Here is a 44,299-nt window from a genome sequence, read left to right as displayed (position 1 = left end):
CACCCACCCACACCCCCCCCCCCCCCCCCCCCCCACCCCCGGCCCCCCCCACCCGCCAAGGCCCCCCCCCCCCCCCCCCCCCCCCCCCCCACGTCCAGGGCGGGCACCGGTGGGCGACCGTACAGTGGGGAGGGTCCTACCCACCGTCTCGCCGGAAGGACCACCGTGAACCGACGCATCAGGACCGCCCTCGGCGTCGCCCTGACCGCCACCCTCGTCACCACCGCCGCCCCGACCCCCGCAGCCGCCCACGGGCGCCCACCGGCCGTCATCGCCCTGCCGGACGGCTTCCAGCCGGAGGGCGTCGCCGCCGCCGGCCGGTACGCCTGGTTCGGCTCCCGGGCCACCGGCGAGATCTACCGCGCCGACCTGATCACCGGCGCCGGCACCCAGCTCAGCCCGCCCACCGGCACCCCCTCGCTCGGTCTGAAGGTGGACCCGCGAGGCCGGCTCTTCGTGGCCGGCGGCACCGCCGGGGACGCCCGGGTGATCGACACCCGCAGCGGCGCGGTGCTCGCCCGCTACCGGTTCGCCGAGGCACCGACCTTCGTCAACGACGTCACGCTCACCCGGGACGCCGCCTGGTTCACCGACTCGAACCGGCCGGTGCTCTACCGTCTCCCGCTGGGCCGCGGCGGCGCGCTGCCGCCCGCCGAGGGCTTCACCACGCTCACGCTCACCGGTGACTTCCAGCAGATCGGCACCGGCGTCAACCTCAACGGGATCGTCCCGACGCCGGACGGGCGTGGCCTGATCGTCGTGCAGTCGAACACCGGCACGTTGTTCCGGGTCGATCCAGCCACCGGCCGCACCACCGCCGTGAGCGTGCCGGGGCAGACCTTCACCAACGGTGACGGCCTGCTGCTGCTCGGCCGCACGCTCTACGTGGTGCAGAACCGGCTCAACCAGGTCGCCGTGGTCGAGCTGAACCGTGCCGGCACCACCGGTGTGTTGCGCCGGATCATCACCGACCCGGCCTTCGACGTGCCGACCACCGTGGCCACCGCCCTGGGCCGGCTCTACCTGCCCAACGGCCGCTTCAGCACGCCGCCGACCCCGACCACCCCGTACACCGTGGTCGCCGTCGACCGACGTTGAGCCGCCGCCCGGGCCGCCCCGCCAGGGACGGCCCGGGTCGCTCAGTCCTGCAACTCCGGCCCGAGCAGCCGGATCTCCTCGATGTCGATGGCCGCCTGAAGCTCCCGGAGCACCCCGTCGTCGATCTGGTTGGCGTTGCGCAGCCGGGTCACCTCCTGTCGCTTGTGGTCGAGCACCCGCAGGCGCAGCCGCCGGGCCAGTTCCCGCTCGTCCTCCGCCTCCGGACCGCGCGGGTCGCGGGCGTCGGCCAGGTGGTCATGGTAGTCGGCGCGGATCTGGTCCACCGTCTCCTGCGCCGCGCCCACCTCGGTGGCCACCCGGGGCAGCGCCTCCAGGGCCGCCTCGGTGGCCCGGATCCGGGCCCAGCGCACCTCGTCGTCCCGTTCCCGGTCGCCGGTCAGGCCGGCCCAGCCGACCACCGCGGGCAGGGTGGTGCCCTGCACCAGCATGATCAGCACGATCACCACCACGGTCACGAAGATGATCAGGTCCCGCTCGTAGACGGGTCCGCCGTCGTACATGGTGACCGGCACGGCCAACGCGGCGGCCAGCGACACGGCGCCGCGGAAGCCGGCCCACCCCGCGGCGGTGCGCATCCGGGCGTCGAAGTGACGCGGGCGTCGTGACCGGTGGTCCACCCGCTGCAGCAGCGCGACCGACAGGTGCACCCAGGCCAGCCGGGTGAGCACCACGACCAGGGCGACCAGGACCGCGATGCCCAGCGCCGCCATCGGCGAGTGGCTGGTGATGCCCCGCAGCGAACGGGGCACCTGCGTGCCGAGCAGCACGAACAACCCACCGTTGATCATGAAGGTGGACAGGTCCCAGAACGCGTACGCGGTGATCCGCGAGCGGGCCCGGATCACCCGGGGACCGGCGTAGGACAGCAGCAGCCCGGAGACCACGACCGCGAGCACACCGCTGGCGTGCGCCGCGTCGGCGAGCAGGAACGCCACGAACGGGGTGAGGATGCTCAGCCCGCCCTCCCGCATCGGGTCGTCGACGCGCTTGCGGATCAGCACCACGAGCCCGCCGACGAGCAGGCCCGCCGCCACGCCGCCGGCCGCCTTGCCGACGAACTCGCCGGTGAGCGTCCACGCCCCCGGCACCGTGCCGCCGGCGACCACACCGGCGGCCACCGCGAACAGGACAAGTGCCGTACCGTCGTTGATCAGGCTCTCCGCCCGCAACGTGGTGAGGATTCCGCGTGGCATCCGCTTGGCCAGCCCGGCCACCGCGGCGGCGTCGGTGGGCGCCAGGACCGCGCCGAGCACCCAGGCGGCGGCCGGCGCCATCCCCAGCGCCTGACCGGCGTACGCGACGGCGACCATGGTGATGACCACAAGCGCGACGGCCAGCCCGACGATCACCAGCAGGTTGGCCCGGATCTCCCGGAGGCTGGTCACCAGGCTCTCCCGGTAGAGGATCGCCGGGAGGAACAGCACCAGCACGACCTCGGGGTCGAGGAGCAGGTCGTCGAAGGGCGGCAGCAGGCCGATCAGCGCGCCCATGGCGATCAGCAGCACCGGCGGCGCGACACGGTAGCGGCCCCCGATGGTGGTGCCGACCAGCACGGTGGCCCCGAGCACCGTGATCAGCACGAGTGCTTCCACGCCGTACCCCCGTCGCAGTTCGCCCGATCCACCGTGCCGTGCCGTGGCGGGCCGGTGGGACGGAAGCGGTGGTCGCTACTCGAAGCGGGCGGTGTCCCCGGCGCCGCGGCGCAGGATCTCCGGCTCCGGGCCGGACAGGTCGACCACGGTGGTGGGTTCCAGCCCGCACTCCCCGGCGTCGACCACGGCGTCGATCAGGTGGTCGAGCCGTTCCTTGATCTCCCAGCCCTGGGTCATCGGCTCGTCCTCCCCCGGCAGCAGCAGCGTACTGGACAGCAGGGGTTCGCCGATCTCGGCGAGCAACGCCTGGGTCACGGTGTGTTTCGGCACCCGCGCCCCGACCACCCGCCGCCGCGGGTCCTGCAACCGGCGCGGGACCTCCGCGGTGGCCGGCAGCAGGAACGTGTAGCTGCCCGGGATCGCGGCCTTGACCTGGCGGAAGACCGCGTTGCTGAGTTTGACGAACTGGCCGAGCTGGGCGAAGTCGGCGCACACCAGCGTGAACGGGTGCCGGTCGTCGAGCCGCCGGATGTCCCGGATGCGCTCCACCCCGGCCCGGTTGCCGAGGCGGCAGCCGAGCGCGTAGCAGGAGTCGGTCGGGTACGCGATCACCCCGCCCTCGTCCAGCAGGTTCACCACCTGCCGGATCACCCGGGGTTGCGGATTGTCCGGATGCAGGTCGTAGTACCGCGCCACGCGGGTGAGCCTATGCCCACCCCCGGCCGGTCGCAGGTTTGCCCCGGCCGGATTCCGGAAACAGATGGAAGCCGTTTCACGACAGGGGGGACCAGAAGATGTCCGAAGCCAGCACAGACCGCGTCATCGACCGCCCCGCGGAGGTGACCGATCCGCTGCTGTGGGACCTGGCCGCCGCGGTGGCCGACGCGCACCAGCCGGACGCGGAGCGCGTCTGCGCCAGCCCCAGTTGTGTCGGCGCCGCGTGGCCGTGCGCCGCCTGGAACGCCGCCCAGGAAGGGCTGGGCGTCGCCCGCCGACCGCGCCCGGACGAATCGCCCGGCGCCGCTCGCCGCCCGCTCGTCGCCGCTCAGGCGACGGACGGACAGTCGGATGCCACGGCGGCGTCCCGACCCGGGTCGACCCGACTGGTCGCCGCCGCCTGACGGTCGCGTCGCGGCGGCACAGGCGCGTGCGCGGCGCGAACCGGTCGAGGCACGGAAGATCGACTCCGGCGCCTGCTCCCGTTCCAGGGGCAGGCGCCGGAGCCGTCTGGCGCCCGGCGCAGGTGCGCCGGGACCGGACAGCGGACAAGTCCTCGGATCCGGCCGGCGCGTCCCCCGGCCCACCCGGATACGAGGGATGACGTCGGCCCTGCTCAGCGGGCCGTCGAGAGATCACGGAGTCGATTTCGGCGAGCACGGAGAGCGCTCTCTTTTGCAACAAGACATTGACGGACAGGTAACCGGATCCTAATGTTCCACGTCAAGAGAGCGCTCTCACGAACTCGGATCTCCCACCGCAACCCCGCTTCTCCTCGTGAAGGGGACCTCCATGACCCTCTCCCCGCGGGACTTCTCCCCCGACCCGGCACCCCCGGCCGCCTCCGCCCCGTCCCGTCCCGGCCGACGGGTGCTCGCCCTGGCCGCCGCGTCCGCGCTCGCGGCCGGCCTGCTCGCCGTCGTGGTCGGCGGTGGCGGCGCGGCCACCGCCGGCACCGTCGGCGCCGGCAGCTACACCGAGACACTGCCGGCCGGTGCCGCGCTGCCCAAGGGCTGCGGCGCGATCAGCACCAACCCGAGGACCTTCGCCACCGCCGACGCGCCGGCCGGCGCGATCCCCACCAACGACTGGTGGTCGTCGCTGATCTGGAAGCGCAACAACTGCACCGGCAGCGAGAACCTCCAGGCCCACCCGCTGGCGTTCCGCGCCGAGAGCAACGGGCTCGGTCTGTCGTACACCACCACGCCGGCGATCAGCGGCACCGCGACCGGGGTCGGCGAATACCACTACCCCTACACCGAGGACGTCCGGGTCGGCATCGCCGGGTTGTCCGCGCCGGTGGTCAAGGCCGCCGACTGGACCGACTGGACGGTCACCGCCGACTTCAGCGACGGCAGCCGCACCCTGCGCGCCACCATCGGTCACGGCCTGCCGTTCAGCTACTACACGGTCCGCGGCGGCAACGCGCAGCTCACCACCGCGACGACGCCCACCGTCTGGCGCAACTCCGGGTCGACCCTCGGCTTCACGGTCAACGGCCACGACTACGTCGCGTACGCACCGACCGGCGCCACCTGGGCCGTCAACGGCACCGGCATCACCTCCACGCTGGCCGGCAAGGGCTACTTCTCGGTCGCGGTACTGCCCGGCGGCGGCGACCGGGCCGCCCTCGCCGACACCTACGGCAGGTACGCCCACGCACACGTCACAGGCACCCGGATGAGCTACGCCTACGACCAGTCGGCCGGCACGGTACGCACCACCTACGCGTTCACCACCACCGCGCGCGAGGGCAGCGAGACGAAGACCGTGGTCGCGCTCTACCCGCACCAGTGGCGCAGCCTCACCGGGGCCACCCCGATCACCCCGACCTACGTCTCGGCACGCGGCGCCATGCGGGTACTCACCGGCGTGCCGTCGTTCACCACCACCATGCGCTTCACCGGCGTCCTGCCCGAGGTGCCGGCGGTCGGCGACTCCAGCGGCGCGGACCTGTCCACCGTCACCGGCTACCTGAACGCCGAGCAGGGCAACCCGGAGGGCGTCAGCGGCCCGGACACGTACTGGGCCGGCAAGGGACTCGGCCGGGCCGCCCGGATCGCCGAGATCGCCGACCAGCTCGGGCAGACCTCGGTCCGCGACGCGGCGGTGACCGCCATGAAGAGCCGGCTGACCAACTGGCTCACCGCCGGATCCGGGGAGGCCGGCCAGCTGTTCTACTACGACCGCAACTGGGGCACGCTGATCGGCTACCCCGCCTCGTACGGCTCCGACGAGGACCTCAACGACCATCACTTCCACTACGGCTACTTCATCGCCGCCGCCGCCACGGTCGCCAAGTTCGACCCCGGGTGGGCCGACGACACCCGCTACGGCGGCATGGTCGACCTGCTCATCCGCGACGCCAACAACTACGACCGGGCCGACCGCCGCTTCCCCTACCTGCGCGACTTCGACATCTACGCCGGCCACGACTGGGCCTCCGGCCTCGCGCCGTTCTTCGCCGGCAACAACCAGGAGTCCTCCTCGGAGGGGATGAACTTCGCCAACGCCCTGATCCAGTGGGGACAGGCCACCGGTGACACCGCCGTACGCGACGCCGGCGTCTACCTGTGGACCACCCAGTCCGCGGCCATCTCCGAGTACTGGTTCGACGTGTACGACCAGAACTTCCCGGCCGCCTTCGGGCACAAGACGATGGGCATGGTGTGGGGTGACGGCGGGTCGTACTCCACCTGGTTCTCCGCCGCCCCGGAGATGATCCAGGGCATCAACATGCTGCCGATCACCGGCGGTCACCTCTACCTCGGCGACTACCCGGAGTACGTCAAGGCCAACTACGCCGAACTGGTCACCAACAAGGGTGGCCCGCCATCGGTGTGGCAGGACATCATCTGGGAGTTCCTCGCGCTCGGCGACGGCGAACAGGCGTTGCGCAACTTCCGCGCCAACAGTGGCTTCACCAGCGAGGAGGGCGAGAGCAAGGCGCACACGTTCCACTGGATCCGCAACCTCGCCGCACTCGGCACGGTGGACACCACGGTCACCGCGAACCATCCGTTGGCGAAGGTGTTCCGCAAGAACGGGGTACGCACCTACGTGGCCTCGAACATCACCGCACAGTCGCTCACCGTCACCTTCTCCGACGGCACCCGGCTCACCGTGCCGGCCGGCCGGACCGCCACCTCCGGGGCGTACACGTGGAGTGGCGGCAGCGCCACCGGCGGCGTGGCCGTGCCGACCGGTCCCCCGCCGACCACGACTCCCCCGCCGACCACGACGCCCAGCCCGACGCCGAGCGCTACGCCCAGCCCGACCGCCACCCCGAGCCCGACGCCGACCGGCACCCCCGTGACTCCGGTCCGCTACCTGCGCTCCGGCGGCGGGCTCAGCGCGGCGGCCGGTACGAGCGGCACGGTCGGCGTGGTCGCCGCCAACGGCAACCACGACGGCACGCCGACCAACCCGCAGGTCTTCACCGCCACCGGGTTGACCGGCCGGTACACCGGCGGGGCCACCGCCTTCGACCTGGCCGTCGACGCGGGCACCGCGGTCGGCAACGGCGTCCAGATCCGCGTCTCGTACGACCTGACCGGCGACGGCCGCGTCGACCGGGCGGAGACCTACAGGTACTTCGCCACCGACCCGGTTCCCGGCGCGGAACGCTACCGGCAGACAGAGGGTCTGCTCTCGGCCACCGGCACGCCGGGCAACCTGTCCGGCGGGACGGTACGGGTCGAGGTGTGGAACGCCATCGGCAACTTCCCCACCAGCCTCGGCGTCGGCAACAGCTCGACGGTCACCCTGCCCTACAGTTCCTGACCCGGTTCCGGCGCCCCGACCCGACGGTCGGGGCGCCGGTTCACGGCCAGCGGGTGGCGGTCGCCTCGAACAGTTCGCGGTCGCTGGCCACCGGGATGACGCAGAGCAGGTGCCCGCCCGGCGCGCGCAGCACGTGACAGTCGAGCCAGCGGGAGACCGGCGTGGCGCCCAGCCCGCGCAGTCGCTGCACCTCGGCCGCCACGTCGTCGGTCTCGATGTCGAGGTGGTGCCGGGGCGTGTCGTCGACCGACTGCACGGCGGTGACCAGTCCGGGCACCACGTCCACCAGGTCGGTGAACTCCGGTTCGTCCGGGCTGGTGCGCACGTCCGCGCCGAGCGCGGCGGACCAGAACGCGGTGGCCGCGCCCGCCGTCTCCTGTGGCGCGTCGATGATCAGGGCGTACAACCGGGAACGATGCATCGCCCGAGCCTAACCACCGCCCCCGTCGCGGGCTGCCGAGCTGTCAGGCGGTCGCCTCGGCGAGCAGCTCCAGCAGGTGCCGGTACGGCCGGCCGGTGGCCCGGGCCAGACCGATCTCGCAGGTGCGGTTCACCGAGGCGTACCCGTCGAACGGCCGCGCGGTGACCGCGGCGGCCTCGGCGCGGGTGGCCGAGGCGGTCAGCTCCGGGTGCAGCAGCCCCCGGTCACCGGCGAAGCCGCAGCACTGCCAGCCGTCCGGGACCACCACCTCCTCGGCGAGGGCCCGGGCGACCGTGAGCAGCGCGTCGTCCAGCCCGAGGCGGGCCGACGAGCAGGTCGGATGCAGGGCGAGGGAACCGAGCCGGCGGCGGACGGTCAGCCGGGGCAGCAGCGTGGCGGCGGTGAAGGCGACGGCGTCGACCACCGCCAGGTCACCGGCGTCGGCGAGCAGCCGCGCGAAGCCCTCGGTGCAGGACGCGGCATCGCTGACCACCGGCAACGCACCGTCGCGGCTGGCCGCCCGCAGCACTGGCGGGACCCGGTCGCGCACCGCCCGGTAGCCGTCGGTGAGCCCCTTGGACGACCAGGGCGTGCCGCAGCACAGGTCGCCGATCCCGTCCGGCACGAGCAGGCGGACGCCGGCCCGGTCGGCGAGGGTGAGCAGCGCGGCGGCCACCCCGGTGCCGCCCTGCTCCGGGGCGAACAGGGTGCCGAGGCAGGACGGCACGAACACCGCGTCCGGTTCGGGTTCGGCACGGGGCCGGCGGGGCGTGCCGCCGCGGGGCAGGTCCCGCTGCCACCGTGGCACCCGGTCCGCGCCGAGGACCGCGCGGGCGGCCCGGGTGGCCGCCTCGGGCAGCGCGGGGGGCAGCGCCCCGGCCAGGTCGAGGCCCCGGGCCATGCCGCGGGTGGTGGCGTCCCACCGCCGGGCCGCGCCGCGCCAACCGGTCCGGGCGGCCCGGCCGTGCTCCTCGGCACGCAGCCGCCTGACCAGGTCACCGGTGTTGATCAGCACCGGGCAGGCGGTGGCGCACATGCCGTCGACGGCGCAGGTCTGCACCGCGTCGTAGTCGTACGCCTCCTCCAGTTCCCGGGCCAGCGCCGGGTCGCCGGCGGCGCGGGCGGCGACGATCTCCCGGCGCAGCACGATGCGCTGCCGGGGTGTGGTGGTCAGGTCGCGGCTGGGGCAGACCGGCTCGCAGTAGCCGCACTCGACGCACCGGTCCACCTCCTCCTCCACGGTCGGCACGGTCTTGAGGTGCCGCAGGTGGATCTCCGGGTCGTCGCTGAGCAGCACACCGGGGTTGAGTACGCCGTCCGGGTCGCAGAGCGTCTTCAGCTCGCGCATCACCGCGTACAGCTCGTCGCCGAACTGGCGGCGCACGTACGGGGCCATCACCCGCCCGGTGCCGTGCTCGGCCTTGAGCGTGCCACCGTGGCCGAGCACCAGGTCGACCATCTCCTCGGTGAAGTCGGCGTAGCGGGCGGGGGCCTCGCCCCCGTCGAACCGCTCGTTGAGCATGAAGTGCAGGTTGCCGTCCTTGGCGTGGCCGAAGATCACGCTGTCGGCGTACCGGTGCCGCTCGAACAGGTCGGCCAGCGCGGCGCAGGTGCCGGCCAGCGCCTCGACCGGCACGGCGATGTCCTCCAGCAGCGCGGTGGTGCCGGACGGGCGGGCGCCGGCGACCGCCGCGTACAGGCCCTTGCGGATGTGCCACAACGCGGCGCGGCCGGCGGGTTCGCCGCTGAGCCGGGCCGGCGCGCTCAGCGGCAGGTCAGCCAGCACCGGCTCGGCGGCGGCGACCCGCTCCGCGAGCGCCTGCGGGTCCGACTCCTGCCATTCGACGAGCAGCGCGGCGTGCCCGCGCACGGCCAGCCCGCGCAGCGCGGCGTCCGCCTTCGGGTCGCGCTGGGCGACCCGCAGGGCGGCGGCGTCGAGCAGTTCGACCGCCGCCGGCCCGGCGGCCACCAGCGCCGGCATCGCGGCCATCGCCGCGCCGAGGGTCTCGAAGACCAGCAGGCCGGTCGCGGCGTGCCGGTGCACGGGTACGGTGCGCAACGTCGCCGAGGCGACGAACGCCAGCGTGCCCTCGCTGCCCACCACGAGCCGGGTGAGCAGGTCGGCCGGGTCGTCGTGGTCGAGGAACGCGTTCACCCCGTACCCCATGGTGTTCTTCATGGCGTACTGGACGCGGATCCGGCGCACCGAGTCGGGGTTGTCGCGTACCCGCTCGCGCAGGGCCGCCAGCCCGGCGTGCAGCGCCGGCTCGGCCGCGCGCAGGCGGGCGTCGGCGTCCGGTGCGCCGGTGTCCAGCGCGGTGCCGCTGGGCAGCACCAGCACCAGCGACTCCAGCGTCCGGTAGGTGTTGAACTCGGTGCCGCAGGTCATGCCGCTGGAGTTGTTGGCGACCACGCCGCCGACGGTGCACGCGGACTCGCTGGCCGGGTCCGGGCCGAGTTTGCGGCCGTGCGGGGCGAGCCGCGCGTTGACCTGCCGCAGCACCACACCCGGTTGTACGCGCACCCGCCGGCCGTCGTCGAGGACGGTGACATCGCGGAAGTGCCGCCGCACGTCGACGAGCACCCGGTCGGTGACGGCCTGGCCGCTGAGGCTGGTGCCGCCCGAGCGGAACGTCAGCGGGGTGCCGGTGCGCCGGCTGTGCGCCAGCAGCGCGCCCACCTGACCGGCGTCGGCCGGGGTGACCACCGCACCGGGGTGCAGCAGGTAGTGCGACGCGTCGTGGGCCATCCGTAGCCGGTCCGCGGCCCGGGTGGCCACACCGCCGGGCACCGCCGACTCCAGTCCGGCCCGCGCCGCCGCGCTCAACTCCGTCATGATCGCCGCACCTCCCCGGCCCACCCTAGTCACGCGCCGGCCGGCTCATCGGCGGTGAGCCGCGTCAGCACCCGTTGCTGGAACGCGCGGGCCGCCGGCCCGGACGGTGGCGGGCCGCCCCGGCGGGCGGCGATCGAGGCGTGGATCAGCGACGCGTCCGGGTCGTCGGCGGCGACCCGCAGCCCGGCGTCGATCTTGCCCAGCCAGACGCCGTCGCGGCAGCGCACCAGCGCGCGGCAGGCGCCGAGCACCGCGTCCTCGGCGCCGGGCGCCGGTTCGTCACCGGGCGGCGTGGGCCGCGCCAGCCACCACCGCGTCGCTTCGGCGAGCAGCGCCCGCAGCGCCTCCGGCGGCGGCTCGGCGAACGCGTCGGCGGCCGGCGGGCCGAGCAGGGCCAGGCCGCACCGGCGCAGGATCGCGCGGTCCAGCGCGTACCAGAACCGCCCGTCGGCGGCGGGCCGGTCGGCCGGGTCGTAGGTGGCCCGGAACGGCATGGCGGCGCCGGTGTTCAGCTCCACCTCGAAGCCGGGCTCGGCGGTGCCGGAGGCGGCCACGTCCCGGCGGTAGGCGACAAGTTCCAGGCCGCGTGCCGGGCAGGGCAGCGCCTCGTGCCGCAACCGGTGCACCAGCGCCCGCTTGGCGGTCGCCGGCAGCGGCCCGGCGACCAGCAGCGCCACGTCCACGTCGCTGCGCCCCGGCTGGTACGCGCCGAGCCCGATCGAACCGGCCGCGTACGCGCCGACCAGTTCGTCGCGGAGCACCTCGCGGGCACGGCGGACCAGCTCGGCGAGGTAGTCGCGGATGTCGTCGCGCATCCCGGCATCCTGCCCGGGCGCGGTCCCGGTCAGTCCGCCGGGTCGGGGCAGCAGACCGTCAGCGCGCCGGGCACCACCTTGACCTTGAGCCGCTTGGCCTTGCCCCGCGCGCCGCCGTCCAGCTCGTACGTCTTGGGCGCGTCGAACCGCACCCGGATGCGGCGGCCCCGGGTGATCCGTACGAACGGCGACTCCTCGGAGCGCCCGGCGGCCATCCGGCCCAGCGTGCGTGCCCAGTCCACGGCGCCGCTGGCGGTGGAGACGCCGACCTCCAGCGCCCCGTCGTCGGGGCGGGCGTCGTCGAAGGCCGGGATGCCACCGGTGATGGTGCCGACGTTGCCGAACAGCACACAGCTCGCCTCGCCGTCGAACCAGTCCGCGCCGTCGATCCGGATCCGGGTGCGCACGCACTCGCCGCGCACGTGCCGCAGGCCGGTCCAGACGTACGCGATCCGGCCGAACCGGCCCTTGAGCTGGCGGTCGGCATCGCGGATCAGGTCGCCGTCGAACCCGGCGCCCGCCATCACGGCGAAGTGCTCTCCGTTGATCCGGCCGAGGTCCAGCCGCCGGCGCGGCCCGTGCAGCGCGATGCGCACCGCCTCGGGCAGGTCGACCGGGATGCCGAGGTTGACGGCGAACAGGTTGGCGGTGCCGGCGGGCAGGATGCCCATCGGCACGTCGGTGCCGGCGAGCGCGTCGGCGCACCGCTGCACCATGCCGTCGCCGCCCCACACCAGCACCAGTTCGGCGCCCTCGTCGAGCGCGGCCCGCACCTGTTTCGGCGCCTTGCGGCTCTTCGGCACCTCGTACCAGAGCAGCCGTCCGACGCCCGCGCCGACCAGCCGGGACCGCAGCTCGTCGAGTCCGCCCCCGAACGTCTTCCTCCGGTGGGCGACGACAGCGACCACACCGGCGGAGGACGCGGCGGGGGCGGAGGCGGTGTCCGGGCGTTCGGCCGTGCTCGTGTCCATGGCCGCGCTGTACCCCGGCGCCGCGCGTCCCACTCCTGCGTGTGGGCCGGTCGGCGGTGACGCCGGGCAGGCCGCGCCGCACGTTCGGGGTCGTCGGGCCGGTGCCACCGCCGCGCCTCGGTTAGCCTGCGAGCCGGGCACGACTTTCGCCGAGCAGCCGGAGGCACCGCGTGCGAGGAACGGGAGAGACCCGGGGGCCGGCCGGGGCCGCCGCCGCGAGCCCGCGGCGCAGGCGGCGGCGCCTGCCGGTCATCCTCGCGGTCTGCCTGCTGCTGACCGGCTGCGGGCTGGTCGTGGGTGGCTACTACTTCGACAGCGTGCCCACGCCCAGCGACCTGAAGCTGCCCGAGTCGACGACCGTCTACTACGCCGACGGACGCACGCCGCTGGCGAAACTGGGCGCGCAGAACCGCACCATCGTGCCGTACGACCAGATGAACGACTCGGCCAAGCAGGCGATAGTGGCGACCGAGGACCGCACATTCTGGACGAACCGCGGCATCGACTTCAAGGGTGTGCTGCGGGCGGCCTGGGCCAACGTGAGCGGCGGGCAGCGGCAGGGCGCGTCCACCCTCACCCAGCAGTACGCCCGGATCGCCGCCGACCTGCGCGGCGTCACGTACTCCCGGAAACTGCGCGAGGCGGTGATCGCCTGGAAGCTCGACGACACGTACTCCAAGGAGGAGATCCTCGGCTTCTACCTGAACACGGTGCCGTTCGGCCGGGGCGCCTACGGCATCGAGGCGGCCGCGCAGACGTACTTCGGCAAGACGGTACGCCGGGACGCGCCGGCCGAACGGCAGCTCACCCAGGCCGAGGCGATGGTGCTCTGCGCGATGGTGAAGCAGCCGGAGGCGGACCCGGCCGACCCGGAGGGCGCGCCCGGCTACGACCCGCGCCGCAACGCGCTGGCCCGGCAGAACTCGATCGACCGCTGGAACTACATCCGCGACGGCATGGTCAAGCTCGACTACCTGACGCCGCAGCAGGCCGCGAACCTCGCGTATCCGGACACGGTTCGGCCGATCGAGAAGGACGCGGGCGGGTCCGACCTGGACCGGCCGACAGGCCTGGTGGTCAACCACGTGCTGGCCGAGCTGCGCCGGACCGAGCCGTTCCGGGGCAAGCCGGACGAGGTGATCCGCGACGGCGGCTACCGCATCGTCACCACCATCGACAAGCGCGTGCAGGACGCGGCCGAGGCGGCGGCGGACATCCGCCGCGACACCGCGCCCCGGGCGGTGCGCGGGCAGCCGCGCAACTGGCAGGCGGCGCTGGTTGCGGTGGAGCCGGGCACCGGCCGGGTGCTCGGCTACTACGGCGGCGGCAAGGCCTCCGGCGCCGACTACGCGGGCTGGTACGCCGACGAGAGCGGCGAGGCCCGCGGGTTCGGCCAGCATCCGCCGGGGTCGTCGTTCAAGGTGTACGACCTGGCCGCCGCCGCGCGCGAGGGAATCTCGGTCAAGCAGCGGTTCGACTCGCCGGACACCAAGGAGTTCCCCGCCTCGGGGCGCACGAAGGGCAGCGCGGCGGGGCCGATCCGCAACGCCGAACACGCGCCCTGCCAGCCGGACTGCGCGCTCTGGGAGGCCACCGTCGCCTCGCTCAACGTCACCTACTTCGAGCTGACCGAGAAGCTGGGCACCGCCAAGGTGATCGAGACGGCGCGGCAGGCCGGCGTGGAGTCGATGTGGGAGACGGTTCGCGGCAACCCCCGGCCGCAGCGCGTGGACCTGCGCAGTGACCCCGCCGACGAGGTGGCGAAGCGGTTCTCCACCGAGGTTGGCATCGGCCAGTACGGCATCACCGTGCAGGACCACGCGAACGGGATGGCCACGTTCGCGGCCGGCGGCAAGCGCGCCGACGCGCACTTCGTCCGGTCGGTCACCAAGGAGGACGAGGAGGTGTGGACCGAACAACTGCGCACCACCGACGTTGGCCTGGACCGGGAGGCGATCGACCAGCTGGGCTGGACGCTGCGCCGGGTCCGGGCGGCCAAGCTGGACAACGGCTGGGACTCCGCCGGCAAGACCGGCACCTGGCAGGCCGGGCAGAGCACCACCCAGAACGTGCACACCTGGATGGTGGGCTGGACCGGCGCGCTGGCCTCGGCGGTGTGGCTGGGCACCACCGACGGCAAACCGCTGCGCACCAGCGGCGGCAGCTACGACGTGTATGGCTCGACCGGCGCCGCGCCGATCTGGCGGCAGTTCATGACCCGGGCCACCGAGGCGCTGAAGCTCGACCCGGACAAGTACCGCTTCGGTGAGCCGAAGTTCCCCGGCGACACCCCGGAGCCGACCGGTTCGGTTGCACCCCCGGCCACTGCCACGCCCACGCCCACGCCGTCCGGCTCCCCCAGCCCGAGCCCGACCCGGTCGAGCCCGAGCCCGGACCCGACCGGGAGGCCGACGTCGCGCCCGACGCTGACGCCGTCGCTGCCGGCGCCACCCACGGCGTCACCGACGCGGACACGCGGCCCACGCTGACCCGCGGCCCACGCTTACCCGGCGCGGGCGGTCGCCCGCTCGCGCGGCGCCTCGCACCTATGTGCGCCATCCGCGCACAGCGGCAACCCCCGCAATTTGCACCGGGCGTCAGGGGCCATCGGCAATGTTCGCCCTGATCAGGGACTATTGAAGATCATGGTTTCCTGATTCGTGCCCGTGGCGATGCGCCCGGCGAAAGATCGTTGCCCAGGTCACCCATTGCTCCCGGCTCGGGCGGCGTGTGATTGTCACCAGCGAGCCGCCGCCCCCCGGCGACTCGGACGGTCGATCTGTCGACCCGGAGCCACGCCGGCAGCTCCGGTGACCGGCCGTCACCCGCCTCGCACCACCGCGCCGCCCGACCCCACCCGGGCTCCGTGCGGCGCGCCTGTAGAACAGGAGCACACCCCCTTGAAGCTCTCACCTCGCCTCGCCGCGCTCATCGGCGCGGCCGCGGCCGGCGTCCTCGCCGCCGGCACCGCCGCGGCGGTCCAGGCCGCACCACCCGCACCCGCCGCCCCCAACCCGGCCCAGGCCCGCGTGACCGCCGCCGACTCCGCCCGCGCGCTTGTCGCGGACCGCCCCGCCTACCTGCAGGCCGGCTCCGACGACGCGTTCGTGCAGAAGCCGGTCATCTCCTCCGAGGGCACCCAGTACGTGCCCTACGAGCGCACCTACAAGGGCCTGCCGGTCGTCGGCGGCGACTTCGTGCTCGCCACCGACTCCGCCGGCAACCTGAAGTACGCCTCGGTCGCCCAGCAGCGGCCCATCGGTGACCTCACCACCACCCCGAAGCTGACCTCGGCCGCCGCCGTGAAGACCGCACGCGCCCGACTGCGGACGGTCAGCGCGGTCGAGGGCACCACGCTCGTGGTCTACACCCTGGACGCCGCACCGGCACTGGCCTGGGAGACCACCGTCCGCGGCACCTCCGCCGACGGCCCCAGCCGGCTCACCGTCGACGTCGACGCGCGTACCGGCGCGGTGCTGCGCACACAGGAACACGTGGTCACCGGCACCGGCACCGGCGCCTGGAACGGGCCGAGCCCACTCGCCCTGAACACCACCCAGTCGGGCAGCACCTACACCATGAAGGACCCCACCGTCACGAACCTGAGCTGCCAGGACGCGGCCAACAACACCACGTTCAGCGGCACCGACGACGTGTGGGGCAACGGCACCGCCACCAACAAGGAGACCGGCTGCGTCGACGCGTTGTTCTCGGCCCAGACCGAGCACAAGATGCTGTCCCAGTGGCTGGGCCGCAACGGCGCCGACGGCAGCGGCGGCTACTGGCCGATCCGGGTCGGCCTGAACGACCAGAACGCCTACTACGACGGCAGCCAGGTGCAGATCGGCAAGAACACGGCCGGCCAGTGGATCGGCTCAATGGACGTGGTGGCGCACGAGATCGGCCACGGGATCGACGACCACACCCCCGGCGGCATCTCCCGCGGCGGCACCCAGGAGTTCGTGGCGGACACGTTCGGCGCGGCCACCGAGTGGTTCGCCAACGAGCCGTCCAGCTACGACGCGCCCGACTTCCTGGTCGGTGAGAAGATCAACCTGGTCGGCTCCGGCCCGATCCGCAACATGTACAACCCGTCGGCGCTCGGCGACCCGAACTGCTACTCCAGCAGCGTCCCGTCGACCGAGGTGCACGCCGCGGCCGGGCCCGGCAACCACTGGTTCTACCTGCTGGCCAACGGCAGCAGCCCGACCAACGGTCAGCCGTCCAGCTCGACCTGCAACGGCAGCAGCGTCACCGGCCTGGGCATCCAGAAGGCCATCAAGATCATGTACAACGGGATGCTGCTGAAGACCTCGTCCTCGTCGTACCTGAAGTACCGCACCTGGACGTTGCAGGCGGCGAAGAACCTCTACCCGAGCAGCTGCACCGAGTTCAACACGGTCAAGGCCGCGTGGGACGCGATCAGCGTACCGGCCCAGTCGACCGACCCGACCTGCGCCGGCGGGACCCCGACGCCCACGCCGACCGCCACGACCACGCCTCCCTCGGGCGGCTGCTCCGGCAACAAGCTGGCCAACCCCGGCTTCGAGTCGGGCAACGTGAACTGGACCGCCTCGTCCGGCGTCATCACCACCGCCAGCGGCCAGGCCGCGCACGGCGGCTCGTACAAGGCCTGGCTCAACGGCTACGGCTCGGCACACACGGACACGCTCAGCCAGTCGGTGACCGTCCCGGCCGGCTGCCGGGCAACGTTGACCTTCTGGCTGCACGTCGACAGCGCCGAGACGACCACCACCACCGCGTACGACAAGCTCACCGTCAAGGCCGGCGGCACCACGCTGGCCACCTACTCCAACCTGAACAAGGCCACCGGTTACGTGCAGCGGTCCTTCGACGTCTCGTCGCTGGCCGGCACCACGGCGACCATCTCGTTCAGCGGCGTGGAGGACAGCTCGCTGCAGACGTCTTTCGTCGTCGACGACACCGCGCTCGCCCTGGGCTGATCGCGGCGTGAGCGGCCGGCCGTCGTCCTCCCGACGGCCGGCCGCTTCGTCGTGCCGGGCCGGGCGTCGCCGGTCAGGCCGGACGCGCGGTCCGCGACGCGTTGCCGCGATCGCGGTGGATCCGCGCGGCCGCCTCGTGCATCGCGCGGCCGAACAGCTCGGCCTGGTCGCCCATGCTGCCGAGCCGGACGGCGAGCGCGTCGGCGTCGGCCCGCGCCGACGCGCTGACCTGGGCGTCCAGCTCGGACAGCGCGGCGTTGGCGGCGGTGACGAGGTGTTCGCAGAGGACCTCCAGCGGCTCGCCGGCCAGCTCCGGGGCGATCGTCACGGAGCCAAGCCGGCCACCCTGGACGGCGACCGCGCGGACCCGCCCGCCAGCGGCAGTGCCCTCGGCGCGCAGCAGGTCGCCCGGCTCGCCGTCGGCGTGCGCCGAGGCCCGGGAGCGCATCGCGGTGAGCGCCTGCTGCGTGCGGGTCAGCAGCTCGTCGAGGCTCGCGGCGGCCGAGAACGGGTCGTTGGTCATTTCCGCGCTTTCTTCACGTCTTGACTGAGCACTGTGACCCTAGCAATCGGTTGCGGCCACACGCATGCACCGGCCGGTCCCGGCCGCGTCCCGGTGCCGGGAGCAGGCCCGGTGTCGGCGACGCGGCGTGTCGCGGACGGACGAGCGCCCGGCCGGGCGAACCGGCCGGACGCTCGTGACCGCTCAGCTCAGGCGCAGCCGCTGACCCGGGAAGATCAGGCCGGGGTCGTCGCCGACCACGGCCCGGTTGCGCTCGTGCAGGGCATGCCATCCGCCGTCGACGCGCTGCGCCACGGCGATCTCCGACAGCGTGTCACCGGAGCGGACCACGTACGTCCCGGCACCGGGCGACCGCTGCGGCGCGACCTTGGTCATGGCGCGCTCCGGGGCGGTCCTGCGGGTGGCGGACCGCACCGAGATGGCATTCTTCGTGGTGGCGGCCCGGTCGGACCGGGTCGCCGAGGTGCTCTTCTTCGCCGAGCCGCCCTTCTTGCCGCAGACGGGCCAGGCGCCGATGCCCTGCCCCCGCAGCACCTTCTCGGCCACGGCGATCTGCTCGGACCGGCTGGCCAGGTCCGCCCGGGCGGCGTACTTCTGGCCGCCGTAGCCGTTCCAGGTGGCGCGGGAGAACTGGAGCCCGCCGTAGTAGCCGTTGCCAGTGTTGATCTTCCAGTTGCCGCCGGACTCGCAGCGTGCGACGGCGTCCCAGTTGACGGCGGCGCTGGCCGGCACGGCCGGGCCGAGCAGAGCCGCGGCGCCGACGGCGGCGCTGGTCAGAACCGCTCCGAGAGCGCTACGGCGACCGCGGGCTGAGTATTCAGTTGCCATGTGGATTCCTCCACGCCGACGAGGTGAGCTGTCGGGTTCGGGCCGAGGAGCCCGGCCGCCGGTGGCGGCTTCACCCCGAGGTGACGATGCACCGTGGAACGTGTGGTTCCCCCGCTCCCGCACGAGGTTCGGTTACGCGGCCGGCGGCGGGATTGGGCGTTACCGGACCGTGGTGCCCGCGAGCGCGGACGGAGCAGACGCTAGGCACCATTCGGGACGAATGCCCTCTTATCATGCCAGCGGTCACCCGAGTGGGCGACGTACCGTGCTTGCGGTGACGGAACCGTCGGGCGAATGACCGGCACGTCCGCCGGGGGCGGCAGCCGGGGGTGCCGCTACCGTGGGCAGGTCGGGCAAGATCACGCGAGGGGCGGACGGATGACCGAGCACGCACACGAGCTGGCCTTCGGCGGCTTCCTCACCCCCACCGCCGCGCAGCCCGAGCAGGTGGTGGCCCTGGCCGCGCTCTGCGAGCAGGCCGGCCTCGACCTGGTCACCTTCCAGGACCACCCCTACCAGCCCGGCTTCCTGGACACCTGGACGCTGATGGCCTACGTGGCCGCCGCCACCGAACGGATCGGTCTGGCCGGCAACGTACTCAACCTGCCGCTGCGCCAGCCGGTGGTGCTGGCCCGCAGCATCGCCAGCCTCGACCTGCTCACCGGCGGCCGGGTCGAGCTGGGGCTGGGCGCGGGCGCGTTCTGGGACGCGATCGAGGCGGTCGGCGGTCGACGCCTGTCCCCCGGCGCCGCCGTCACGGCGCTCGACGAGGCCATCGGAATCATCCGCGAGATCTGGGACACAGACCGCCGGGGCATGGTCCGCGTCGAGGGCGAGCACTACCGGGTCGTCGGCGCCAAACGCGGGCCGGCGCCGGCACACCCGGTGGGCATCTGGGTCGGCGCGTACAAGCCGCGCATGCTGCGCCTGGTCGGCCGCGCCGCGGACGGCTGGCTGCCCTCGCTGTCGTACCTTCCCAAGGGCCCCGACGAACTGCCGGCCATGAACGCGCTCGTCGACGAGGGCGCGCGGGCCGCCGGGCGGGACCCGGACGCGATCCGCCGCATGCTCAACGTCACCGGCGCCTTCACCCGCTCCTCCACCGGCTTCCTCGCCGGGCCGCCGCAGCAGTGGGTGGAGGAACTCGCCGGGCTCACTCTGGAGCACCGCATCACCACGTTCATCCTCGGCAGCGACGAGCCGCGCGCGATCCAGATCTTCGCCCAGGAGGTCGCCCCGGCGGTCCGGGAACTCGTCGCCGCCGAACGCACCACGCCGGGCAGCGGGGCCCGCGCCGTCGCCGAGGAACAGGCCACCACCGGCGGCCCGGCCACCCTCGCGGTCACCCCCACCCCCGACCCGGGGGTACGGCTGAGCACGCGCTCCCCCTGGGACGAGTCGACCCGCCCGACCGCCCCGCCGCCCCCGGCCGATCAGGTCTACCCGGCCCGGGGACAGGCCGTCGGGCAGCACCTGGTGGACGTCCACGACCACCTGCGCCAGGAGTTGGCCCAGGTGCGCGACCTGTTGGCACAGGTCACCCGCGGCGCGGTCACGCCGGAGGGCGCGCGGGCCGCGCTGAACCAGATGACCATGCGGCAGAACAACTGGACGCTCGGCGCGTACTGCGCGGCGTACTGCACGATGGTCACCCAGCACCACGGCCTGGAGGACGCCTCGATCTTCCCGCACCTGCGCCGCTCCGACGCCGGGCTGGCGGCGGTGCTGGACCGCCTCGAAGAGGAACACGTGGTGATCCACGGCGTGGTGGAGGACGTGGACCGCGCCCTGGTGGAGCTGATCCGCCAACCGGGTGACTTCACCGCCCTCCAGGAGGCGGTGGACCTGCTCACCGACACGCTGCTGTCGCACCTGTCCTACGAGGAGCGCCAGATCGTCGAGCCGCTGGCCCGCCACGGCTTCTACCCGGGCCAGCTGTGAAAGGAAGGGCCCCTTGTCAACGCCTGGGCGTCAACAAGGGGCCCTTCCTTTCCTTACACCTACAGGCCGCGGGCGAGACGGTCGGCGAGGATGCGGGTGAAGCGGGCCGGGTCGGTCAACTCGCCGCCCTCGGCCAGCAGCGCCATCCCGTACAGCAGTTCGGCGGTCTCGGTCAGCGCGGCCGGGTCGCCGCCCTCCCCGTGCGCCTTGCGCAGCCCGGTGACCAGCGGGTGGGTCGGGTTCAGCTCCAGGATCCGCTTGACCCGGGGCACCTCTTGGCCCATCGCCCGGTACATCTTCTCCAGCGTGGGCGTCATGTCGTGCGAGTCGCCGACCACACAGGCCGGTGAGGTGGTCAGTCGGGTGGACAGGCGCACCTCCTTGACGCTGTCGGTGAGCGCCCCGCCGAGGAAGGCGAGCAGGTCGGCGTACTCCTGCCGTTCGGCCTCGGCCTTCTCCTTCTCCTCCGCGGTCTCCAGGTCGACCTGGCCCTTGGCCACCGAGCGCAGCGTCCTGCCGTCGTACGCGCCGACGCGCTCGACCCACACCTCGTCCACCGGGTCGGTGAGGATGAGCACCTCGTAACCCTTGGCGCGGAACGCCTCCAGGTGCGGGGAGTTCTCGATGGTGGCCCGGTTCTCGCCGGTGGCGTAGTAGATCTCGGTCTGCCCGTCCTTCATCCGCTCCACGTAGTCGCGCAGCGTGGTCGGCTCGGCCGGGTCGTGGGTGCTGGCCGCGCGGACCAGTTCCAGCAGCGCCTCGGTGTTGTCCGGGTCCTCCAGCAGGCCCTCCTTGACGGCGGGCCCGAACTCGGTCCAGAACGTGCGGTACGACTCGGCGGACATCTCCTTGAGCGTGGCGAGCACCTTCTTGACCAACCGGCGGCGCACCGCGCGGATCTGCCGGTCCTGCTGGAGGATCTCCCGGGAGATGTTCAGCGACAGGTCGTGCGCGTCCACCACGCCCTTGACGAAGCGCAGGTAGTTGGGCATCAGCGCATCGCAGTCCTCCATGATGAAGACGCGCTTGACGTAGAGCTGCACGCCGCCGCGGCCCTGCGGGGAGAACAGGTCCAGCGGGGCGTGCGAGGGCACGAACAGCAACGCCTCGTACTCGAAGGTGCCCTCGCCGCGCATGTGGATGGTCTCCAGCGGGTCGGCCCAGTCGCGGGCGACGTGCCGGTAGAACTCCTTGTACTCCGCCTCGTCGACCTCGTCGCGCGAACGCGCCCAGAGCGCCTTCATCGAGTTGAGCGTCTGCTCCTCGCGGGTGGTGGCGCCGTCCTCGCCGGGCTTGTCCACGGTCATCCGGATGGGCCACGAGATGAAGTCGGAGTAGCGCTTGACGATCTCCCGGATGGTCCACTCGGCGGTGTAGTCGTGCAGGTTGTCCTCGGTGTCGACCGGCTTGAGGTGCAGCGTGACCGAGGTGCCCTGGGGCGCGTCGTCGACCGCCTCCACCGAGTAGGTGCCCTCGCCGGTGGACTCCCAGCGGGTGCCGCCGCTCTGGCCGGCCCGGCGGGTCACAAGCGTCACCCGGTCGGCGACCATGAAGGTGGCGTAGAAGCCGACGCCGAACTGGCCGATCAGCTCCTGCGAGGCGGCGGCGTCGGCGGACTCGCGCAGCTTGCGCAGCAGTTCGGCGGTGCCGGACTTGGCGATGGTGCCGATCAGCGCGACCACCTCGTCGCGGGTCATACCGATGCCGTTGTCCCGCACGGTGAGCGTACGGGCGTCCTTGTCGACCCCGAGTTCGATGTGCAGATCGGAGGTGTCGACCGACAACTCCTTGTCGACGAGCGACTCCAGCCGGAGCTTGTCCAGCGCGTCGGAGGCGTTCGAGATCAGTTCGCGCAGGAAGACGTCCTTGTTCGAGTAGATCGAGTGCACCATCAGCTGCAACAGCTGACGGGCCTCGGCCTGGAACTCCAACGTCTCGACCCGGTCGCTCACACCGACTCCCTTCCCTGTGGCGGGCTCACGGCGGAAAGGATACGAGGGGTGACGGCGACGGCACACACCGGCCGCCCGCCTTCGCGGGCCTGCTGGTCCAACCAGTTGACGGGTTGACGTGCCCGGGCCACACTGCTGCCCATGCCCTTCGACCCCGCACCCCGGGTGTCCGTCTCCGACCACGTCTTCGGCCGGCTCCGCGACGCGATCGTGTCCGGTCGCTACCGCCCGGACGACACCCTGCCCGGCGAGCGGGAGCTGGCCGGCGCGTTCGAGGTCAACCGGCACGCGGTCCGGGAGGCGCTGCGCCGCCTGCAACAACTCGGGCTGGTCCGGGTCAGCCAGGGCGGGGCGACCCGGGTGCTGGACTGGCGGCTGCACGCCGGGCTGGACCTGGCGCTGTCCCTGGCCCGCTCCGGCGACGTACTGCCGGTGGAGACGCTCGTGCGCGACATGCTGGAGATGCGCGCCTGCGTCGGGACCGACGCGGCCCGGCTCTGCGCCGAGCGCGCCGACCCGGCGGTCGTCGCCGCGCTGGTCCGGGCCGCCGAGGGCTACGGCGTGCTCGCCCCCGACCTGGACCGGATGCACGAGGCGAACATCGCCATCTGGCGGCTGGTCGTGCGCGGCAGCGGCAACACCGCCTACCAACTGGCCTTCAACAGCCTGGTGGCCGGCACGTTCGCCGTCGGCGACGTCCCCCCGGACGCCCGCGCGGGCGAACTGCTCGACGTCGCGGGACACCGCCGCCTCGCCGCGTCCATCGCCGCCGGTCAGGGCGCGGCGGCCGCCCGGCACGCCCGGGCGCTGCTGACCGCCCCGCTCACCACCCCCACCACCGGAAGGGAAGCGCGCGCATGATCCCGGCCGTGCTGTACGCCGTCCCGGCGTTCCTGCTCCTGATCGTCGTCGAGGCGGTCTCCTACCGCTTCCTGCCTGACGACGACGAACGCGGCTACGAGCTGCGGGACACCACCACCAGCCTGTCGATGGGGTTGGGCAGCCAGCTCATCGGCGTGCCGTGGAAGCTGCTCACGGTCGGGCTGTTCGCGGCGCTGTGGACCGTCGCGCCGGTGCACCTCTCCCCCGGCGACTGGTGGACCTGGGTGATCCTCTTCTTCGCCGACGACCTGGCGTACTACTGGTTCCACCGCTCGCACCACGAGGTGCGGGTGCTGTGGGCGAGCCACGTGGTGCACCACTCCAGCGTCCACTACAACCTGTCCACCGCGCTGCGGCAGAGCTGGACGCCGATGACCGCGCTGCCGTTCTGGCTGGCGCTGGCCCTGCTCGGCATCCCCCCATGGATGATCTTCCTCCAGCAGTCGGTCAGCCTGCTCTACCAGTTCTTCCTGCACACCGAAAGGGTCAACGTGCTGCCCCGGGCGATCGAATGGGTCTTCAACACGCCGTCGCACCACCGGGTGCACCACGGCTCGAACACCGAGTACCTGGACCGCAACTACGGCGGCATCCTCATCGTCTGGGACCGGTTGTTCGGCACCTTCACCCCGGAGCGGGCCCCGGCGCGCTACGGGCTGACCAGGAACATCGACACGTACAACCCGTTGCGGGTGGCGACCCACGAGTTCGCCGCGATCTGGTCGGACGTACGCCGGGCCAGCGGCTGGCGGGATCGGCTGGGCCACCTGTTCGGCCGCCCGGGCTGGCAGCCGGCCCGATGAGGCGCTCCTGGCTGGTCCTGTTCGGGTTCGTCGCCGCCGTCGAGCTGGTCGGGGTGGCCCTCGACTCGACGGTGCTCCAGTGGTTGGCCAAGCCGCTGCTGGCGCCGGTGCTGCTGGCGTACCTGTGGCAGCGGCGGCGCCGCTTCGACGGGGTGGCCGTGGGTCTGGTCGCGGCGACCGCCGGGGACGTGGCCCTGCTGCTGTCGGGCGACGCCGCGTTCCTGGCCGGCATGGGGTTCTTCCTGGTCACGCAGGTCGCGTTCAGCACCGGCTTCCTGCGGCACGGGCGACCGTCGGCCATGGCGTGGGCCGGCTACCTGCTCGCCTGGGCGGCGGCGAACGCGCTGCTCTGGGGCATGTTGGGGCCGCTGCGACTGCCGGTGCTCGGCTACAGCCTGGCGTTGTGCCTGATGGCCGCCGCCGCGAGCGGCGTGTCGGCGCGGGTGGGTGCTGGCGGCGCGCTCTTCCTCGTCTCCGACCTGCTCATCGGGGTGGGTGCGGCCGGCGTGGAGCTGCCCGGCCGGGGCCTGCTGGTGATGATCACCTACTGCGCCGCGTTGCTGCTGATCACCACCGGCTGGGTGGCCGCGTCGCGCCCGGGGACCGAACCCGGCCCGCCGCCGGCCGGTATCCTGCGGGCGTGGCCAGGGAGAGCGGGCGCAAGCTGATCGCCTCGAACAAGAAGGCACGGCACGACTACGACATTCTCAAGACGTACGAGGCGGGCATCGTGCTGGCCGGCACCGAGGTGAAGTCGCTGCGTGCGGGGCGGGTGTCGCTCGTCGACGCGTTCGCCCAGGAGCGCGACGGCGAGATCATGCTGTACGGCCTGCACATCGCCGAGTACGGCTTCGGCACGTGGACCAACCACGCGCCCCGGCGCACCCGCAAGCTGCTGCTGCACCGGGTGGAGATCGCCCGGATCCTGGAGAAGCTGCGCGACGGCGGCACCACGCTGGTGCCGCTGTCGATGTACTTCGCCGACGGCTGGGCCAAGGTGGAGTTGGGGCTGGCCCGGGGCCGCCGGTCGTACGACAAGCGCCAGGCGCTCGCCGAGCGGGACGCCAAGCGGGAGATCGCCCGGGAGATGGGCCGCCGGCTCAAGGGCCGCACGTCGGCGACACGGGGCTGACCAGCCGAATTCTGTCCCAGGCCGGTGGCACGCTGAGCGCATGACCGACCTCACCTGGAATCCGCTGCTGCACGAGCAGCTCACCTGGCACTGGACCTACCAGTTGCGCGACCGCCTGGACGGCCTCACCGACGCGGAATACCTGTGGGAGCCGGTTCCCGACTGCTGGAGCCTTCGCCCGCGCGCCGATGGCGGCACGCTGACGATCGACTTGGCGTTCCCGCACCCGGACCCGCCGCCGTTCACCACCGTCGCCTGGCGGCTCGCCCACGTCATAGTCGGCGTGCTGGCCATGCGCAACGCGTCGCACTTCGGCCGCGCACCCACCGACTACGACTCGTTTCCCTACTCCTCCACCGCAGCCGGCGCGCTGACCCAACTCGACGAGGAGTACGCCACCTGGACGGCCGGGGTCGAGGCGCTCGGCGAGGACGGCCTTGCGCGGGCCTGCGGTCCGGCCGAGGGGGCGTTCGCCGACGTCCCGATGGCGACGCTGGTGCTGCACATCAACCGGGAGGTGATCCACCACCTGGCCGAGGTGTGCCTGCTGCGCGACCTGTACCGGCACACGCCGCGGACGGATTAATACAAGACTTCTTGTACTTCACTCCTTGTCCACCTATGCTGTCGGCATGACGGACGGAAGCGGCAACCGCCGCGTGAGCGACCCGCGGGCCATGCGGGCGCTCGCCCACCCCACCCGGCTGCGGCTGCTCGGCGAGCTGCGCCTGCGCGGCCCGCAGACGGTCGGCATGCTGAGCGAACGGACCGGCGAGGCGGTCGGCGCGGTCAGCTACCACGTCGGCAAGCTGGCCGAACACGGCTTCGTGACCGCGGCCCCCGAGCTGGCCCGGGACCGGCGCGAGCGGTGGTGGCGGGCCGCGCACGCGACCACCGACTGGGATCCGTTCGAACTGCTCGACGACCCGGAGCGCCGGCTCGCCGGCAACCTGCTGCGCCGGGCCGCCATGCAGCGCTACGTGGACCGCTACCAGGCCTACCTGGAGTCCGAGGCCGACCTCGACCCGGCCTGGGTCCGCGGCACCACGAGCAGCGACATGGTGCTGCGCCTGACCCCCGAGGAACTGGTGGAGCTACGCGACGAACTGTCCGCGCTCGGCCGGCGGTGGCAGGCCCGCTCCGCGCCCGAGCGGCCCGACGCCGAGATGGTCACACTGATCTGGCAGGCGTACCGGGGGCCGCGGTGACCCGCGACCGCCGGCCGCTGGCCGGGCTGCTGATCGGGCACGCCGTCTCGCTGACCGGCAACGTGCTGACGCTCATCGCGCTGCCCCTCTACGTGCTGGCCGAGACCGGCTCACCGGCCGCGACCGGACTGGCCGGCGCGTTCGCCACCGCGCCCGTGGTGCTCGGCGGCGCGTTCGGCGGCGTGCTCGTCGACCGGATCGGCTACCGGCGCTCCAGCGTCCTCGCCGACGTGGTCTCCGGCCTGACGATCGCCGCCGTACCCCTGTTGCACGCCACCGTCGGCCTGCCGTTCCCCGCGCTGCTGGCCCTGGTGTTCGTCAGCGGGCTGCTGGACACCCCCGGGCAGACCGCCCGCACCGCGCTGCTGCCGGAGGCCGCCACCGCCGCCGGGGTGCCGATCGAGCGGGCGGTCGGTTGGCTGGAGGCGACCTCCCGCGGCGCCCGCATGATCGGCGCGCCGGTGGCCGGCCTGCTGGTCGGGCTGCTGGGCGCGCTGTCCGTGCTGGTCCTGGACGCGGTGACATTCGCCGTCTCGGCGCTGGTGGTGGGGCTGCTGGTGCCGCGCGGCCTGAGCCCGTCCGGCGACGAGGCCGAGGCCGAGACCGGGGGCTATTGGCGACAGTTCGCCGCCGGGCTGCGGTTCCTGGTCCGCGAACCGCTGCTGCGCGCCATGGTCCTGCTGGTGCTGGTGACCAACCTGTTCGACGCGGCCAAGAGCCAGGTGCTGCTGCCGGTGGTCGCCGACCGCGAACTCGGCGGCCCCGCCGCGTTCGGCCTGCTGGTGGGCGTCATGGGCGGTGGTGCGCTGGTCGGCTCGCTGGTGTTCAGCGCGATCGGCCACCGCCTGCCGCGCCGGGCCACGTTCGTCACCGCGTTCGCGGTGTGCGGCGCCCCGCCACTGTGGGCGCTGGCCGCCGCGCCGCCGCTGCCCGTGGTGGTCGCCGTGGTGGCGGTGGCCGGGCTGGCCGCCGGTGCACTCAACCCGCTGATGGGCGCGGTGGAACTGGAGCGGGTGCCGCCGGCCATGCGGGCCCGGGTGTACGGCGTGATCGGCGCCGGGGCGTGGGCAGCCATGCCGGTCGGCGCGCTCGGCGCCGGGCTGGCCGCGGACCGGTTCGGTCCCACGCCCACGCTCGTCGCCATGGGCGCCTGCTACCTGCTGGTGGTGCTGACGCCGCTGCTCGGCGGGCCGTGGCGGGACATGCGCCGGCCCCCGGTGGTACGCCGACGCGAGCCCGACCCCGAGCCGCGGGAGGCGGTGTCCTGACATCGACCGCGGCCGGCCGGGTCAGAACGGGGCGTCCACCGCCAGGCGGCGGACCTGGGTCAGGTAGGGATCCAGCTCACCCACCTCGAACCGGCAGGTCCCGATGACGTGCCAGAACTGGCCACCCGGGTCACCGTCCAGCTTGTACCGGCCGTCCGGACTGACCGCCGCCCACCCGTCCGGCAGGCCGATGAGCGTGGTGCGCAGCTGGGCGTGCTCCGGATCGGCCACGTCCCACAGCCGCACCGTGCCGTCGTCACCGGCGCTGGCCAGCAGGTTGCCCTCCGGGCTGAACTGCACCGACCAGACCCGCCTGGTGTGCGCGGCGAGCGTGCCGTGCAACCGGCCGGTCAGCGGGTCCCAGAGCCGGATCACCAGGTCGTCCCCGGCGGTGGCGAGCAGCGTGTCGTCCGGACTGAACGCGCAGGACCAGAGCCGCCCGTCGTGTTCGTCGAGCACGATCCGCCGCCGGCCGGTCCGCACGTCCCAGACGACTGCCGTGCCGTCGTTGCCGGCGCTGGCCAGCAGCGTGCCCTCGCTGTTGAAACCCACCGAGTAGACCCGGTCGGTGTGGTGCTCCAGGGTCAGCCGGCAGGTGGCGGTGGCCGCGTCCCAGAGGCGCACCATCTGGTCGTCGCAGCCGGTGGCGATGGTCTCCCCGTCCGGGCTGAACGCGACCGTGCGCACCCGGCCGCGGTGCGGGGTGAGCGTGGCGAAGTGCCGGCCGGTCCGGCGGTACCACAGGCGTACCGTGTCGTCGTCGTTCGCGGTCGCCAGGGCGTCGCCGTCGGGGCTGAACGCGACCGCCCAGACGTGCTCGGTCTCCACGTTGAGTTCCCGCTCGTCGGCCCCGGTGTCGGTGTTCCACAGGTGCACGCCGCCGTCGCCGCTGGGCGAGGCGACAAGCGGCTCCTCGGGGCAGAAGACCGCCGAGAGCAGCCGGTCGGCGGGGCTGGCGAGCTGCCGCAGCAGCCGCCCGGTCCGCGGCTCCCAAAGCCGGATCACGCCGTCGTTGCCGCAGGCGGCGAGCACCTCCCCGTCGTCGCGGAAGGACAGCGCGGTGACCCGCCGGCCGTGCCCGCGCAGCGTGTGCTGGAGCTGCCCGGAACGCACGTCCCACAGCCGGGTGGTGCCGTCGTTGCTGCTGGTCGCCACCTGTGCCTGGTCCGGCCGCCACACCACCGGCCAGACCGAGCCGCGATGCCGGGTCAGCTCGTGCCGCACCTGGCCGTCGTCGGTGTCCCAGAGCTGGATCGCGCCGTCGCTGGCCGCGGTGGCGAGCAGGCTGCCGTCGCCGTTGAACCGGACGCTGTAGATCGCACCCCGCTGCCGGCCGAGCACCCGCACCGGCCGCCCGGTCTCGGTCTCCCACAGCCGCACCGCGCCGTGGGTGTCGCCGGTGGCCATCAGCGTGCCGTCGGGGTGGATGTCGAGGGCGTACACGTCGGCCTCGTGGCCGCGCGGCTGGCGCAGCGGCTCCCCGTCGGCGGCCCGGCGGATCCACACCCGGCCGTGCTGCCCGACGGCGACCAGCAGCCGGCCGTCCGGGGAGTGCACGACCCGGTAGACCACCTCCGGCTCACGCACCTCGAAGGCCAACTGCCCGGTGGGGATGTCCCAGCCGCGCACCGTGCCGGCGCTGTCCGCCACCACGACCCGCCGCCCGTCCGGACTGAACGAGGTGCCCCAGATCGGCGCGGCGTGGCCGGGCCACTCGTGGCGCAGCCGGGCGGTGCGGGTGTCGTACAGCCGGACCACACCGGCCGCGTCGCCGACCACCAGCCGGCCCCGGCGGCCGTCGGTGAGCAGCGGCCACACCCAGCCGGCGAAGACGTCCTCGATGACGTGCCGCACGTCACCGTGGTCGGCATCCCACAGTCGCACCGTCAGGTCGGCCGCGCCGGTGACGAGGCGGTGCGACGCGGCGTCGTAGCGGACCGCGTACACCCGGGACCGGTGCCCCTGCAACGTACGCACCGGCAGCCCGGTGGCGGTGTCGCAGAGCAGCACGCCACCGTCGTCGCTGCCCACCGCCAGCACCGCCCCGTCCGGGCTGTACGCCACCGGCACCGGCAGCCGGCCCACCTCGAAGCCGTACCCCACGCCCACGGCCGGCGGCGCCAGCCCGGGCGTCACCGGGCGGCCCGGCGCGACCACGGCGCCGCGCAGTTCCGGCGCGCGCAGCATCGCGGCGTCGGCGCTGACGTCGATCAACGCGGCCCGGTGCCAACTGCTGCCGGCGATCCGCGCCCCGCGCAGGTCGGTACGGAACAGGCGCGCACCGGCCAGCTCCGCGTCGCGCAGGTCCGCCCCGGCGAGGCGGGCATGGTCGAGGCGGGCACCGCGCAGCCGGGCGTGCTCCAGCCGCGCCTCGGTCAGGTTGGTGGCGACCAGCCGGGTGTCGGTGAGGTCCGCCCCGGTCAGGTCCGCCCCGGCGAGTTCCCGGTGGGACAGGTCCTCCCCGCGCAGCACCGCGCCACGCAGGTCGGCGCGGTCGGGCAGCCGCAGCCGGGCGGACAGCCGCAACGCGTTCGCGCGCACCGTCTCACCGGCCGACTCGTCGGCGAGCACCCGGGCGGTCCACGAGGTGCAGCGGGCCGGGTCGGCGAGGTCGCCGAGGAACTCCACGGCCAGCGCGGACAGCGAGCGAACCGCCAGCGCGCCCGGCTCCTCGCCCCGGTTGAGCTGCTCGGCCACCCCGTCGGCGACCAGCCACTCCATCACCGAGGTGTGGATGAACCCGAACAGTCCGTCGTCGGTGCGCACCAGCAGGCTGCCCGCGCCGACGGCGTGCGCGGCCTGCGGCCCAGACAGCCGCGAGTCGGCCCGCCCGGCGAGCTGCCCGGTGGACTCGGCCAGCTCGGCCAGCCGCAGGTACGCCTCGCCGCTCTCCCACAGCTGGAACGCCAACCGGCTCACCGCCTGCCACAGCTCGGGGCGGCGCAGGCTGACCGGTGCGCCCGGGATGCCCTGGGTGCGGCGTTCCTCGAAGTCCAGCCAGGACTCCAGGATCTCCCGGTAGAGCGCGGCGGCGCTGAACGTGCCGCCCGCCCCGGCCACGGCGGCCAGCCGGCCCTCGTCGAGGTTGGCGATGAAGCCGAGCATGCGCGGGTTGCGGGAGAGCCCGAGCAGGTCCTTCACCCCGGCCAGCAGGTCCATCCGCTCACGCGCGGCCCGCTCGTCACCGCCGTAGCGGTTACGCAGGAAGTCCTGGATCTGGCCGGGGGTGAAGTCCTCCACGGCCAGCACCCGGCGGTGCGGCAGCAGGCCGACCCGCTCGCCCAACGCGGTCAGCACCTGCGAGTTGGTCTTGAAGTGCTGGGTACGGCTGCTCACCACGATCTTCGCGTTGCCCTCGGCCGCCTGCAACAGCGTCTCCAGGTGGTCGGCGGCCCGGTCGTAGGTCACCCGGGCCACCAGCTCGTCGAACCCGTCGAAGAGCAGCACGATGCGGCCCTGGCGCAGCATGTACCGGAACGCCTTGAGGTCGATCACCTGCTCGCCGTGGTTGGCCAGGTGCGCGGCGACCAGGCCGTCGACGGAGTGCGCCTTGTCCAGCGCGCGCAGCTCCACCAGGATCGGGATCAGGTCGGGTGCGGCGGTGGGCAGCCGGCGTGCCACCTCCCGCAGCGCGAACGTCTTGCCCCGCCCGAAGTCGCCCAACACCAGCACGAACCGGCCGTCCGGGGCGGAGACGGTCTCCAGCAGCTCGTCCACCACGTCCTCGCGGACCCGCTGGTCGGCACCGACCAGGTGCCGGTAGCGCTGCGGCACGTACTGCCCGGGCGGGTAGAGCCGGTCGGCCTGTAGGCGGGCGGTCTGCGCGGCGACGTAGTCGCGCAGGTCGAGCAGGCCCTGGAACTCGGTCAGGTGCAGCACCCGCACGCCGCGCCGCTGCGCGTCCTCGGCCAGGCCGCGCGGCACCCGGTCGCCGTCGTAGACCAGTTCGGAGGCGATGTCCGGGTCGGTGGCGTGCACCCGCCGGGCGAAGACGTCCACGTCGGCGTCGGTGGGCGTGCCGACGTACGCGCCGACGCGCTGCTGCCGGACCACCCCGTCGGAGCGGTAACTGAGGTAGAGGTGCGGCGGCTCGGTGTCGACGCGACGCACCACCACCCGGTCGTAGCGGGCCTCGCAGACCTCGGCGAGCCGGTCCAGCAGCCGCCACACCGGGGCGGCGGGTACGGCGGCCGGCTCGCCCTGGATCGGCCCCTCCGCCGCGACCGGGCGCCGCGGGTCGGGCACCTGGGCCGGCCCGGCCGCGCCGAAGGTGGCCTCGGCGTGCGGCCAGGCCAGCACCGTCGACGCGCCGCCGTCGAGGCGGTCGTCGCGGCCCAGCACCCACCGGGTCATCCCGTCCGGGCCGAGCCGCAGCACCTGCGCCCGGCCGTCGTGCGGTGCGGCGGCCAGCGGCACCACCGGGTCGATGCGGGCCGACGGCGCCGCGTCGCACAGCAGCAGGTTGAGCATCGGGCCGACCAGCCGGTTGACCGAACCCCGGTCGCGCAGCGACATCCGGTCCGGCGGCACCTCGTCGGCGTACGGGCTGCGCGGCCCGGGGGCGTGCGCCATCGCGCCCAGCCGCAGCCACCCGGACTGCTGGTAGTGGCGCAGCCGCTGGGCGAACCAGCTGGACTGCGCCTCGCCGAGGAAGCCGTAGCGGTCCTCCTCGCGGTGGGTGATCGCGATCGTCGAGTTCAGGCCGGCCACCACCACCCGCAGGTCGGGCACGCCGAACAGCGTCCAGGGCTGCTCGCTGTCGAAGATCCGGTCGTCGAGGCCCTGGTAGAGGTCGTCGAACAGTCGGGCGTAGTGCCGCCACTTCGGCCAGTACGGCGGCTGCGGGTCGACGTCGTCGGCCTCGCAGGTGGCGAAGTAGGCCCGGCTGGCGGCCATGGTCACGTCGCGCGGGCCGGGCACCACCGCCAGCCGGTGCGGCTCCAGGCCGAGCAGCACCCGCAGGCCGGTGAGGAAGCTCAGCGCGTCGGAGAACTCCCGCGGGCTTCCCGACTCGGTCAGGTTGCCGGCGACCACCAGCAGGTCAGGCCGGGGCACCCCGTCGTTCATCAGCAGCGTGAGGTCCCCCATCAGGTGTTCCTGCACCTCGCCGGGGGTGACCGGGGCACCGGGAGTGATCACCCCACGGCCGAAGCGGGGCCCGGCCACCTGGAGCACGGTGACGGTGTCCCGGGCGGTCGGTGGCGCCACCGCGGCCGGCGGGAACGGCGGCGGGTTGATCGGGGCGCGCCGGACGTGGCGCGGCGCGGGCACGGTGGCGGTCGCGGCGAGCACCCCGCGCGGGTCGGCCGGGTGGTGCGGGAACGCCGGCTGCCGCATCGGCTTGGCCCGGCCGTCGAGCGCCTCGCGGATGCGGTCCAGCACCCGGTTGCGGGCCTGCACGGGATCGTCCACACCGACCAGGTCGACGTAGGTGATGGTGGCGAGCAGGCCGTCGATCGGGCAGTCCTCGACGCGTACGGTGACCAGCTTGTTGCCGGTCCCGTCGGGGTCGGCGCGCAGGGCGGCCTGCCACTCCAGCTTGCCGTAGGTGGAGTGCAGGTAGCGTTCGGACAGCACCGCCACCACCACCTCGGCCTCGCGGACGCCACGGTCCATGAAGTCGATGAAGTTGGTGCCGGCCACGAAGTCCCACGCCTGCAGCAGCGTGCGGTAGCCGGCGGACTCGAACTCCCACGCCAGCCACGTCGCCCAGCGTTCGTCGGCAGGTGAGTAGCTGATGAAGAAGTCGATGGGACGGTCGGACCGGGTGGGGCGCGCACCTGTGACCACATGGTCATTATGGACACCGACGGTCAACAGATCGACACCCTCGGCAGCCCGGATCGCTCCGCGTCGGGCCGGAGCGCGGCCCCCGGCGTGTGCGAGGATGATCCCTCGTGGAGACCCCCGGCGATCCGCCGAACGCCGTGCCCGACCGTTCCCGCTGGGGCCGACTGCACGTGCTGGACTGGATCGCGGCCGGGCTGGCCGTGGCCGGGGTGGTGTGCGTGCTCACCGGGCTGCTCCCCCGCGCCGACGCGGAGGACACGATACACCGGATCGTACCCATCCTGATCTTCCTCGGAACGGTGGTGGTGCTCGCCGAGCTGACCGCGGTGGCCGGGGTGTTCGACGCCCTCGCCGTGCGGGTGGCGACGACCGCCCGGGGCAGTTTCCCGGCCCTGTTCTGGCTCTGCGTGGGTTTCGCCTCGCTGACCACCATCGCGCTCAACCTGGACACCACGGCGGTGCTGCTCACGCCGGTGATGATCGCGTTGGCCCGGACGCTGAACGTGCCGGCCACGCCGCTGGCGATGACCACGGTCTGGCTGGCGAACACCGCGAGCCTGCTGCTGCCGGTGTCCAACCTGACCAACATCCTGGCCAGCAACCGGATCGACCTGGAACCGGTGCCCTGGGCGGCGCGGATGTGGTGGCCGCAGCTCGTCGCCGTCGCGGTGACCGCGCTGCTGCTGTGGTGGTGGTACTGGCGGCCGGCCCGCGCCGGGGCGGATCCGTTCGACCCGCCGCCGCCGTACGTGCCGCCGGACCGGGTGCTCTACCGCACCGCGGTGCTGGCCTGCCTGCTCTTCGTCGTCGGCGTGCTGGCCGAGGTCGAGATCGGCGTCGCCTCCGGGGTGGCCGCCGCGATCCTGGTCGGCGGGTTCGTGGTGCGGGACCGGCGCCGGCTGCGGGCCGCGCTCGTGCCGTGGCGGCTGCTGGTGTTCGTGACCGGCCTGTTCCTGGTGGTGCAGACCCTCGGCCGGTTCGGCCTGGACACGGTGATGGGCACGCTCATCGGCACCGACCCGGGCGCGGAGGGGGCGCTGCGCGCGGGCGCCGTCGGCGCGCTGTTCAGCAACGCGGTCAACAACCTGCCCGCGTACGTGGCGGGTGAGGCGGTCATCGCCGCCGACCGGCACACCCAGTTGCTGGCGCTGCTGATCGGCACGAACGTCGGTCCGCTGGCCACGCCGTGGGCGTCGCTGGCGACGCTGATCTGGTACGAGCGGTGCCGCGCGGCCGGGCTGACGGTGCCACTGGGCCGGTTCGTGGCCACCAGCGCCGCACTGGCCACGCTCGCGACCACGGCGACGGTGGCGGCGCTGCTTGTCGGTCCCGGCGCCTAGCATCGCCGCCATGAGCGACGCACCCGAGATCGTCCGCCGCTACGTCGCACTCGCCGGTCGGGCCGACGAGGAGCCCCACCTCGCCCTGGTCGCCGACGACGCGGTGGTCGAGGACGAGGGGCGGACCCACCGCGGCGTCGAGGAGATCCGCGCCTGGCGGCGCGACACGCCGCTGGTGGCATACGAGATCACCGACGTCGAGCGGACGCCGGCCGGCACCGTGGCGACCGCGACCATCAGCGGTGACTTCCCCGGCGGCCCGTTCGCCGGGCTGCGGTTCCGGTTCGACGAGTACGACGACACCCACATCCGCCAGCTGCGCATCGCCCCCCGAGCGGGCAGCGGAGAAATCGCTACGGCCCGGTGCCGGCCGGTGGCTACCGTGCCGGCATGACCGCCGCACCCACCCTGAGCTTCTACTCCGACCCGACGGAGTTCCTCGCCGCCGCCGAGCCCTACCTGGCCGCCGACCCGGTGCGCGGCACCGTGGTCGCAAGCGTCGCCCACCGGATGGCCGCCCGCCGCGCCGAGGGGGTCGCACTGCCCGAGAACGACTGGTGGCTGGTGGTGCGGGACGCCTCCGGCGCGGTGGTCGGCGCCGGGATGCGGTGCGCGCCGTTCCCGCCGCGGCCGCCGTTCCTGCTGTCGATGCCCGACCAGGCCGCGGTGGCGCTGGCCCACACCTTGCACCGGCGCGGCGAGCGGGTCCGGGCGGTCAACGGCGCACTGCCCGCCGTCCGGGTCTGCGCCGAGGAGGTCGCCCGCCTCGACGGCGGCCGGGTCGAGGTCGCCCAGCACACCCGGGTGCACGTGCTCGACGCGCTGGCGCCACCCGCCCCGGTGCCCGGCGCGCTGCGGGTGGCGTCCGCGGCCGACATCGACCTGGTCGTCGCGTGGTTCGGCGCGTTCATGGCCGACGCGGACGAGCAGGCGGGCCGCCCACGCGGGACGAGTGCCCACGAGGCGCCCGACCGCGCCGAGCTGCTGCGCCGGATCCGGGACGGCCGGGTCTGGTTCTGGACCGACGGATCGGGCCGGCCGGTGCACCTGACCGCCGCCAACCCGCCGTCGTTCGGCGTGGCCCGCGTCGGCCCGGTCTACACCCCACCCGAGCAGCGCGGGCGCGGCTGGGCCGGCAACGCCGTCGCCGAGGTCAGCCGGCTGCTCACCGCCGAGGGCGCGCGGGTGTGCCTGTTCACCGACCAGGCCAACCCGGTCTCGAACGGGCTGTACGCCCGGATCGGGTTCCGGCCGTTGGTCGACATGGCCAACCTGGTCCTCGTCGACTGAGACGGCCGCGCGCCCGCGGGTCAGCCGGCGAGACCGAGCGCGGCCAGCCGGTACGGGTCGGCGATCACGTCCACGGCGGCGACCCGTCCGCCGGTGACGGTGAACGCCATCACCGACAGCGGGCGACCGGCGGCGGTCACCAGCACCCCGGCCGCCCCGTTGACGAGCACCGGCCGGGCGTACGGGAACAGCCGGCCGAACGTGGTGGCCTGCGCCGCGACCACTGCCGCGCCGGTGAGCACGACCGTGTGCCGGGCGCGGGCGTTCCCGGCGTCGGAGCGCAGCACCACGTCCGGGTGCAGCACCGCGACCAGCGCGTCGAGGTCGCCGTCGCGTGCGGCGGCCAGGAAGGCGTCCACCACCGCCCGCTGACGGGCCAGGTCCGGATCCGGCGTGGGCGCCTGTCCGCGTACCCGGCGGCGGGCCCGGCTGGCGAGCTGCCGGGCCGCCGCCGGTGAGCGGTCGACGAGCGGGCCGATCTCGTCGAACGGCACCCCGAACATGTCGTGCAGCACGAACGCGAGCCGCTCGGCCGGGGTGAGCGTGTCCAGCACCACCAGCAGCGCCAGGCCCACCGAGTCGGCGAGCACCGCGGCGTGCGCCGGGTCGTCGGCGTCCGTGTCCACCACCGGGTCGGGCAGGCGTACGTCAAGGGGGTCCTCCCGGCGGGCGGCGCGGGACCGCAACGTGTTGAGGCTGACCCGGGCGACCACTGTGGTCAGCCAGGCGTCCAGGTTGTCCAGGGTGGCCGAATCGGTGCGGGCCAGCCGCAGCCAGGTTTCCTGCACGGCGTCCTCGGCGTCGGTGAGCGAGCCGAGCAGCCGGTAGGCGACCGCGCGCAGCCGTGGCCGCTCCCGCTCGAACCGGTCCGCCAGCCGGGTGTCCACCACCTGAGCCTCCCCTCCCGCACACCGTCCCGACCCGGCGTGGGCGACCAACGTGACCAGACGTGACCACTGTCACACGCGTCACATCGGCGGGCCGCCGAGGGTCGACATGACAGCACCGACAACGGGAGGACGACGATGAACGCACCCATCCTGGTCACCGGCGGCACCGGCACGATCGGCCGGCATGTCGTACCGCTGCTGCGCGCCGCCGGGCACCCGGTGCGGGTGCTCAGCCGGCGCGGCGGGGGGCCCGGCGACGACATCACCCACGTGACCGCCGATCTGCTCACCGGCGCCGACCTCGAACCCGCCGTACGCGGTGTGTCCACTGTGCTGCACCTGGCCGGCGGCGCGAAGGGCGACGACCGCGCCACCGCCAACCTGGTCGGGGCCGCGCGCCGGGCCGGGGTGACGCACCTGACGCACATCTCCGTGACCGGCGCCGATCGGGTGCCGCTGGCCTGGACGCGGTCCAAGCTCGACGCCGAGCGCGCGGTGGTGGACTCCGGCATCCCGTGGACGGTGCTGCGCGCCACCCAGGTGCACGACCTGGTGCTGTCCATGCTGGCGGCGATGACCCGGCTGCCCGTGGTGCCGGTGCCGGGCGGGCTGCGGTTGCAGCCGGTCGACGCGGCCGAGGTGGCGGCGCGGCTGGCCGAGCTGACGCTGGGCGAGCCCGCCGGGCTGGTGCCGGATCTTGCCGGGCCGGAGACGTACGGCATCGGCGAGTTGCTGACCGGCTACCTGGCGGCCAGCGGGAAGCGCCGGGCGCGGCTGCCGGTGCGGATCCCCGGGCGGGCCGGCCGGGCGTACCGGGAGGGCGCGAACCTGGCCCGGCCGGGCGCCGCGACGGGCGTGCGGACCTGGGCCGCCTTCCTGGCCGAACGGGCGCCGTCGCGGCCGGTCGCCTGAATCGCCGGGGCGGAACTCGTCGTCAGGCGCCCGTGCCGGGGTGGAACTGCTCGAACATGACCTCGTAGCCGTCCGGGTCGAGGCCGTAGAAGATCCGCGCCCACCCCACGTCCTCCGGTTCCAGCGTCACCGGCAGCCCTTCGTCGCGCCACAGCGCGTACGTGGCGTCCAGGTCCGCAGTGGGCACGGTGAGCACCACACCGAGCCCTGGCGGCCCGGTCTTGACCTCGCGTTCGCGCTCGGTGTTGTGGTGCCCGTGGTGGTGCAGGTCGGACAGGATCAGCCAGGTGTGGCCGAACGTCAGGTAGCGCAGGTGCCGCTGGTCGGGCTGTGGGATCTGCTTGAAGCCGAGTTGGAGGTAGAGCCGGTGGGAGCGGTCCAGGTCGCGGACCCGGAGCCCGAGCTTCAACTGTCTGGCGGCCATCGGCCCGAGGCTAGCGGATCCCGACTCACCACCCGACCGTGCCGAGGCCGACCGGGGTGATGCGGCGCACCTGCGGTTCGATCCACTGGGCCGCGGTCACCAGCTTGACCAGCCGGTCGATGGTCTCCGGGGGACCTGCCACGAAGCTGCGCCGGTCCGCCGGGCAGCCGTACCTGTCGTCGAACGTGCCGCCGTCCATCGCGCGCACCACCATGCCGGCCTCGACTGCGAGCAGCAGCCCGGCGGGCAGGTCGACCGCCTCGGGGCGGTAGCCGACGATGCCGTCGATGTCGCCGCGCGCCAGCATCACCCAGGACAGCAGCGGCGCCCACAGTTGCAGCACCCGGCGGGCGGTGGTGTCGAGGACCACCTTCAACGCCCGGGCGGTGCTGTCGTCCCGGCGTACCTCGTGACCCTGGGTCCAGGCCAGCACCGGCGCGGTCGGCACCGGCCGGTGCGCGGCCCGCAGCGGGCGCCCGGCCGGGCCTGCGGCGTGCACGAACGCGCCCCGGCCGCGCACCGCCGACCAGGTCCGCCCGGCGACCGGGTCGTGCACCACGCCGAGCACCGGCGAGCCGCGGTCGCACAGGGCGATGCCGACCACGTACGCGGGCAGCCCGATCGCCACGTTGTTGGTGCCGTCGAGCGGGTCGACAAGCCAGGCGAAGGCGGTGTCCGGGGCGTACTCGCCGCCCTCCTCGGCGATCACCCCGTGCCCCGGCCAGCGGGCCCGGATCCGGTCGACGATGAGCCGCTCGGCGGCCAGGTCGAGGTCGGTGACCAGGTCACCGGTGTCGTTCTTCGCCCGGGCGCGCACCTGTCCCCGGGTGCCCCGGCGCAGCAAGCGGCCCGCCGCCCGGGCCGCGTCCACCGCGAACCGGTGCGCCTCGCGCAGGTCGGGCCCGCCTCTGTCCGGTTCCACGTCCATGGTTCCTCCCGCCAGTCAGCCCCGTGCCACCAGTCGCGCGATGTCCCGCGCCATCCGCGCGGTCTCCGCCGGGTCACAGCGGTCGCGGCGCACCCGGTGGCTGCGCCCGTCCACCGCGCCGAGGCTCAGGTCGCAGGCGCCGGGGGTGGTCCGGCCGAGCGCCACGGTCACCGCCGGTGTGCCGGCGTCGACCTCCGTGGTGTGGAAGCCGCCGGCCCGCAGCGCGTACGAGTCGCCGGCCGTGTGCGTCTCCACCGCGGCGGTGGTCGCGGTGACCAGCCGGTCGGTGGCCGCCACCTCGTCCACCTCGCCGAGACTGTGCACGTGGTAGACGCGCCAGGCCGGCGCGGTCGGGGCGTCGTCGACCTCGATCAGTTCGTTGCGGACCGTGCCGTGCAGCACGTGACTGAGCAGGTCCCAACTGTGCGAGTGCATGGGCGAGGTGGTCGGGCGCACCGGCGGCGGCTCGGCCGGCCAGGCGTGCACGCAGATGCCGGCCGGGCCGTCGCGTTGCACCGGCAGGCAGGTGAAACCGAGCGGGTGCCGCACGGCCCGCAACGGTCGCCGTCCCTCGACGACGTCGCCGAGCACGTCGAGCGCCCAGTCGCGGAGCACCTCCGGCCGGGCGCCCCGGTCGATCTCCCGTTCGAGGTCGGCGTAACTGGTCATGCGTACGGGTTCCTCGCCTGGACGGCCTTGCCGACGATGTCGGCCACCTCGCGGTCACCGTAGGAGCGCGGCAGGGTCAGCCCCAGCGCGGCGAACAGTCGCCGCACCTGCTCGACCGACGGCTCGTCGTCGAGCTTGACCTGGCCGGCGGACTCGATCGGCACCCGCCGACTCTGCCGGCGGCTGTAGTCCAACTCGATGTTGAAGCGGTTGTAGTAGACCTCGCCACGGTCGATGCGCAGCGCCGGCGTCTGCGGGTTCTCCTGGGTGATGACCACGCAGGAGGAGGAGAGGTCGTAGCGGAACGTGGTCATCTGCGCGGACAACCGCACGTCCACGGTGAGCAGGCCGGAGCGTTGCAGGTGCCAGCACGCGGCCAGCACCGTCGCGTACGACTCCTTGCGGGTGCGGTCGACCGTCCACGGCTCACCCGGCGCGTCCGGGTCGAGGCTGCGCCGGAAGCGCGCGTACCGCTCGCAGACCTCCTCGTCGGTCGGGTCGATGATCTCGACGGCGAGGGTGAGCGTGGCGTTGCGGCGGCGGGCGTGTTCCAGGCACTCGGGCAGCGTGACCGCCCGCAGGTAGGTGCCGGTGCCACCCTTGAAGCTCCACTGGTCGGTGTGCCGGCGGGCTTCGGCGAGCGCCTCGCCGACCTCGCTGCCGTGCAGCACCCGCACCATCGACACACTGTCGATGGCCTCCCGGGCCCGGTTCAGCGCGCCCTCCGGGCCGGTGATCTCCTGCATCTGCGGGACCAGGTCGGTGAGCCGGGCGCGGGTGTCCACGATGACCTGGCGGACCTCCCGCTCGGTGGTGCGCCGACGCAGCCGGTCCCGCAGCATCGCCTGCGCGAGCAGGCCGAGGACCAGCAGGATGGCGCTGTTGACCACGTCCTGGCTGACCGCGTTGGTCAGGCCGAGGACGGAGACCGTGAGGGCCAGCACCAGACCGATGAACGCGTCGAGATTGGTCACGACCCAGGCGAGCATGCGCGTCATGACATCCCCCGGTCGACGACGGAACCTCCATGATAGCCCGCTGTCAATGTCGCAATCACGCCCTGTTCCGGGGCGGTGGCGGCGTCCCCTGCCGGCGGGCGGCGCAGATCAGCGAGCCGCCGAGCCCCGGCGCGGCGCGGGCCAGCCGGCGCGAGGCCACCCACCGGCCGCCCGGCAGCCGCCAGCCGACCTCGTTGGAGCGCAGCGCCACCGGCGTGAACCCGGCCCGGCGCAGCGTCCGGCGCAGCAGCGAGGCGGTGAACGGGCGGATGTGCAGCCACAGGTACGGGTGCAGCGGGTCCACCTGGCGCGGGGCCCGGCCGGTGAGGAACGCGAGCCGGTCCTGCACCGGCGCGAGGTTGGGGGTGGTGAGCACCAGCAGGCCCTCCGGGGCGAGGACGCGGTGACACTCCCGCAGCAGCGCCAGCGGGTCGTAGACGTGCTCGATGAGTTCCCCGGCGAGCAGCCCGACGAAGCTGCCCGCGCGGAACGGCAGCTCGCGGGTGGCGTCCAGGCGGACCGCGGGGGCCTGCCCGCCGGCCGCCCGGCGGGCCGCGCCGAGCGCGGTCCCGGCCACGTCGGCGAGCACCAGCGGGCCGGGCAGGGTCGCCGGGTCGAGGATGCCGCGCGGCCCGCAGCCCAGTTCCAGCACCGGCCCGCCGCCGGTCACCCCGTCGACCACCAGCCGGGCCGCGACCGCCCGGCGCACCCGGTGGTACGGGGTGTCGACGTACCCGTCGACCTCGGCGCCGTCGTGGTAGCGGCGGTGGTTGGCGTGCCGGCCGTGCGCCTGCGCGCGGTGCGACGACGTTCCGGTCGGCGGCTCGGCCATCACCCCTCCACAGCGGACCCCGGCCCGCGTCGGCGGCGTCCGCCGCCAAGCCTCGCACCGGTCGCCCGGTACGGCGTGGATCCCGCCCCGGATACGCCCGACGCGGCGGTCGGGGTGCCGGCCGCCGCGTCGGTGGACCGGGTCAGATCGCGTGGGCCCAGTCCAGCCGGGTGCTGTCGTCGTACTCGTCGCCGGGAATCCACCACTGCTCGCCGAAGCCGCGTGTGGACACGATGATGTTGCCACCATCGGGGTACTCGTTGGCCGGCGGGACGGACAGCGCGGCGCAGTAGCGGCCGTCCGGGGAGAACACCGGCGACAGGTAGAACCGAGGTTCGTCGGTGAGCTTCTTCAGGCCGGTGCCGCCGATCCGCACCGACGCCAGCGAGTGGTTGCCGGACCCCAGGTCGGGATACCAGCGGTCGGTGCGGAACACCACGCGCCCGGAGTCGGGCACGAAGACCGGCGAGCCGAACAGCTCACCCGGCGCCGCGGGCGTGTAGAGCGGCCGCGCCGTGCCGGTCGCCAGTTCGAGCACGCGCAGTTGCCAACCCTCCGAGCGGCTGCGCCAGCGCAGGACGATCATGGAGCCGTCCCGCGACCAGTCCGGTTCGGCCATGGCGTGCCCCTGCACCAGCACCCGGGTGTCGCCGGTCGCCACGTCGACCGCGATCAGCCGGTCGTTGTTCTCGCCGGTGACCAGGGCGATCTCCGTGCCGTCCGGCGACCAGGTCGGCGCGCCGTAGCGGACGCCGAACGGCTCGGCCAGCAGCGTGCGCCGCCCGCCGGTGATCCGGTCGAGGCGGGCGCGACGGCCAGCCCGGTGGCGGCGGCCACGCCGGTCAGCGCGGCGGCGCGCAGCAGAGCCCGACGATTCATTGCAGTCATTGCCAACCCCCGTGATAGGTGTCGACCCGCCCTCCCAGGTGGACCGTCGGCCGGCCATCGGGGGAGCGGTCGCTTGACGGTCAGCTACTCGGCCATGACCACAGGTGAACCGGGACCGACCCGGTACGCTCGCCCCGGTGACCTCCGACGCGCTGCGCCACGCCCTGACCGATCCCGGCGACCCGCCGCTGCTCCCACTGCCCGGGGTGGCCGTCGAACTGCTGGACGCCGTGGCCGCCCCGCCCCGCCTCGGCGCGCACCTGCGGCTGGTGCACGACGTCGCCTGGCACCTCACCGCCGCGTTCGCCGAGCGGTTTCGCGCGGTGCCGTTCGACCGGCAGGCGGTGCTGTTCGGCGCGGCCGTGCACGACCTCGGCAAGGTCGAGCACCCGGCCGAGCTGACCGGGCCGGGTTCGGCGCACGAGGAGGCCGGCTACCGACTGCTGCTGCGTTTCGGCGTGCCCGAGGAGCGGGCCCGTTTCGCGGTCACCCATGCCGCCTGGCACTCCCCCGGCGTGCAGTTGGAGGACCTGCTGGTCAGCCTCGCCGACCAGGTGTGGAAGGGGCACCGGGTCACCGACCTGGAACAACTCGTGGTGGATCGGCTCGCCGCCATCACCGGCCAGGAACGCTGGCACACGTTCCTGGATCTCGACGACGTGCTCGCCGAGCTGGCCGCCGGCGCGGACCGGCGGCTGGCGTTCCAGGCCGAGCATCCGGTGTACGGCTGACGCACCCTCCTCCCCGCACCGGCACCGGCGATGAGTCCGGCGTGCAGCGGCGGTCTACCCCGCGTCAGTGTTCTCCGATCTGCGGGAGGAAGCATGAGCACCACCGAAGCGCGCGGCCCGGTCAAGGCCAACATCACCGTCTCCGTGGACGGCTACGTCGCCGGCCCGGACGACCACGGCGGCCGAGGGCTGGGCGTCGGCGGCGAGCGGCTGCACTACTGGGTGATGGGCGGGCCGTGGACCTACGACAACCAACCTGAGCCCGGCGCCGGCATGGCCGACGAGGACCGCGCGTACTTCGACGAGCTGCTGGCGGGCACGGGCGCGTGTCTGTGCGGCCGGGGCATGTACGACAGCGCCGGGGCGTGGGGCGGCCGGAACCCGTTCAACGCCCCTCTGGTCGTGCTCACCCACCGCACCGGCGACCAGCCCGATCCGAGCACCGGTTTCCTCATGGTCGACGGGTTCGACGAGGCGCTGGCGGCGGCCCGGCGGGCGGCCGGTGGCGGTGGGGTGGCCATCGCCGGGGGCGCCGACATCATCCGGCAGGCGCTCAGGGCGGGGGTGGTCGACGAACTCGCCATCACCACCGCTCCGGTCGCCCTGGGGCACGGCAAGCGCCTCTTCGAGGGCTTCGACCGGGACCTCGACCTGGAGATCCGCGCGGTGCACCGCTCGCGGTACGCCGTGCACGTCCGGTACGGCGTCGGTCGCCGGGCACGTAGTATCGATTGACTTTCGATCGGTTCCGCGCGATAGTCGATGCATGGTTACTGCTCAGCGCGCGGTCAACCCACTCCGCGCCTTCCTCGCACTGCTGTTCGCGATCCTCGTGCTGTTCCAGACCATGTC

General features: G+C 73.7%; 37 protein-coding genes and 1 riboswitch (1 of these 38 only partly in view). Of the genes, 20 read left to right on the top strand and 17 right to left on the bottom strand.

The genetic code is table 11. From position 1 onward, the window contains the following. Nucleotides 1-165: 165 nt before the first annotated feature. Nucleotides 166-1,098 (top strand): superoxide dismutase, encoded by a 933-nt coding sequence (locus ACLQ2X_RS02460; protein ID WP_425679253.1) that lies wholly within the window; start codon nt 166-168, stop codon nt 1,096-1,098. A gap of 41 nt (nt 1,099-1,139) precedes the next feature. Here ACLQ2X_RS02460 and ACLQ2X_RS02455 read toward each other — a convergent pair whose 3' ends face one another. Both ACLQ2X_RS02455 and ACLQ2X_RS02450 read right to left on the bottom strand, forming a co-directional pair. Continuing rightward, nucleotides 1,140-2,711 carry a Na+/H+ antiporter gene (locus ACLQ2X_RS02455; RefSeq protein WP_425679252.1) on the bottom strand — a complete coding sequence of 524 codons (1,572 nt, stop codon included), beginning with the start codon at nt 2,709-2,711 and terminating at the stop codon, nt 1,140-1,142. A 75-nt stretch (nt 2,712-2,786) separates the two neighbouring features. Next, nucleotides 2,787-3,407, bottom strand: a complete 621-nt coding sequence (locus ACLQ2X_RS02450) for an L-threonylcarbamoyladenylate synthase (RefSeq protein ID WP_425679251.1) — start codon at nt 3,405-3,407, stop codon at nt 2,787-2,789. A 98-nt stretch (nt 3,408-3,505) separates the two neighbouring features. On the opposite strand from ACLQ2X_RS02450, the gene ACLQ2X_RS02445 reads away from it, so the two are divergent. Both ACLQ2X_RS02445 and ACLQ2X_RS02440 read left to right on the top strand, forming a co-directional pair. Further along, nucleotides 3,506-3,832, top strand: coding sequence for a hypothetical protein (locus tag ACLQ2X_RS02445; RefSeq protein ID WP_425679250.1), 327 nt, complete (start codon nt 3,506-3,508; stop codon nt 3,830-3,832). Between the two features lie 388 nt (nt 3,833-4,220). After that, nucleotides 4,221-7,211 carry a glycosyl hydrolase gene (locus ACLQ2X_RS02440; RefSeq protein WP_425679249.1) on the top strand — a complete coding sequence of 997 codons (2,991 nt, stop codon included), beginning with the start codon at nt 4,221-4,223 and terminating at the stop codon, nt 7,209-7,211. A gap of 40 nt (nt 7,212-7,251) precedes the next feature. Here ACLQ2X_RS02440 and ACLQ2X_RS02435 read toward each other — a convergent pair whose 3' ends face one another. Genes ACLQ2X_RS02435 through ACLQ2X_RS02420 form a run of 4 tightly spaced genes read right to left on the bottom strand, consistent with a single transcriptional unit; the run spans nt 7,252 to nt 12,254 of the window. Beyond that, nucleotides 7,252-7,632: a VOC family protein gene (locus ACLQ2X_RS02435; RefSeq protein ID WP_425679248.1), complete on the bottom strand. Its 381-nt coding sequence runs from the start codon at nt 7,630-7,632 to the stop codon at nt 7,252-7,254. A 43-nt stretch (nt 7,633-7,675) separates the two neighbouring features. Then, complete coding sequence (locus tag ACLQ2X_RS02430) at nt 7,676-10,468, bottom strand: FAD-binding and (Fe-S)-binding domain-containing protein (protein WP_425679247.1); 2,793 nt, start codon at nt 10,466-10,468, stop codon at nt 7,676-7,678. A gap of 29 nt (nt 10,469-10,497) precedes the next feature. After that, nucleotides 10,498-11,283 (bottom strand): nucleotidyltransferase domain-containing protein, encoded by a 786-nt coding sequence (locus ACLQ2X_RS02425; RefSeq protein ID WP_425679246.1) that lies wholly within the window; start codon nt 11,281-11,283, stop codon nt 10,498-10,500. A 29-nt stretch (nt 11,284-11,312) separates the two neighbouring features. After that, nucleotides 11,313-12,254: a diacylglycerol/lipid kinase family protein gene (locus ACLQ2X_RS02420; protein WP_425679245.1), complete on the bottom strand. Its 942-nt coding sequence runs from the start codon at nt 12,252-12,254 to the stop codon at nt 11,313-11,315. Nucleotides 12,255-12,424: 170 nt separating this feature from the next. Between ACLQ2X_RS02420 and ACLQ2X_RS02415 the strand changes: the two genes are divergently transcribed. Beyond that, nucleotides 12,425-14,743, top strand: coding sequence for a transglycosylase domain-containing protein (locus ACLQ2X_RS02415; protein WP_425679244.1), 2,319 nt, complete (start codon nt 12,425-12,427; stop codon nt 14,741-14,743). A 411-nt stretch (nt 14,744-15,154) separates the two neighbouring features. Next, nucleotides 15,155-17,218 (top strand): M4 family metallopeptidase, encoded by a 2,064-nt coding sequence (locus ACLQ2X_RS02410; protein WP_425679243.1) that lies wholly within the window; start codon nt 15,155-15,157, stop codon nt 17,216-17,218. 73 nt (nt 17,219-17,291) lie between these two features. On the opposite strand, the gene ACLQ2X_RS02405 is transcribed toward ACLQ2X_RS02410, so the two are convergent. Both ACLQ2X_RS02405 and ACLQ2X_RS02400 read right to left on the bottom strand, forming a co-directional pair. Then, the gene (locus ACLQ2X_RS02405) at nt 17,292-17,741 is read right to left on the bottom strand and encodes a YbaB/EbfC family nucleoid-associated protein (protein ID WP_425679242.1); all 450 of its coding nucleotides are present in this window, start codon (nt 17,739-17,741) and stop codon (nt 17,292-17,294) included. 183 nt (nt 17,742-17,924) lie between these two features. After that, nucleotides 17,925-18,569: a transglycosylase family protein gene (locus ACLQ2X_RS02400; protein WP_425679241.1), complete on the bottom strand. Its 645-nt coding sequence runs from the start codon at nt 18,567-18,569 to the stop codon at nt 17,925-17,927. Next, nucleotides 18,568-18,713, bottom strand: a riboswitch (cyclic di-AMP (ydaO/yuaA leader). It overlaps the preceding gene by 2 nt. Before the next feature lie 234 nt (nt 18,714-18,947). On the opposite strand from ACLQ2X_RS02400, the gene ACLQ2X_RS02395 reads away from it, so the two are divergent. Next, nucleotides 18,948-20,510, top strand: a complete 1,563-nt coding sequence (locus ACLQ2X_RS02395) for an LLM class flavin-dependent oxidoreductase (protein ID WP_425679240.1) — start codon at nt 18,948-18,950, stop codon at nt 20,508-20,510. A 59-nt stretch (nt 20,511-20,569) separates the two neighbouring features. Here ACLQ2X_RS02395 and htpG read toward each other — a convergent pair whose 3' ends face one another. After that, complete coding sequence (gene htpG / locus ACLQ2X_RS02390) at nt 20,570-22,462, bottom strand: molecular chaperone HtpG (protein WP_425679239.1); 1,893 nt, start codon at nt 22,460-22,462, stop codon at nt 20,570-20,572. 141 nt (nt 22,463-22,603) lie between these two features. Here htpG and ACLQ2X_RS02385 point away from each other — a divergent pair, with 141 nt between their 5' ends. From ACLQ2X_RS02385 to ACLQ2X_RS02355, 7 genes are read left to right on the top strand one after another with little or no spacing between them, the layout of a single operon-like run. After that, entirely contained in the window at nt 22,604-23,323 is a 720-nt protein-coding gene (locus ACLQ2X_RS02385; protein WP_425679238.1) for a FadR/GntR family transcriptional regulator, read from the top strand. Then, on the top strand, nt 23,320-24,147 hold the full coding sequence (locus tag ACLQ2X_RS02380; RefSeq protein WP_425679237.1) for a sterol desaturase family protein: 828 nt from the start codon (nt 23,320-23,322) through the stop codon (nt 24,145-24,147). The genes ACLQ2X_RS02385 and ACLQ2X_RS02380 overlap by 4 nt, the downstream gene beginning before the upstream one ends. Then, on the top strand, nt 24,144-24,815 hold the full coding sequence (locus ACLQ2X_RS02375; protein ID WP_425679236.1) for a lysoplasmalogenase: 672 nt from the start codon (nt 24,144-24,146) through the stop codon (nt 24,813-24,815). The genes ACLQ2X_RS02380 and ACLQ2X_RS02375 overlap by 4 nt, the downstream gene beginning before the upstream one ends. After that, nucleotides 24,788-25,279, top strand: a complete 492-nt coding sequence (gene smpB / locus ACLQ2X_RS02370; RefSeq protein WP_425679235.1) for an SsrA-binding protein SmpB — start codon at nt 24,788-24,790, stop codon at nt 25,277-25,279. The genes ACLQ2X_RS02375 and smpB overlap by 28 nt, the downstream gene beginning before the upstream one ends. Nucleotides 25,280-25,319: 40 nt before the next feature. Continuing rightward, nucleotides 25,320-25,865, top strand: a complete 546-nt coding sequence (locus ACLQ2X_RS02365; RefSeq protein WP_425679234.1) for a DinB family protein — start codon at nt 25,320-25,322, stop codon at nt 25,863-25,865. A 46-nt stretch (nt 25,866-25,911) separates the two neighbouring features. Next, nucleotides 25,912-26,487 (top strand): helix-turn-helix domain-containing protein, encoded by a 576-nt coding sequence (locus ACLQ2X_RS02360; protein WP_425679233.1) that lies wholly within the window; start codon nt 25,912-25,914, stop codon nt 26,485-26,487. Beyond that, on the top strand, nt 26,484-27,755 hold the full coding sequence (locus tag ACLQ2X_RS02355; protein ID WP_425679232.1) for an MFS transporter: 1,272 nt from the start codon (nt 26,484-26,486) through the stop codon (nt 27,753-27,755). Before ACLQ2X_RS02360 ends, ACLQ2X_RS02355 begins: the two co-directional genes overlap by 4 nt. 21 nt (nt 27,756-27,776) lie before the next feature. Here ACLQ2X_RS02355 and ACLQ2X_RS02350 read toward each other — a convergent pair whose 3' ends face one another. After that, nucleotides 27,777-33,545: a TIR domain-containing protein gene (locus ACLQ2X_RS02350; protein WP_425679231.1), complete on the bottom strand. Its 5,769-nt coding sequence runs from the start codon at nt 33,543-33,545 to the stop codon at nt 27,777-27,779. 107 nt (nt 33,546-33,652) lie between these two features. Here ACLQ2X_RS02350 and ACLQ2X_RS02345 point away from each other — a divergent pair, with 107 nt between their 5' ends. Genes ACLQ2X_RS02345 through ACLQ2X_RS02335 form a run of 3 tightly spaced genes read left to right on the top strand, consistent with a single transcriptional unit; the run spans nt 33,653 to nt 36,175 of the window. Further along, on the top strand, nt 33,653-34,885 hold the full coding sequence (locus ACLQ2X_RS02345; RefSeq protein WP_425679230.1) for an SLC13 family permease: 1,233 nt from the start codon (nt 33,653-33,655) through the stop codon (nt 34,883-34,885). A gap of 10 nt (nt 34,886-34,895) precedes the next feature. Continuing rightward, on the top strand, nt 34,896-35,279 hold the full coding sequence (locus ACLQ2X_RS02340) for a hypothetical protein (RefSeq protein WP_425679229.1): 384 nt from the start codon (nt 34,896-34,898) through the stop codon (nt 35,277-35,279). After that, nucleotides 35,276-36,175 (top strand): GNAT family N-acetyltransferase, encoded by a 900-nt coding sequence (locus ACLQ2X_RS02335; RefSeq protein ID WP_425679228.1) that lies wholly within the window; start codon nt 35,276-35,278, stop codon nt 36,173-36,175. The genes ACLQ2X_RS02340 and ACLQ2X_RS02335 overlap by 4 nt, the downstream gene beginning before the upstream one ends. Nucleotides 36,176-36,195: 20 nt before the next feature. Here the strand turns inward: ACLQ2X_RS02335 and sigJ are convergent, their stop codons facing one another. Beyond that, a complete protein-coding gene (gene sigJ, locus ACLQ2X_RS02330; RefSeq protein WP_425679227.1) occupies nt 36,196-37,065 on the bottom strand; it encodes an RNA polymerase sigma factor SigJ in 870 nt (289 codons plus the stop codon). Between the two features lie 135 nt (nt 37,066-37,200). Here sigJ and ACLQ2X_RS02325 point away from each other — a divergent pair, with 135 nt between their 5' ends. Next, nucleotides 37,201-37,977: an SDR family oxidoreductase gene (locus ACLQ2X_RS02325; protein WP_425679226.1), complete on the top strand. Its 777-nt coding sequence runs from the start codon at nt 37,201-37,203 to the stop codon at nt 37,975-37,977. A 22-nt stretch (nt 37,978-37,999) separates the two neighbouring features. Here ACLQ2X_RS02325 and ACLQ2X_RS02320 read toward each other — a convergent pair whose 3' ends face one another. The 6 genes from ACLQ2X_RS02320 to ACLQ2X_RS02295 form a co-directional block, all read right to left on the bottom strand. Continuing rightward, the gene (locus tag ACLQ2X_RS02320) at nt 38,000-38,401 is read right to left on the bottom strand and encodes a VOC family protein (protein WP_425679225.1); all 402 of its coding nucleotides are present in this window, start codon (nt 38,399-38,401) and stop codon (nt 38,000-38,002) included. Nucleotides 38,402-38,426: 25 nt separating this feature from the next. Next, nucleotides 38,427-39,329, bottom strand: coding sequence for an inositol monophosphatase family protein (locus ACLQ2X_RS02315; RefSeq protein ID WP_425679224.1), 903 nt, complete (start codon nt 39,327-39,329; stop codon nt 38,427-38,429). A 15-nt stretch (nt 39,330-39,344) separates the two neighbouring features. Next, a complete protein-coding gene (locus ACLQ2X_RS02310) occupies nt 39,345-39,998 on the bottom strand; it encodes a hypothetical protein (RefSeq protein ID WP_425679223.1) in 654 nt (217 codons plus the stop codon). After that, nucleotides 39,995-40,987 (bottom strand): hypothetical protein, encoded by a 993-nt coding sequence (locus ACLQ2X_RS02305; RefSeq protein WP_425679222.1) that lies wholly within the window; start codon nt 40,985-40,987, stop codon nt 39,995-39,997. Before ACLQ2X_RS02305 ends, ACLQ2X_RS02310 begins: the two co-directional genes overlap by 4 nt. A 64-nt stretch (nt 40,988-41,051) precedes the next feature. Further along, complete coding sequence (locus ACLQ2X_RS02300; protein ID WP_425679221.1) at nt 41,052-41,828, bottom strand: methyltransferase domain-containing protein; 777 nt, start codon at nt 41,826-41,828, stop codon at nt 41,052-41,054. A 142-nt stretch (nt 41,829-41,970) separates the two neighbouring features. Beyond that, complete coding sequence (locus ACLQ2X_RS02295; RefSeq protein ID WP_425679220.1) at nt 41,971-42,774, bottom strand: TolB family protein; 804 nt, start codon at nt 42,772-42,774, stop codon at nt 41,971-41,973. 79 nt (nt 42,775-42,853) lie between these two features. On the opposite strand from ACLQ2X_RS02295, the gene ACLQ2X_RS02290 reads away from it, so the two are divergent. From ACLQ2X_RS02290 to ACLQ2X_RS02280, 3 genes are all read left to right on the top strand, one after another. Then, nucleotides 42,854-43,447 carry an HD domain-containing protein gene (locus tag ACLQ2X_RS02290; RefSeq protein ID WP_425679219.1) on the top strand — a complete coding sequence of 198 codons (594 nt, stop codon included), beginning with the start codon at nt 42,854-42,856 and terminating at the stop codon, nt 43,445-43,447. A 93-nt stretch (nt 43,448-43,540) separates the two neighbouring features. After that, on the top strand, nt 43,541-44,182 hold the full coding sequence (locus tag ACLQ2X_RS02285; RefSeq protein WP_425679218.1) for a dihydrofolate reductase family protein: 642 nt from the start codon (nt 43,541-43,543) through the stop codon (nt 44,180-44,182). 31 nt (nt 44,183-44,213) lie between these two features. Continuing rightward, nucleotides 44,214-44,299: the 5' portion of a DUF2975 domain-containing protein gene (locus ACLQ2X_RS02280; protein WP_425679217.1), read on the top strand. The gene runs 394 nt beyond the window's last position; the window shows 86 of its 480 coding nt (coding positions 1-86); it begins with the start codon at nt 44,214-44,216; its stop codon lies beyond the right edge, outside the window.

Source organism: Micromonospora sp. DT31 (genome assembly GCF_049841795.1).
Lineage (GTDB): Bacteria > Actinomycetota > Actinomycetes > Mycobacteriales > Micromonosporaceae > Micromonospora.
The sequence above is the reverse complement of the archived record's forward strand: the minus strand, read 5'-3'. Positions and strand labels throughout refer to the sequence as shown.

Coding starts and splice junctions, on each gene's coding strand:
- ACLQ2X_RS02445 (WP_425679250.1), top strand. CDS start 3,506: ATGTCCGAAGCCAGCACAGACCGCGTCATCGACCGCCCCGCGGAGGTG.
- ACLQ2X_RS02440 (WP_425679249.1), top strand. CDS start 4,221: ATGACCCTCTCCCCGCGGGACTTCTCCCCCGACCCGGCACCCCCGGCC.
- ACLQ2X_RS02435 (WP_425679248.1), bottom strand. CDS start 7,632: ATGCATCGTTCCCGGTTGTACGCCCTGATCATCGACGCGCCACAGGAG.
- ACLQ2X_RS02430 (WP_425679247.1), bottom strand. CDS start 10,468: ATGACGGAGTTGAGCGCGGCGGCGCGGGCCGGACTGGAGTCGGCGGTG.
- ACLQ2X_RS02425 (WP_425679246.1), bottom strand. CDS start 11,283: ATGCGCGACGACATCCGCGACTACCTCGCCGAGCTGGTCCGCCGTGCC.
- ACLQ2X_RS02420 (WP_425679245.1), bottom strand. CDS start 12,254: ATGGACACGAGCACGGCCGAACGCCCGGACACCGCCTCCGCCCCCGCC.
- ACLQ2X_RS02405 (WP_425679242.1), bottom strand. CDS start 17,741: ATGACCAACGACCCGTTCTCGGCCGCCGCGAGCCTCGACGAGCTGCTG.
- ACLQ2X_RS02400 (WP_425679241.1), bottom strand. CDS start 18,569: ATGGCAACTGAATACTCAGCCCGCGGTCGCCGTAGCGCTCTCGGAGCG.
- ACLQ2X_RS02395 (WP_425679240.1), top strand. CDS start 18,948: ATGACCGAGCACGCACACGAGCTGGCCTTCGGCGGCTTCCTCACCCCC.
- ACLQ2X_RS02385 (WP_425679238.1), top strand. CDS start 22,604: ATGCCCTTCGACCCCGCACCCCGGGTGTCCGTCTCCGACCACGTCTTC.
- ACLQ2X_RS02380 (WP_425679237.1), top strand. CDS start 23,320: ATGATCCCGGCCGTGCTGTACGCCGTCCCGGCGTTCCTGCTCCTGATC.
- ACLQ2X_RS02375 (WP_425679236.1), top strand. CDS start 24,144: ATGAGGCGCTCCTGGCTGGTCCTGTTCGGGTTCGTCGCCGCCGTCGAG.
- ACLQ2X_RS02365 (WP_425679234.1), top strand. CDS start 25,320: ATGACCGACCTCACCTGGAATCCGCTGCTGCACGAGCAGCTCACCTGG.
- ACLQ2X_RS02360 (WP_425679233.1), top strand. CDS start 25,912: ATGACGGACGGAAGCGGCAACCGCCGCGTGAGCGACCCGCGGGCCATG.
- ACLQ2X_RS02340 (WP_425679229.1), top strand. CDS start 34,896: ATGAGCGACGCACCCGAGATCGTCCGCCGCTACGTCGCACTCGCCGGT.
- ACLQ2X_RS02335 (WP_425679228.1), top strand. CDS start 35,276: ATGACCGCCGCACCCACCCTGAGCTTCTACTCCGACCCGACGGAGTTC.
- ACLQ2X_RS02325 (WP_425679226.1), top strand. CDS start 37,201: ATGAACGCACCCATCCTGGTCACCGGCGGCACCGGCACGATCGGCCGG.
- ACLQ2X_RS02320 (WP_425679225.1), bottom strand. CDS start 38,401: ATGGCCGCCAGACAGTTGAAGCTCGGGCTCCGGGTCCGCGACCTGGAC.
- ACLQ2X_RS02315 (WP_425679224.1), bottom strand. CDS start 39,329: ATGGACGTGGAACCGGACAGAGGCGGGCCCGACCTGCGCGAGGCGCAC.
- ACLQ2X_RS02310 (WP_425679223.1), bottom strand. CDS start 39,998: ATGACCAGTTACGCCGACCTCGAACGGGAGATCGACCGGGGCGCCCGG.
- ACLQ2X_RS02305 (WP_425679222.1), bottom strand. CDS start 40,987: ATGCTCGCCTGGGTCGTGACCAATCTCGACGCGTTCATCGGTCTGGTG.
- ACLQ2X_RS02300 (WP_425679221.1), bottom strand. CDS start 41,828: ATGGCCGAGCCGCCGACCGGAACGTCGTCGCACCGCGCGCAGGCGCAC.
- ACLQ2X_RS02295 (WP_425679220.1), bottom strand. CDS start 42,774: ATGGCCGGCCGACGGTCCACCTGGGAGGGCGGGTCGACACCTATCACG.
- ACLQ2X_RS02285 (WP_425679218.1), top strand. CDS start 43,541: ATGAGCACCACCGAAGCGCGCGGCCCGGTCAAGGCCAACATCACCGTC.